We start from the raw sequence: 57671 nt of genomic DNA, 5'->3' as shown, positions 1-57671 counted from the left end.
AGAAACGCGGCCTGGCTTACGGCGTATCCTCTGGCTTCACGCCCATGCAGGCTCAAGGTCCGTTCATGATTGGCCTGCAGACCCGCGCTGAAATGAGCCAGAACACGCTGCAACTGGTCAAGGATGTCACCCGTGAGTTCCTCGCCAATGGCCCCACGCAGAAAGAACTCGACGATGCCAAGCGCGAGCTGGCCGGCAGTTTTCCGCTCTCGACCGCCAGCAACTCGGCAATCGTCGGCCAACTGGGCGCGATTGGCTTCTATAATCTGCCTCTGACATTCCTCGAAGACTTCATGACGCAATCGCAGAGCCTGACGGTCGAGCAAATCAAGGCCGTCATGAACAAGCATCTGGACGTCGACAAGCTGGTGATCGTGACCGCAGGTCCGACCGTCCCGCAGAAGCCTCTGCCGCCACCTACTGATAAACCAGCCGAGCAACCACTCGGCGTACCGGAGCACTAATGACCTCGACTTCAAAGCCGCCGCGCATCCACAAAGGCCACAAAATCCATACGGGCCTGGGCCAGTTGCGGATCATCGGCGGCGAATGGCGCAGTCGGCGGCTGAGCTTCCCGGATGGTCCGGGGCTGCGGCCTACGCCGGACCGCGTTCGGGAAACCCTGTTCAACTGGCTCGCGCCTTATATTGAAGGCGCGCGCGTGCTGGACCCGTTCGCGGGGAGCGGCGCCTTGTACCTTGAAGCCCTGTCGCGAGGGGCGAGCATGGGCCTGGCGCTGGACACCAATTCGGCGGCCATTTCCAGCCTGCGCGAACATTTGGGCACGTTGCGCTGCACGGTTGGCAAGACCTCCAGCGGCGACGCGCTGCGCTATCTGGAGACTCAACCGGCGGAACAATTCGACGTTGTGTTTCTTGACCCACCCTTCCACCAGAATCTTCTGCTCCCGGCGTGCGCGTTGCTGGAAGAACGGGCCTGGCTGGCAGATGACGCCTGGATCTACACGGAAAGTGAAACCGCGCCATCTTCACTGGGCCTGCCCGCTAACTGGCGCTTGCACCGCGAAAAGAAGGCCGGACAGGTTTACTACGCGTTGTGGGAACGAAGTGTCATCGCCAGCTGACCGCCGCCCGTTCGTCCCCGCGTTCGGTCTCGGCAACCCGCATTTGCAAACCCTCTGGGGGCCGCTCTGGCGCCGGACCATTCATCTGGACCGGCGCCGCGAGCGGATATGGCTGGACGATGGCGATTTTCTCGACATGGACTGGCATGGGCCGCACGACGCCCACGTACCGGTCGTTCTGGTCCTGCACGGGCTGACCGGATCGTCCAATTCGCCTTACGTGGTGGGCCTGCAGCAAGCCATGGAAAAATTCGGTTGGGCGAGCGTAGCGCTTAACTGGCGAGGCTGTTCTGGCGAGCCGAACCTCTTGCCGCGAAGCTATCACTCAGGCGTCAGCGAAGACCTTGCGGCTGTGCTCGCGCACCTGAGAGCCGCACGCCCGCTCGCGCCCCTTTACGCTGTCGGCTACTCGCTGGGCGGCAACATTTTGCTCAAGCATCTGGGCGAGTCGGGGCTGGACAGCAACCTTCAAGGCGCTGCTGCCGTGTCGGTCCCGTTCAGGCTTGACGAATGCGCCGACCGAATCGGTCTGGGCTTCTCGCGGGTCTACCAGCGCCATTTCATGCGCGAGATGCTCGGTTATATCAAAGACAAGCAGCGACGTTTTCAACACGAGGGGCTCAGCGACGGCCTGGCGGAGCTCGCTGCATTGGGCTCGCTCAAAAACCTGCGCACTTTCTGGGAATTCGACGGGCGGGTAACAGCGCCACTCAACGGCTTCGTGGATGCCCATGACTACTACCGCCGCGCCTCAAGCCGCTATTTCCTCGGCGCGATCCGCACGCCGACATTGCTGGTGCAATCGCTCGACGACCCCTTCGTGTTCAAACACAGCCTCCCTGATGCAGGTGAGTTGTCGGCAAGCACACGATTCGACCTGCAAAACCATGGAGGTCACGTGGGTTTTGTCGGCGGAACGATCAGAACCCCGTCTTACTACCTGGAACAGCGCATCCCCGCCTGGCTGCTGGACGTGCATGGTGCTCACGCCCAGGTCTGAATCGCATCGGCGAGCCCGAGCGCCGGGCGAGAATCAGTCGCCCGTTGCAACGCCACGGGTCGGATCGTTGATCCATTCGCTCCACGATCCGGCGTAGAGCCCACCGAGTGGATAACCCGCCAGGCACAGCGCGAACAGGTTGTGGCAGGCCGTGACGCCTGAACCGCAATAGGCGACCAGAACCTGCGGCGACCTTCCTTTCAATGTCTCGGCGAAGCGCTGTTTGAGCTGCTCGACAGGCAAGAAGCGACCATCAGGGCCGAGATTATCAGTGAATGCGGCGCACTGAGCCCCCGGAATATGGCCTGCGATCGGGTCGATGGGCTCGACTTCTCCGCGAAAACGCGCGGGCGCCCGGGCATCAATCAAGGTCAGGTCAGCCTGACCCAGACGGGCCAGCAACTGGTCGGCGCTGAGTACCAGCGCATCGTCGGGCTGCCCCTGAAAGGTGCCCCTTCGTTGCAGCGGCGGATCCAGGCTCAACGGCAGACCGGCGGCATGCCAGGCTTTGAGCCCGCCATCGAGCAAATAGACGCCTTCTCGCTTGCCCAGCCATGCCAGTAACCACCACGCCCGGGCGGCATAAGCGCCGGGGCCATCGTCGTACAGCACGATATCACTGTCCGGATTGACGCCCCAGAACTGCAGCCGTTCGGTCAACATCTGCGGATTCGGCAGAGGGTGTCGACCCGTCACCCCTTTGACGATTGGCCCACTCAGGTCATTGAGCAGGTCAGCGTAGGACGATCCCTCGATATGGCCTTCCGCGTAGCTGCGTTGGCCGTAGTCCAGATCATCGAGCGAGGAGCGACAATCGAGAATGACAAGACCCGGTTGCTTGAGGCGGGCTTCCAGTTGTTGCGGGCTGATCAATTGCGCGATGGACATGACGGGCTCCTGCAGACAGTGAAAATGGGGCAATACGACGATCGATTCGAGGCCTGCCGGTCTCAGCCGGCGTCCTCCAGTGCCTTGTTCAGCGGCACATAAAATTCTGCGCACAGCGCATGCACGGCCACGTGCGCCTGGGGCGTTACATAAGCCAGTTCCAGCATCAATACCTGATAAACGCCTCGACGAATTGCGTCTTCGCTCAAGTGCGTGGCGTTCTCTTTGGTGGTGCACAGGAAGCGGACCCACGACGTCAGAATGATCCAGGCATTGAGCGTCAGCGACTCGATCTGCACCTGACTCATGCTCAGGATCTGTGCTTCGACGAACCCGCCATAGATAGACATCGCCTTGATCAGACAATGCTGGGAAAAACGCCGATAACGCGCTGCCAGCTCTGGATCGGCGTCGAGCAAGTGTTCGAGATCGCGATGCAGGAAGCGATAACGCCACATGCCATCAAGGATCGCCACCAGATAATGGCGCTTGTCCTCGACGCCGGGAAGGCGACCTTTGGGTGGGTGGAGAAAGCTGTCGACGAGGGTTTCGTATTCAGCGAACAGCTCGGCGATGATCGCCTGCTTGTTGGGGAAGTGGTAATAGAGATTGCCTGGCGAAATCTCCATGTGCGCCGCGATGTGGTTGGTGCTGACACTGCGCTCGCCTTGCTGATTGAACAGCTCCAGGCTGCTCTGCACGATGCGTTCGCGGGTCTTGATGCGTAAGGTTTTGATGCGCGGCGCCATGCTCAGCTCAAACGTCAGGACGTAACAGGATTGTGCTGGATCTTAACGCAAGCTTCAGGATCGCGGGCAGTCTTCACGGCTTGAACTGCGCCCCGCTGCACGAGATTCACATCGGCGCGGCGCCGATTGACTTTTTAGAGTGATGACTCTAAAAAGGCTCAAACCCGAGAGCGCCGCCACGATGCCTGCCGAATCCATGCGTCTACCACTGCCGGAAAACTTAGCTCCGCAACACGATGAGCTTGCCGTCCAGTTCGACGCACAACGCCGAGCCTTCGCCGCGAACCCCATGCCGACGGCGAGTCAGCGACGACAGTGGCTCGACGGCCTGCATCGCGCGCTCAGCACCGAACGACAGGCGATCATCGATGCGATCAGCGCCGATTTCAGCCACCGCAGTGCGGACGAAACACTGCTCGGCGAACTGATGCCCAGTCTTCACAACATCCGATACGCTCAGCGCCAGCTGAAAAGGTGGATGCGGCCTTCGCGACGCCGCGTCGGTCTGGCGTTCCAGCCGGCCAGCGCGAAAGTGATCTATCGGCCCCTCGGCGTGGTGGGCGTGATCGTGCCGTGGAATTACCCGCTGTTTCTGGCGATCGGGCCGCTGGTCGGCGCGCTGTCAGCGGGTAATCGCGTGATGCTCAAGCTCAGCGAAGCCACGCCTGCAACCGGCCAGTTGCTGAAAACCTTGCTAGGACGGGTGTTCTCAACAGATCTGGTGTCCGTGGTTCTCGGTGAAGCCGATGTTGGCGTCGCGTTTTCCAGACTGCCCTTCGACCACCTTCTGTTCACGGGCGCAACCAGCATCGGGCGGCATGTGATGCGCGCCGCCGCCGAAAATCTCACGCCTGTCACGCTGGAACTGGGCGGAAAATCGCCGGCCATCGTCTCCGCTGACGTGCCGATCGAGGACGCAGCCCAGCGGATCGCGTTTGGCAAGACCTTCAATGCAGGACAGACCTGTGTGGCCCCGGACTACGTGCTGGTCCCCAGAGATCGCGTCGATGCGTTCGTCGCTGCCTACACCAAGGCCGTTACCGGTTTTTTTCCTACGCTGGATAACAACCCGGACTACACCGCCATCATCAGCCCCCGGCATGTCGCTCGTCTTGAGCATTACCTGACCGACGCTCGGAGCAAAGGCGCGAAGGTTATCTCGCTGTTCGACCGAAGTCAGGGGCGCCGAATGCCGTTCAGCCTGCTGGTGGATGTCAGTGACGAGATGATCGTGATGCAGGACGAAATCTTCGGGCCACTGCTGCCCATCGTGCCGTACGAGCGTATCGAACAAGCCTTCGATTACATCAACGCCCGCCCCCGCCCGCTGGCGCTCTATTACTTCGGCTACGACAAGGCCGAACAGAACCGCGTGCTGGAGCAGACGCACTCCGGCGGCGTGTGCCTGAATGACACGTTGCTGCATGTCGCGCAGGACGACCTGCCTTTCGGCGGCATAGGCGCCTCTGGCATGGGGCATTACCATGGCCGCGAAGGATTTCTGACGTTCAGCAAGGCTAAGGGCGTGTTCATCAAGCAACGCTTCAATGCAGCACGTCTGATTTATCCGCCTTACGGCAAGACCCTTCAAAAGCTGATCTATAAGCTGTTCATACGCTGAAAGGCTGACGGGACCCGCGCCGGGCCGACTTGGCCCACCCGGCGCGCTGCGATACCATCCCAGTCCCTTTACGGACTCCGACCAGGACGACGCGATGAACCGAGTGTTGTACCCAGGCACCTTCGACCCCATCACCAAGGGCCATGGCGATCTGGTCGAGCGCGCATCGCGCCTGTTCGATCAGGTCATCATTGCCGTCGCCGCCAGCCCGAAGAAAAACCCGCTCTTCCCGCTGGAACAACGCGTCGAGCTGGCGCGTGAAGCCACCCGGCACCTGCCCAATGTCGAAGTCGTCGGATTCTCCAGCCTTCTGGCGCATTTTGCTCAGGAACAGAACGCCAACATCCTGTTGCGCGGTCTGCGGGCGGTGTCTGACTTCGAGTACGAATTCCAGCTGGCGAACATGAACAAACAGCTGGCACCTGACGTGGAAAGTCTTTTTCTCACGCCGTCCGAACGTTATTCGTTCATATCATCTACGCTGGTCAGGGAAATCGCAGCGTTGGGGGGTGATATCACGAAGTTCGTCCACCCTGCGGTCGCACAGGCGCTGAGTGAACGGTTCAAGTCCTGATTCCGTGCGTCACGGCTTAGGTGCATACCGAGCGCTAATGCGGCACAATTCGCCGCATTAGTTTTGATATGCCCCGGTGTCGACCGCGGCAGGAGTATCCATGTCCCTGATCATCACCGACGATTGCATCAACTGCGACGTCTGCGAACCCGAGTGCCCGAACGAAGCAATTTCCCAGGGGGAAGAGATCTATGTGATCAATCCGAACCTGTGCACCGAGTGCGTCGGCCATTACGACGAGCCGCAGTGTCAGCAAGTCTGCCCCGTGGACTGCATCCCCCTGGATGAGAACCACGTCGAGAGCAAGGACGAACTGATGGCCAAGTACCAGTTGATTACCAGCAAGGCATAAAAACCGAAGGCATATTTGTCGGCATACGCGCTTTCGCCGAAGACACTGGCTGTAAATGCCTGTTGAACTGAGCGAGATACGCATGACATCGAAGTCAACGCCGATACTTTCCTTGTTTGGCGCAGCCATTCTGCTGTTCGCCGTTTCGGTCCACGCGCAACCTGACCATCCTGATCAGGCCGCCATTGCCAGCCCACATCCCCTCGCTACCGCCGCCGGTCGGGAAATCCTCATCGATGGCGGCAACGCATTCGATGCCGCCATTGCCATCAGCGCCACCCTGGCAGTGGTCGAGCCATACGGCTCGGGCCTGGGCGGTGGCGGGTTTTTCCTGCTGCGGCAAGCAGGCGATCCCGTTCAGTATCAGTTTCTGGATGCGCGCGAAAAAGCCCCGCTCAAGTCCCGGCCCAAGATGTTTCACCGCAACGGCATCGTCCAGCCTGACCTGTCTCTGAACGGGCCGCTGGCGGCTGCGATTCCGGGAATGCCTGCAGCGCTGGTCGAGCTGGCCGAGCGGTACGGCCGTCTGCCGCTGTCGATCTCTCTCGCACCTGCGATACGCACGGCATACCGCGGCTTCAAGGTCGATGAAGTCTATCGGGAGCGCGCCAGTTGGCGGTTGTTCGCGCTGCGCAGCAACAAGGAAAGCGCGCGCCTGTTCCTGCGCAACAACGATGTGCCGAACCTGGGGGACGTCATCACCCAACCCGAACTGGCGCAAACGCTGGACCGTCTGGCGGACAAAGGGCGAGCGGGCTTTTACAGCGGGCTGACAGCGCAGGCGATGGTCAGCAGTGTAAGGCGGGCAGGAGGCATCTGGAATTACCACGACTTTGAAGAGTACAACGTCATCACGCGCACGCCGCTGCGCTTCCAGATGGCCGACCAGCGCGAGCTGATCAGTGCGCCACCACCCTCCGCCGGCGGCATCGCGCTGGCGCAAAGTCTGTTCATGCTTCAGCAACTGCCCTGGCGCGAATCTGCCAGCGTGCAACGCGCGCATTACGTGGTGGAAGTCTTGCGCCGCGCCTACCGCGACCGCGTGCTGTTCGGCGACCCGGACTTTGTGCCCAACCCCATCGCCCAGGTGCTGGCTCCGGATTACCTTTTTCAGCTTTCCACCAGCGTTGATCCACACCGCGCGACCCCGAACAACGCGCTGCCTCCGGCACCTCGCTGGCGTGAAGGTGGCAACACCAGCCACTTCTCTGTGCTCGACAGCGAAGGCAATGCCGTTGCGGCAACGCTCTCACTCAATCTGCCATTTGGCTCGACGTTTACGGTTCCCGGGACCGGCGTGGTGCTCAACGACGAGATGGACGATTTTTCGATCGACCCCAAGGGCAGCAATACCTCTGGCCTGCCGGGCAGTCAGGCCAACGTCATTGAACCGGGCAAGCGCCCGCTTTCGAGCATGAGCCCCAGCTTCATCGAGAGCCCCCACGCCTTTGCCGCGTTCGGCACACCCGGCGGCAGCAGAATCCCAAGCATGGTGCTGCTGTCGATGCTGCAGTATCTGGACGAGCAACCGATCGCCAACTGGGTATCTGCGCGTCGTTATCACCATCAGTACACGCCTGACGTGGTGGAGTACGAATCTGGCGCTTTCAATGAGGCGGAACTGGCTGACTTACGTGAGCGCGGCTACCCGCTGAAGGAAGCCAAGCGCGACTTCGGCAATCAGCAAGTACTCCTGTGGAACAAAAACAGCGCAAAGGTCGAAGCCGCCAGCGACCCTCGCGGCGTGGGGGTTTCAAACACTTTCAGCCCTGACAGCCGACTGAGGCTGGTGCGGACCTGCGCCGATCAGTCTTGCTTGCCGTAGCCGCTCGTCGTGCAACCGAGGCAGCGGACGAACGCTGCCCTGCCTGGATCGACCACCAGCGCTTTACCGGTAGCGCCCAAGTTGCCGCCCGCAGCGGCGAAAGGCGAGGCAACCACGAAAAGCCCGGCCCCGATCACAGTGGCAACGATCAGCAAAGGGCGCGCGATCAGCAGGTCGCCGATCATCGCGTACGCAGGAGGATTCTGGATTTCGTAGACCGGATCGCCACTGCCGGACACTTCGACCTGTGCGCAGGCCGGCGCCATCTGCAACCCGAAGAACAGGGCCAGGGTAGCAGCGAGAATACGAAACGGGCTCATGGCAGATCCTTCGGGCTCGGCAGAAAAGTGATGCTGCTCACTATAAACAGGGATCGGGGTTACGCAAGGGGCCGTGTGTTTCATTCCCGACACAGATGTTGCGCAGAGCACTCAGGGTAACGATCTCGATCTTACTTCTGACATTTGGGGCAATAAACGCTGGCGCGCTGCCCCAGCTTGATCTCGCGCAACGTCGTACCGCAGACCTTGCATGGCTGTTCGCCACGGCCGTAAGCAAAGAGTTCTTGCTGAAAGTAACCGGGCTGCCCGTCACCACCGATGAAGTCCCGCAGCGTGGTGCCGCCGCGCTCGATGGCGGCGGCCAGGATGCGTTTGATCTCGATTGCCAGCTTGATATAGCGCGCCTTGGAAATACTGCCGGCCGCTCGACGCGGGTCGATGCCGGCAGCGAACAGCGCCTCCGTCGCATAAATGTTGCCGACGCCTACGACAACTGCGTTATCCATGATGAACGGCTTGACCGCCATGGCGCGACCGCGAGACAGCTCGAACAGGCGCAGACCGTCGAACAGATCAGTCAGGGGCTCAGGCCCGAGGCGAATCAGCAGTTCATGATTGTGCGGGTCGAGGCTCCACAGCATTGCCCCGAAACGCCGGGGATCGGTGTAGCGCAGCGCCAGACCCGACTCAAGCTCGATATCGACGTGTTCGTGCTTGAGCGCGGGCAGCCCCGCCTCCACCAGACGAAGATTTCCGGACATTCCCAGATGACTGATCAACGTACCCACTTCGGCCTGAATCAACAGGTACTTCGCGCGGCGCTCGACCACCACAATCTTCTGCCCCGACAGGCGCACATCGAGGTCTTCCGGGATCGGCCAGCGCAGGCGTCGATCACGCACGATCACGCGACTGACGCGCTGACCTTCCAGATGGGGCGCAATGCCCCGACGGGTGGTTTCGACTTCAGGTAATTCAGGCATTGGAGGCTCGACGCAGGATTGAGCGAGGGCACGCAGGATCAGTGCGCGCTCAGCTCGCGAATGCTTTCCTTGAGGTTTTCGAAGTCGTAATCGGACAGACCGACGTAATCCAGGACCAGATGGCCAACACTGTTCCACTCATGATCGATCGTCTGATTACCCAGCACTCGATGGGACGAGCAGATGTGCTCGGCCATCTTGAGGATTGCCAGAAGATTTTTCAGCGGCGCATTGCGGCCCGAATCATCCTGAAAAATGGCAAGTGCGTTGTGATGGTTGGCGATTGCATTGCTGACATGTTCCGGCAGCCGCCAGGATTTGGCGGTGAAATAGCCCACAACTGCGTGGTTCGTGTTGAGGATGCGGTTTTCCGTATCCACCACGCGAAGCTCCGGGCTGGCCGTGGCGTAAGCCTCTTCAAGCACGTTCATGTATTCGGGAAAACGCTTGAGCATGAGCGGAATGCCGCAATCGTGGAACAAGCCCAGCGCGTAGGATTCGTCGACCGTTTGCGAGCCGATGCGCTTGGCCAGCGTCAGGCTCGTCATCGCGACATCTTGCGCGGTGTCCCAGAAGCGGTTGAGTACCACAATGGTCTCGTCGCTCATCTCGCTCTTGATCGACTGGGCGTTGATGAGGTTGATCACGGAACGACTGCCCAGCAGGTTAACCGCGCGCTGGATCGAGGCAATTTTGTTGGCGAGGCCGTAATGCGCCGAGTTGACGATCTTCAACAGCGCGCCAGACAAGCCCGGGTCCTGCGCAATCAACCGGGCGATCACACCCAGATCAGGGTCGGGCATGTACTGCTCCATCTGCAAATCCACCATGATTTGCGGCTGGGGCGGTACGCTGATGCCTTGCAACGCCTGCTGAATCTGCTCGGAAGTAAGCTCTTGGGACATAAGTACACACTCAAGGTCAGGAGGCGATTCTAACCCTTACCGCCCATGCTTCGACAGCCGTTGAAACACTTAATGGATCCGACCGGCTGCCTGTTTGTAAATTCATCCGGACAGCCCGCGTGCCGGATGACGCGTTATAATCCCGCTCTTTTTTTCGGAGCGACGTCATGTCCCTGCCCAGCTTGCGCCTCAAGCCCAACGCCGACCGTCGCCTGCGCGCCGGCCACTTGTGGATCTACAGCAACGAAATCGACGTTGCCGCCACCCCACTCAACGGCTTTGCGCCAGGCGCCCAGGCGATCCTTGAAGCAGCCGGCGGCAAACCGCTGGGCATCGTTGCGATGAGTCCGAATAACCTGATCTGCGCCCGCTTACTGTCGCGCGACATCAAGTTGCCATTGGACAAGTCGTTGCTGGTACATCGCCTGAACGTCTGCCTGTCCCTGCGCGAGCGCCTGTTCGACAAGCCTTTTTATCGCCTGGTGTATGGCGATTCCGACCTGCTGCCCGGTCTGGTCGTCGACCGTTTCGGCGATATCCTGGTCGTGCAGCTGGCATCGGCCACCATGGAGCAGCATAAGGACGACGTGCTGGCTGCGTTGATTCAAGTGCTCAAGCCAAGCGGCATTCTGCTCAAGAACGATTCGGCTGCGCGCGACGCGGAAGGCTTGAATCGCTACGTCGAAACCGCATTCGGCCTGGTGCCTGAGTGGGTTGCGCTGGAAGAGAACGGCGTGAGATTCGAAGCGCCGGTCATGGAAGGCCAGAAAACCGGCTGGTTTTACGATCACCGCATGAACCGCGCGCGTCTGGCGCCGTACGTCAACGGCAAGCGCGTACTGGACCTGTTCAGCTACATCGGCGGCTGGGGCGTGCAAGCGGGCGCTTTCGGCGCGAGCGAAGTGTTCTGCGTCGATGCGTCAGGCTTTGCACTGGACGGCGTAGAGCGCAACGCGGCGCTCAACGGTTTTGCCGAGAAGGTTACCTGCATCGAAGGCGACGTTTTCGAGGCGCTGAAGGAACTGAAAGCCGCCGAAGAGCGCTTCGACGTGATCGTCGCCGACCCGCCCGCGTTCATCAAACGCAAGAAAGACCTGAAAAACGGCGAAGGCGCCTACCGACGCCTGAACGAGCAAGCGATGCGCCTGCTCAGCAAGGACGGTATTCTGGTCAGCGCATCCTGCTCGATGCACCTGCCGGAAGACGATCTGCAAAACATCCTCCTGACCAGCGCCCGCCACCTGGACCGCAACATCCAGCTGCTGGAACGCGGCGGCCAAGGCCCGGACCACCCGGTCCACCCAGCCATTCCGGAAACGCGGTACATCAAGAGCATCACGTGTCGGTTGTTGCCGAATAGTTGATTTTCTGGCGACTTCACTAATGCAATCGCGGGCAGGCGCGCTCCTACAACGGAACGCGCTTTCCTACGGATAAGCGCTGCGATGCCGCTGGAGAACGCCGCGGTCCACTGTAGGAGCGCGCTTGCCCGCGAACGCTCTCACAGCCAAACCGCATCCCACAACGGATAATCCCCTACTCGCTTCACCAACCCTGCTCTTAACGGATTAGCGACGATGTAGCGCGCAATGGCACGCACATCCTCCTCACGCCTCACCGCCCGATCGTGATAGCCCTTCTGCCAGACGCGAAGCGGCGTGTAGCCAGACCTCATGATCGCAAGCGCGCTGCCGGATTTAACACGCCGCATCAGCATTCCCAGACTGCCTTCTCTCAATGTCACCAGCCAATGAAAATGGTCTGGCATGACCACCCACGCCAGTGATTGCGCTATGCCTTCCTCCTCTACCCGACGGAACTCGTCTACCACCAGACGGCCTGCCAACCAATTCGAAAAGAGGGGTTGGCGGCCATGCACGACTGACGTCAGAAGATAGATATGGCCTTCTCCCGAATATCGTCCGACCCTTAGATCACAGCCCCGTTTGAGTGCCGACATTCCTCTGTCCTTAAAAGAATTCAAGAAAAGGCTAGTGCAAGGTTGAGCAAACAAGGGGTGATCAAGTAATCAGATGTGTTCGCAAGGACGTCTTCGCGGGCAAGCGCGCTCCTACAGTCGAGCATGTTCCCATGCGATAAGGCGGCTGTTTGCAGGAGCACGTTTGCCTGCGAACAGGACAGATGTTGCTCCAACAACCAACCGTTCAGGCTCAAGACCAGACGTTCAATACTTCCCGCCATTCCCTCCCGCCCCCACAGGTGTAGAATCAGCGCTATTCATCGCCAGTCATCCCCCGGCGGGTTTATGAGCTCAGGCTGAGCGTACGGTGATCCCGTGTCGTTCGGTTTCTTCGCTGCATCCGGTCACTGCCTTTTGCAAACGACGTCACTAGAAGCTCACTCCCTTCCTTACTAGCCGATTAGCCGGAGTGCTCCAATGCCTGATTACCGTTCGAAAACGTCCACCCACGGCCGCAACATGGCCGGTGCACGCGCCTTGTGGCGTGCCACGGGCATGAAGGACGAAGATTTCAAAAAGCCGATCATCGCTATCGCCAACTCGTTCACCCAGTTCGTGCCCGGCCACGTGCACCTCAAGGATCTGGGGCAACTGGTTGCCCGCGAGATTGAAAAGGCAGGCGGCGTTGCCAAGGAATTCAACACCATCGCCGTGGACGACGGCATCGCCATGGGTCACGACGGCATGCTGTACTCGCTGCCAAGCCGCGAGATCATTGCCGATTCGGTCGAATACATGGTCAACGCCCACTGTGCCGACGCGATTGTCTGCATCTCCAACTGCGACAAGATCACCCCCGGCATGTTGATGGCTGCGCTGCGCCTGAACATTCCGGTGATCTTCGTTTCCGGTGGTCCGATGGAAGCCGGCAAGACCAAGCTCGCCAGCCACGGCCTGGACCTGGTTGACGCGATGGTCATCGCGGCAGACTCCTCCGCCTCAGATGAGAAAGTCGCCGAGTACGAGCGCAGTGCCTGCCCGACCTGCGGTTCATGCTCCGGGATGTTCACGGCTAACTCCATGAACTGCCTGACCGAAGCCCTGGGCCTTGCATTGCCTGGCAACGGTTCGACGCTGGCCACCCACTCCGACCGCGAGCAACTGTTTCTGCAGGCTGGCCGCACCATCGTCGAGCTGTGCAAAACCTACTACCGCGACAACGACGACTCGGTCCTGCCGCGCAATATCGCCAACTTCAAAGCATTCGAAAACGCGATGACCCTCGATATCGCGATGGGTGGCTCGACCAACACCATCCTGCACCTGCTCGCAGCCGCCCAGGAAGCCGAAATCGCGTTCGACCTGCGCGACATCGACCGTCTGTCGCGCAAAGTGCCGCAACTGTGCAAAGTCGCGCCGAACATACAGAAGTACCACATGGAAGACGTCCATCGCGCGGGTGGCATCTTCAGCATTCTCGGCGAACTGGCGCGCGGCGGCCTGCTGCACACCGACCTGCCGACGGTGCACGCTCGCTCCATGGAAGAGGCGATCGCCAAGTGGGACATCACGCAGACTGACGACGAAGCGGTGCATACCTTCTTCAAGGCAGGCCCGGCCGGCATCCCGACGCAAACCGCATTCAGTCAGTCGACCCGTTGGGAGACGCTGGACGACGACCGCGAGAACGGCTGCATCCGCAGCGTCAAGCACGCCTATTCGCAAGAAGGCGGCCTGGCCGTGCTGTACGGCAATATCGCGCAGGACGGTTGCGTCGTGAAAACCGCAGGCGTCGACGAATCGATCCACGTGTTCGAAGGCAACGCGAAGATCTTCGAAAGCCAGGACAGCGCGGTGCGCGGGATCCTCGCTGACGAAGTGAAGGCCGGCGATATCGTGATCATTCGTTATGAAGGTCCGAAAGGCGGTCCGGGCATGCAGGAAATGCTTTACCCGACGTCGTACCTGAAATCCAAAGGTCTGGGCAAAGCCTGCGCCTTGCTGACTGACGGCCGTTTCTCGGGCGGCACTTCGGGCCTGTCCATCGGCCACGCTTCGCCTGAAGCCGCTGCCGGTGGCGCAATCGGTCTGGTGCGCGACGGCGACAAAGTGCTGATCGACATCCCGAACCGTTCGATCAACCTGTTGATCGACGATGCGGAGATGGCCGAGCGGCGTGCAGAGCAGGACAAGAAAGGCTGGCGGCCTGTCGAAACCCGTCCGCGCAAGGTGACCACGGCGCTGAAGGCTTATGCCCTGCTGGCGACCAGTGCCGACAAGGGCGCGGTGCGAGACAAGGCGATGCTGGACAAGCTGGTGCCGTAACTGGCCTTAGCGCGCAGCGAACCAAAAAGAAGCCCGGCAGCGATGCCGGGCTTTTTTACAGCGCGTATCAGCACGCTCCCGCAAACATTCTTTACTGGATTTCGTCCGGTTTCACGATCACCCAGTTCTTGTCGGCCGTCACTGGCAAGCCCTCTTTGGCCTGAGCGTCGGCATTGGATTTGATCATGCCGTTGAGTTGGGTCATGTATTTGTCTTTGCGGTTCACCCACAGATGAATCCCGCCTTTGTTGACGTCAACGCTGTGAAACAGCATGTAACCATCGCTCGTCGGCGTGTCGCCACCCACCAGAACCGGTTTTTTCCACTGATCGATATAGGTCAGGATCGCCGCCTGCTTGCCGGCCATCCAGGTCGCCGGGGTCCAAAGATAGGGCGTCAGTTCGAGGCCAAGGTTGGCTTTCTCGTCGTATTTGCCTGCGGTGATCTGCTTGCGCGCGGTAGTGAGCTCGCCGGTTTCGCGATTTTTCAGCAACGTGGTCACGCCGATGACGTTTTGCGGTTTGACGTTGTAGCCATATTTGGGATCGGCGGCCACCATGCGCACCAGCTCTTCAGACGCCGCGGTCATCACGTAAACCTCGATGCCGTTCTCCATCAATTTGTTGAACAGCTCCGCCTGGCCGGTGAACACCTTGGGCGGCTGGACTTCGATGGTCCTGACCACGTCACCCTCGTAGTACGTGCTCGGCACCGGCTTGCCAGAAGCCATCAGCTCGTCAACATAGCCCTTGAGTTCCTTGAGGGTGAAGCCGGAAAACACCTGCGCAACCCATGGGTAACAGACCATGTCGTCGACTTCGCAGAGGCGATAGTAATAACTGAACAGGCTTTCCTTGTGGTCCGCCGTGTCTTTGAAGGGGATCAACTTAAGGGAGGGATCAAGTTTGTCGCGGGTGATCAGCCCTTTGTTTTCCATGAAAGGCAGCAGCGATTCTTCCAGATCGTTGCGGTAGCTGGTGTTATCCATGTCGAAAACCGCGAAATTACCTTTATTGGCATTCGCCGCGATCATGGCGTTCAACTGCTTGGCGGCAGGCTCCGGCCAGTGCGTAAGCTCCGTCGAATACGCCTGAGCGGCAAACCCCAGACAGAGCGCAGCGGCCAATAATTTCGGTGCGAGCTTCATTACTGTGTCCTCCCCTGTTTCAGTTCGAGGCTGGACCGTAACAAAAAGCTGTTGCTGTTTTAATGCGTCAGCGACTGTGTGCGTTCTGATGGCGTCATGTTGAAAACCGTTCGCGACAGATGACATAAAAACGACATATTTGTGACAGCGGGAACACCCGTTGCGCCGTCGCCTGCAGGAATTGGCCGCTCTGGACCGTGTCCAGATGATTCGATATCAGATCCGCTCCCACACCTCAAAGTGGTAGGCAGGCTTGCCATCCAGTGCGGGGTTCGGCGTGTCGGAAACCAGTTTCCACTCAGTCGGATCAAACTCGGGAAACCAGGCGTCACCGTCAGGACTCAACGCGACGCGAGTGAGGTACAGACGATTGGCCTGCGCCAGGCTTTGGGCATACAGCTGCGCGCCACCAATCAGCATGACTTCATCGACGCCCTGCTCAGTCGCCCATTGTTCTGCGCGCGCGACAGCCGCATCCAGTGAGGTGAACACCTCGGCACCTTCAAGCGTGAGATCGGCCTGGCGAGTCACCACGATGTTCAGGCGGCCCGGCAGCGGACGGCCCAGCGAATCCCAGGTCTTGCGTCCCATGATGATCGGCTTGCCCAGCGTCGTCGCCTTGAAGTATTTGAAATCGCCCGGCAAATGCCAAGGCATGGAATTGTCGATGCCGATGACGCGGTTTTCACCGAGAGCGGCAATCAGGCTGAGGGGGAGATGATTTTTCATGTCGGCGAGAATAACAGCACACATGCACACACGCATGCACGGAAGCGCGCGATAGCGGTCACACCAGTTATGCTCCCACCTGAACTCACCAACGAGACGCCGTGTGACCGCACTGACCCCACTCGATGAACTGTGGCTGACCGAAGCCGTGCGCTTGCGTGAACAACACGCAGGTCCGCTTGAGGATGACGAAGCCTGCCGCCGTGCCCGCAACACCGCGGGCGACTTGCTGACCCGCGTCAAGCACCGTGCCTTGTGGCTGGCCGAGCGCGACGGCATGGTCGCCGCTTTAAGTCACTGGAAACAGGGAGCACGGCTGGGCCTGATCCTCTTGTCGATCCTGGCCGTGGTCAGTGGTGCCGGGCTGGCCTTCGCTGCGCTGGGTGACGGACAAACGCCGGTCAATGTGTTCTGGGCCTTGGGCAGCCTGCTGGGCCTCAACCTGATTCTGTTGATCAGTTGGGTGCTGGGCCTGGTGTTCGCAGGCGAAAGCGCTGCCAGTCTGGGCCGCCTGTGGCTATGGCTGAGCGAGAAACTCGCTCGTGACGCTCAGGCTGCACAACTGGCTCCCGCGCTGGTCCTGTTGTTACAGCGCAAGCGCCTGAACCGCTGGTTATTAGGTATATGCGTCAACGGCCTGTGGCTGATTGCATTACTCAGCGCCCTTACTCTGCTGCTCTTACTCATGGCGACGCGACGATACGGATTTGTCTGGGAGACGACCATTCTGGGCAGTGACACGTTTGTCGGCCTGACCCAAAGCCTGGGCGCGCTCCCCTCGTGGCTAGGATTCGACGTGCCCAGCGAGTCGATGGTACGAGCCAGCGGCGAAGGGGCGCTGGTCATCGAGAATGCGCGACAGGCGTGGGCCGCCTGGCTAGTGGGCGTGCTGGTGGTGTACGGCATCGCGCCACGCCTTTTGCTGACGCTCTTTTGCTACGGGCGTTGGCGAGCAGGACGCCAGGCACTGGAGCTGGACCTGAGTCAGCCCGGTTTCGCCGAGCTACGAGCACGCCTGATGCCCAGCAGCGAAAGGTTGGGCATCAACGATGCCGCACCTGTGCAGCTCCATTCGGTGCAGCCCGGCCCTCGCGCCAGCGAAAGCGAGGGCGCATTGCTCGTGGCCATCGAACTGGACGACCAACACCCTTGGCCGCCCGCACTGCCCGAAGGCGTGACGGACGCAGGCATACTCGACAGCCGCGAATCACGGCGCAAACTGCTTGATCAGTTGACCCGGTACCCTCCTGCACGACTGGTGGTTGCCTGCGACCCTCGACGCTCGCCCGACCGTGGCAGTCTGGCCCTGATCGCGGAGCTCGCACGCTGCGCCGCAGACACGCGCATCTGGCTGCTGCCAGCGCCCTCCGGCCAGGCACTTGATGCGGATCGCCTGGGCGACTGGCACGCGGCGCTGCATCAGCTGGAGCTGAACTGGACGCAAGGCTCGCCCCTGACCTGGCTGGAGAAAGGACATGACTGAGACCGCAACCCGCGCGCTGAAGCTGGCGGTGGTCGGCCACACCAACGTCGGCAAAACGTCTCTGCTTCGCACGCTGACGCGCGATGTCGGATTTGGCGAGGTGTCACATCGCCCCAGCACGACCCGCCATGTTGAAGGGGCGCGACTATCGGTGGACGGCGAGGCGTTGCTGGAGCTGTACGACACGCCCGGCCTGGAAGATGCGATAGCGCTGCTCGACTATCTGGAGCGACTCGACCGGCCGGGCGAACGGCTTGACGGGCCGGCGCGACTGGCCCGCTTTCTCGAAGGCAGCGAAGCACGCCAGCGTTTCGAGCAGGAAGCCAAAGTGCTGCGTCAGCTGTTGGCCTCGGACGCCGGTCTGTATGTCATCGATGCCCGTGAACCGGTGCTGGCCAAATACCGCGATGAGCTGGCGGTGCTGGCCAGTTGCGGCAAACCGCTGCTGCCCGTGCTCAATTTTGTCAGCAGTCCTCAGCAGCGCGAGCCTGACTGGCGCGAAGCGTTGGCGCGCCTTGGGCTGCATGCGCTGGTGCGTTTCGACAGCGTCGCCCCGCCCGAGGACGGCGAGCGGCGACTTTATGAAAGCCTGGCGCTGCTGCTGGAGGACTCACGCCCACGCCTTGAGCGCTTGATCGCTGACCAGCAAGCACAGCGTCAGGTTCGCCGCCAGAGTGCAGCGAGACTGATTTCGGAATTGCTGGTCGATTGTGCAGCGTGTCGTCGTAGCGTTGCGACGACTTCTGATCCTATGCAGGCGGCGATCCAGGACCTGCGCGCAGCGGTGCGCAAGCGTGAACAACGCTGCGTCGAGGCGCTGTTGACGCTCTATGCGTTCCGCCTTGAAGACGCGTCTCCCGGCGACTTGCCGTTGCTCGATGGCCGCTGGGGCGATGACTTGTTCAACCCGGAGACGCTTAAATTATTGGGTGTCAGGGTGGGCGGCGGCATTGCTGCCGGCGCCGCCGCAGGCGCGGGTGTGGATCTGCTGGTGGGCGGAATCACCCTTGGCGCTGCGGCGCTGGTGGGTGCGATTGCTGGCGGCGCATTGCAAACAGCGCGCAGTTACGGCGGGCGCCTGCTGGGCAAGATCAAAGGCCAGCGCGAACTGACCGTGGACGATGCCGTGCTGCGACTTCTCGCGCTACGCCAGCGACAATTGCTGAGTGCGCTGGAGGCAAGGGGTCATGCGGCGATGGACAGCATCAAGCTCGATGCCCCACAGGACAAGAACTGGCGCGAAGGCAAGCTGCCGGACGCGCTGCGCAAAGCCCGGGCACATCCGCAGTGGTCTTTGCTGAATCCACACGCCAGGCTCAATCAGGCAGAGCGGCAGGAACAGATCGAGCGATTGGCCGAGGTCATCATTCGCACGTGAAAGGTGTGGACGTTTAGAGTCTGCGCAAGCTCACGCCGCCTTCAATACCCTGCCGACAGTCGCGTCGATCATTTTGCGATAGGGGAAATGCGCGCGGCCCGGTATGATCGCGCGCCCGATACACCCGGAAGCACAACGCCATGAAGCCCACCTTGATCGCCGCTGCAGAAATCGACCGCCTCGAGACCTGGCAGAAATACTCCAGCCACATGTGCGGAGGCTGCATTTCCAGCTGCTGCACGTTGCCGGTGGAAGCGAAGATCAAGGACTTGATACGTATCGGCGTCGTCGACGAATTCGAAATGGGCGACAACCCTAAGAACATTGCCAAGCGCTTGCAGAAGGAAGGCATTGTCGAGCGCTTCAATCAGAAGTCCGGGATTTTCACGCTTCAACGGATGAGCAATAACGACTGCCTCTATCTGGATCGCAAAAGCCGACTGTGCACGATCTACGACAAGCGCCCGGACACCTGCCGCAATCATCCAAAGATCGGTCCACGGCCGGGCTATTGCGCATACAAGCCAAAAGAAGTCGTGCGCGAGAAAAGCGGCACATTGAATTCGAATTCTGGCCGGGTGCCGCTGAAGTTCTAAATCTCCTACAGCATCCGCGTACGCCTTCCCGGCTGAAGCCGGTCCTGCTGATTACGCATGGAGCGTAGGAAAAGCTTCAGCCGGGTAGAGGCCAGTTCGAGCGCCGTCGGTATTTGCTGAATCCCCCCGAACCAGACCAAACCCCGCACAAACAAAAACGCCCCCGGCCTTTCGACCGGGGGCGTTTTCGTTCAGCCGGGGCTAGTTAGGCCTTGGCTTTCTTGGCAGCGCGGGTACGCTCGCTTTCGTCGAGGATCTTCTTGCGAAGACGGATCGACTTAGGCGTGACTTCGCACAGCTCGTCTTCCTGGATGTATTCCAGAGCCTGTTCCAGCGTGAAGCGAACAGGTGGGACCAGCGCGATGGTTTCGTCTTTACCCGAAGCACGCATGTTGTCGAGCTTCTTGCCCTTGGTCGGGTTGACGCCCAGGTCGTTGTCGCGGCTGTTCTGACCAACGATCTGGCCGTTGTAGATTTCCTGACCGTGTTCAACGAACAGCTTGCCACGCGCCTGCAGGGTTTCCAGCGAGTAAGTCAGTGCCTTACCGGTTTCGACCGATACCAGCACGCCGTTCTGACGGCCGGACATGTGGCCCGACTTGACGGTGTCGTAGCGATCGAAGATCGAGGTCAGGATGCCAGCACCGTTGGTCAGGGTCAGGAACTGGTTACGGAAACCGATCAGACCGCGAGCAGGGATGTTGTATTCCAGACGAACACGGCCCTTGCCATCCGGCACCATGTTGCTCAGGTCGCCTTTACGCAGACCCATTTCTTCCATGACCTTGCCCTGAGATTCTTCAGGGATGTCGATGGTCACGTTTTCGTACGGTTCCTGCTTGACGCCGTCAACTTCACGGATGATCACTTCAGGACGGCCCAGGGCCAGCTCGAAACCTTCACGACGCATGGTTTCGATCAATACCGACAGGTGCAGCTCACCACGGCCGGAAACCTTGAACTTGTCAGCCGAGTCGCCTTCTTCAACGCGCAGTGCAACGTTGTACAGCAGCTCTTTGTCCAGACGGTCCTTGATGTTACGGGACGTCACGAATTTGCCTTCTTTACCGCAGAATGGCGAGTCGTTTACCTGGAAGGTCATGGAAACGGTCGGCTCGTCAACGGTCAGCGGCTTCATCGCTTCTACGACGGTCGGGTCGCACAGGGTGTCGGAGATGAACAGCTCTTCGAAGCCGCTGATGCAGACGATGTCGCCGGCAGCTGCTTCTTCGACGTCGATGCGGTGCAGACCGTGGTGACCCATCAGCTTGAGGATACGACCATTGCGACGCTTGCCGTCAGCGCTGATCGCCACAACCGGGGTGTTCGGCTTGACGCGACCGCGAGCAATACGGCCAACACCGATAACGCCCAGGAAGCTGTTGTAGTCCAGAGCCGAGATTTGCATCTGGAAAGGACCGTCACGGTCAACTTTCGGCGCAGGAACGTGGTCGACGACCGCCTGGTACAGCGGAGTCATGTCTTCGGCCATGTCGGTGTGATCCAGACCGGCGATGCCGTTGATCGCCGAGGCGTAGACGACCTGGAAATCCAGCTGTTCTTCAGTGGCGCCCAGGTTGTCGAACAGGTCGAAGATCTGGTCCAGAACCCAGTCAGGACGCGCGCCCGGACGGTCAACCTTGTTGATGACCACGATTGGACGCAGGCCGGCTTCGAAAGCCTTCTTGGTCACGAAACGGGTTTGCGGCATAGGGCCGTCTTGAGCGTCGACCAGCAGCAGAACGGAGTCAACCATCGACATCACGCGCTCTACTTCACCACCGAAGTCGGCGTGGCCCGGGGTGTCGACGATGTTGATGTGGTAGCCATTCCAGTTGATCGCGGTGTTCTTCGCGAGAATGGTAATACCGCGCTCTTTCTCCTGGTCGTTGGAGTCCATCACGCGTTCGTCGTTGAGCTCGTTACGCTCAAGGGTGCCGGACTGGCGCAGAAGCTTGTCGACGAGGGTGGTCTTACCGTGGTCAACGTGAGCAATGATGGCGATGTTACGTAGATTTTCGATCACTTGTGTATCTCGATCAGAGGATTCGGTCAGCTACCCATAATAGGCAGCTATGAACGGTAGAGTCGGCTAAAGCCGTTACGGCTGACGACTGGTGTCGGGGGGCCGGTGACGCAAGCCACAGGCAAACAGCCCCGGGCACTTAGCTCGGTCGATAAACGCGCACATTGGCATGCCCCTCACTGAGCAAATGATGAGCATGCAGGCGACTCATGACGCCTTTGTCGCAATAAAGCAGGTACTGGCGCGTGTCATCCAGCTCCTTGAAACGGCTGTTCAATGCAAAGAACGGCAGCGTTTGTACTTCGATGCCAGCCAGTTCCAGCGGGCGGTCCTGCGCTTCATCCGGGTGACGGATGTCGATGACCACTTGCCCGGCCAGCGCCTGACGGACTTCTTCGACCTGAACGTCCTGGCCCAGCTCCTCGATCACGCGATCGATAGGAACGAGGCGGGCGTTTTCAAGCGCGCGCTCAAGCACGGCCATGTCGAACTCTTTTTCTTCATGCTCTACGCGATGGCGTTTGGCCGCGGTCTTTGGGTTGACCGAGATGACACCGCAGTATTCGGGCATGTGTCGGGCAAAATCACCGGTACCGATCTGATCGGCCTGATCGATGATGTCCTGCTTGTGACTGGCGATCAGCGGGCGCAACACCAGCTTCTCTGTCACGCAATCGATGACCGACAGGTTGGGCAGCGTCTGGCTGGACACCTGGGAAATCGCTTCACCTGTCACCAGGGCATCGATCTCCAGCCTGTCTGCAATATTGGTCGCAGCGCGCAACATCATACGCTTCAATACTACGCCCATATGACTGTTATCGACTTTTCCGAGAATTTCTCCGAGAACTTCCTCGAACGGCACGCTGACGAACAGCACGCGCTGAGAGCTGCCGTACTTCTTCCAGAGGAAGTGCGCAACCTCCATCACGCCCAGTTCATGCGCCCTTCCGCCCAGATTGAAGAAGCAGAAATGACTCATCAGACCGCGACGCATGATCTGATACGCGGCCACGGTCGAATCAAAACCACCCGACATCAGTACCAGCGTCTGCTCAAGCGAACCCAACGGGTAGCCACCGATGCTGTCGTGCTGGCTGTGAATCACGAACAGACGCTGATCGCGGATTTCGATTCGTACCTCGACCTCCGGCGCCTTGAGCGAGATGCCGGCTGCGTTGCACTCCCGGCGCAATTTGCTGCCGACGTATTTCTCGACGTCCATGGAGCTGAAATCGTGGTGACCGGCGCGCTTGCACCGCACGGAAAAAATCTTCCCTGGCAGCGCATCACCGAAATGCAGTTTGCACTTCTCGTAGATGTCGTCCATGTCGCCCAGCGGATACTGATCGACTTGCAAAAAGTGCGCGATGCCCGGCATACAGCTCAGGCGCTCGGTCATTTCGTGCAAAATCCTGGGATCTTCGACCCTGGTTTCAACCTCGAGGTTGTCCCACACGCCATCCACCACCAACGCCGGGTCCAGATCGCGGAGCACCGTACGGATGTTCTTTGCCAGCTGTTTGATGAAGCGCTTGCGCACAGGCCGGCTTTTGATAGTGATTTCAGGGAAAACTTTGACGATTAATTTCATGAAAACAGCGCGCGAGGTGCCGGTCGAAAAAGGGGGGCGCGGATTATAGCGGAAATTGCTCAAGGTTTAACCAGTTATCGTACAGCCGATCATCAGCGCACCAAAATGAGACTGTATACAATTATCAAGCACCAATAAGGTGCGAACGTTTTCACAATTGCGACGTTTAACGCCAGAAAAGACGGGGTTTTCCGGGGAAATCCCAACACGGGGCACTGGCATGCAAATTGCTTCCTTGTGAGGCAGGTTGCCTTGGCCGACTATCGCGCCCGGCATCACCCATATTTAGGGCTAACAACTATCAGGCCCTCATCCACCCGGAGGACAACATGTCGAAGTCGGTTCAACTCATCAAAGATCATGACGTTAAGTGGATTGATCTGCGCTTCACTGACACCAAAGGCAAGCAGCAGCACGTCACCATGCCAGCGCGTGATGCTCTGGATGACGATTTCTTCGAAGTCGGCAAAATGTTCGACGGCTCCTCCATCGCTGGCTGGAAAGGCATCGAAGCTTCCGACATGATCCTGCTGCCGGACGACGAAACCGCCGTTCTGGATCCGTTCACCGAAGAGCCTACCCTGATCCTGGTTTGCGACATCATCGAACCTTCGACCATGCAAGGTTACGACCGCGACCCACGCGCCATCGCTCACCGCGCTGAGGAATATCTGAAGTCCACCGGTATCGGTGACACCGTATTCGTCGGTCCAGAGCCAGAATTCTTCATCTTCGACGAAGTGAAATTCAAATCCGACATTTCGGGTTCGATGTTCAAGATCTTCTCCGAACAAGCTTCCTGGATGACCGATCAGGACGTCGACGGCGGCAACAAAGGCCACCGTCCAGGCGTCAAAGGCGGCTACTTCCCAGTGCCTCCGGTCGACCACGACCACGAAATCCGCACTGCAATGTGCAACGCCCTGGAAGAAATGGGCCTGACCGTCGAAGTTCACCACCACGAAGTGGCAACTGCCGGTCAGAACGAAATCGGCGTCAAGTTCAACACCCTGGTGAAGAAAGCTGACGAAACCCAGACCCTGAAGTACGTGGTTCACAACGTCGCTGACGCTTACGGCCGCACTGCTACCTTCATGCCTAAGCCTCTGTACGGCGACAACGGCTCGGGTATGCACGTACACATGTCCATCTCCAAAGAAGGCAAGAACACCTTCGCTGGCGAAGGCTATGCCGGTCTGTCCGACACCGCTCTGTACTTCATCGGCGGTATCATCAAGCACGGTAAGGCTCTGAACGGCTTCACCAACCCGTCGACCAACTCCTACAAGCGTCTGGTCCCAGGTTTCGAAGCGCCAGTGATGCTGGCTTACTCGGCCCGTAACCGCTCTGCATCGATCCGTATCCCATATGTTTCCAGCCCTAAAGGCCGTCGTATCGAAGCGCGCTTCCCGGATCCGGCTGCGAACCCATACCTGGCATTCTCGGCTCTGCTGATGGCTGGCCTGGACGGTATCCAGAACAAGATCCACCCTGGCGATGCCGCTGACAAAAACCTGTACGACCTGCCGCCTGAAGAAGCTGCAGAGATCCCGCAAGTTTGCGGCAGCCTGAAAGAAGCTCTGGAAGAGCTGGACAAAGGCCGTGCATTCCTGACCAAGGGCGGCGTATTCAGCGACGACTTCATCGACGCTTACATCGCTCTGAAATCGGAAGAAGAAATCAAGGTTCGCACCTTCGTACACCCACTGGAATACGACCTGTACTACAGCGTCTGATCCAATCGCGCCAGCTATAGCTGCGTAGAGAGGCCTCCTTCGGGAGGCCTTTTTTTATGGTCGTGATACACGTGGTCAGTCAACCTGGAGCAGTTGCTCAACGAGGAGACAGGCTATCCGAGTCAACGATGGGAGAGGTAATACATATGTACCGCACCTGAGCATCGCTATTCGGGCAACCTGCGCGCTGTGCCTAACCAAGCATCAGGAGGTTGTACATGCTCAGGGAGATCACTCTTCTACTACCCGCCGTTCTCGCGCTGACCACGCCCAACGCCAGCGCCAGCGAGGCACCGCCATCACTTGAGCCACTGATCAAGGTCATCAAGGAGCGCCTTGATCTCGCCGAGAGCGTGGCGCGTTACAAACTGCACCACAAAATGCCCGTAACCGACCGCGGCCGCGAAGAAACCGTCATCGCCAACGCCAGGCGCGAAGCCGAGCCGCCACTTGATCGTGAAGAAATCCGCGAGCTTTTCGTTGCCCAGATCGAAGCGAACAAGCTGGCGCAATATGCATGGCTTGCCCGATGGCAGTCACTGGGCGTCACACCCAAAGCGCCAGGAGACATCAGCGCAGTCCGCTCGCAGCTTGATCAGTTGCAGACGCGACTGTTGCAAACCTACGCCGACTTCGCGCCGCACCGGCGTGACCCGGATTGCATCAGGTGGGTGACGCGGGCAAGGGACAAGCAAACCCTCAGCCCGATTCAGGACATGGCGCTCATACGAGCCGTGGGCGAGCTGTGCGTGGTAAACAAATGAGCGTCAGCACAATGATGAAACGGACGTCATTGATCGCCATCGCCCTGCTGTCGGCAGGGTGCAGCGCCATTCCCTCAGCACCGCCAGCCATCGAGTCCCGCGTGTTACTCAAAAGCACGACGTCCTGGGAAGGCACTGCTTATCAGGCGTATCCCGCCGGCCAGCCTGAGCTGACCGTCATGCGCATCAACATTCCCGCGAACACTTCGCTCAAGTGGCATCAACACCCGATGCCTAATGCAGCTTATGTGGTGTCAGGGGAGCTGCGCGTTGAAACTCGGGACGGCGGCGAGTCGATCATGCTCAAACCCGGCGATGTGCTGCCCGAAATCGTCGACAGACAGCATCGCGGCGTGACGGGAGATAGCGCAGTCGAACTGGTAGTGTTCTATGCTGGCACCCCGGGGCTGCCGCTTTCACAGTAGGTCCAGCTACCTGTCGTTGACCTTGTCGTTTTCATTGGAGTGTTCATGCGTCAAAGCCTCGCCCTTCTGCTGCTGATGCTCGCGTTGCCTGCAGTTGCGCAGATCTATAAATACACCGATGCCAACGGCAACACGGCCTACAGCAGTCAACCGCCAGACGGCACCAAGGCCGAAACGGTCGAACTGCCGCCGCTTAACAATGTGAATACCGCCGCACCTCCTCCAGCCCCGACCGCGCCGCAGCCCCAGAATCAGCCACAGCCCAGTGCGGCGGCGTATCAGGTGCTGGAACTGACGGACTTGCCGCAGGATGAAGCGCTGCGGGCCAATAATGGGAGCTTCACGGTAGGCGTCGCAATTCAGCCCCGCCTGCAACCCGGCCATACGCTGCAGCTGCTGGTGGACGGTGAGCCTTACGGCCAGCCCACTAACGTTCCTCGCATTCAAGTGATGCAGCTCGATCGCGGCGAGCACAGTCTTGCAGTGCAGGTTCTGCAGGACCAACAGTCGATTCAGCAAAGCCAGACCGTTACGCTGACAGTGCAGCGAGTCCATGTCGGCAAGCCTTGAACGCCGCTGGATGCACGGCCTGGTGCTATGCCTGCTGCTTGCTCTCAGCCAATCGGCGCTTGCAGAGGTGTACATGTACATCGACGGTGAGGGTAACCGCGTGTTCACGGACCAGCCCCATCGCAACGCTAAAAAAGTCGACATTGCGCCGAGCAACCGGTTATCGCAGCCAGACCAGACGACCAGAAAACCGCCCCGGGCATCAAGTGCCAAGGCCACGCCGGGCCCGATCTTCCACTATCAGCTGTTGCGTATTCTGGCGCCTGAGCCAGATGCCACGATCCGCAATATCCAGGGCAACCTGAACGTTACGGTCAGCAATGATCCGGAACTGCAGCCAGGTCATGTCTATCGTCTGCTGGTGGACAGCAAGCCCTACGGAGAGTCCGGTCGCAGCCCGGTCTTCCCTCTGACGAACATAGACCGCGGGACGCATCAGCTGTCCATCGAAATCGTTGACCAATACGGCCGGGTGGTAGAACGCACGCCCAATCAGCCATTCCACATGATGCGTATTTCACTCGCGCAAAAACGACTGGCCAATCCATGCAAACCGAATGAGTTCGGGGTGCGCCCGGAATGCCCCATCAAGGATAAGCCAGAGGAAGAAAGCAGCATCCTGCCGTTCTTCTGATTGCGCTCCACATCGCAACAGCCCCACGATGGTGCACAACCTGAACGAAAGCCAGGAGAAAGATCCCAATTTGGTTCATGGATCGTGTTCTCCTGCGCCCTGATTGGGCTCTGAGTGCAAAAAAAGCCCGAAATGTCTCCATTCGCGCTTCTTTTCGGAGCCTTGGTTTGGTTTTTGCATTTTCCAGACTTCAAGCGAGGGAAAACCCGGCCGAAGGTCGCGTCCGACGCTGGCGAAGACCAACCAGAGCCTGCACTTTCGGGCCCGGCCCCCGTGCAATGTGCCAAAAGAGGTCAACGAGATTCATGACTATCAGCGATACGTTGCACCGACTGTTACTCGATAACCTGACCACTGCCACGATTCTGCTCAATTCGGACCTGCGCCTGGAGTACATGAATCCGGCAGCTGAGATGCTGTTGGCCATCAGCGGTCAGCGCAGCCATGGGCAGTTCATCAGCGAGCTGTTCACCGAGTCGGCCGAGGCACTTAGCTCTCTGCGACAGGCGGTTGAGCAAGCACATCCTTTTACCAAACGTGAAGCTATGCTGACCGCGCTGACAGGTCAGACACTGACGGTCGATTACGCCGTCACGCCGATCCTGTCGCAGGGCGAAACCATGCTCCTGCTGGAGGTGCATCCGCGCGACCGGTTGCTGCGCATCACCAAGGAAGAAGCCCAGCTGTCCAAGCAGGAAACCACCAAGATGCTGGTGCGTGGCCTGGCGCATGAAATCAAGAATCCGCTGGGAGGCATCCGCGGAGCAGCGCAATTACTGGCGCGCGAGCTGCCGGAAGAGAGTCTGAAGGACTACACCAACGTCATCATCGAAGAAGCCGACCGCCTGCGTAATCTCGTCGACCGGATGCTGGGCTCCAACAAACTGCCCTCACTGGCAATGACCAACGTGCATGAAGTGCTGGAGCGTGTGTGCAGCCTCGTCGAGGCCGAAAGCCAAGGCTGTATCACGCTGGTTCGCGACTATGACCCGAGCATCCCGGATGTATTGATCGACCGCGAACAGATGATCCAGGCGGTGCTCAACATCGTGCGCAACGCCATGCAGGCCATCAGCGGACAGAATGAGCTTCGCCTTGGCCGCATCAGCCTGCGTACCCGCGCGATGCGTCAGTTCACGATCGGCCACGTGCGCCATCGTCTGGTGAGCAAGATCGAGATCATCGACAACGGGCCGGGGATCGCACCGGAACTTCAGGAAACCATTTTCTACCCGATGGTCAGCGGCCGCCCGGACGGTACCGGGCTGGGCCTTGCCATCACCCAGAACATCATCAGTCAGCACCAGGGGCTGATCGAGTGTGACAGCCATCCTGGCCACACAACATTCTCGATCTTCTTGCCGCTGGAACAAGGAGCAGCTTCGACATGAGCCGTAGTGAAACTGTCTGGATCGTCGACGACGACCGTTCCATCCGCTGGGTACTGGAAAAGGCCTTGCAACAGGAAGGCATGACCACGCAAAGCTTCGACAGCGCCGATGGCGTGATGAGCCGTCTGGCCCGTCAGCAACCGGACGTGATCATCTCCGACATCCGCATGCCCGGCGCCAGCGGACTGGACCTGTTGGCGCGTATTCGCGAACAGCACCCGCGTCTGCCGGTCATCATCATGACTGCACACTCGGACCTCGACAGTGCCGTGGCTTCGTATCAAGGCGGCGCCTTCGAATACCTGCCCAAACCATTTGACGTCGACGAAGCGGTTTCGCTGGTCAAGCGCGCCAACCAGCATGCTCAGGAACAGCAAGGCATGGACGTCGCGCCGACCCTGACCCGGACGCCGGAAATCATCGGCGAAGCGCCGGCCATGCAGGAAGTGTTTCGCGCCATCGGTCGTCTGAGCCATTCCAACATCACGGTGCTCATCAACGGCGAATCGGGAACGGGTAAAGAGCTGGTTGCTCACGCCCTGCACCGCCACAGCCCGCGCTCGGCCTCGCCTTTCATTGCGCTGAACATGGCGGCAATCCCGAAAGACTTGATGGAATCAGAGTTGTTCGGTCACGAAAAGGGCGCGTTTACCGGCGCTGCCAACCTGCGCCGCGGACGCTTCGAACAAGCCGATGGTGGAACGCTGTTCCTCGACGAAATCGGCGACATGCCTGCCGATACCCAGACGCGTCTGCTGCGCGTGCTGGCCGATGGCGAATTTTATCGGGTGGGCGGCCATGTGCCCGTCAAAGTCGATGTGCGCATCATCGCCGCCACGCACCAGAATCTGGAAACGCTGGTTCAGGCCGGCAAATTCCGTGAGGACTTGTTTCACCGCCTCAACGTCATCCGCATCCATATTCCGCGTCTCTCTGACCGTCGCGAAGACATTCCGACGCTGGCCAAGCACTTCCTCAGCCGTGCCGCGCAAGAACTGGCGGTCGAACCGAAGCTGCTGAAGGCGGAGACCGAGGAATACCTCAAGCATCTGCCATGGCCGGGTAACGTGCGTCAGCTGGAAAATACCTGCCGCTGGATCACCGTCATGGCTTCAGGCCGTGAGGTGCACATCAGCGACCTGCCGCCAGAGCTGCTCAGCCTGCCGCAAGATGCCGCGCCAGTGACCAACTGGGAGCAGGCGCTGCGTCAATGGGCCGATCAGGCGCTGGCGCGTGGCCAGTCCAGCCTGCTGGACAGCGCGGTGCCGACCTTCGAACGCATCATGATCGAAACAGCCCTGAAACATACGGCCGGCCGTCGTCGCGATGCGGCCGTGCTGCTGGGCTGGGGCCGCAACACCTTGACGCGCAAGATCAAGGAGTTGGGCATGAAGATCGATGGTGGGGATGACGACGAAGGAGACGAAGCGTAACCGTGCTGTCATTTGTGCGCATAGATCGGGACTTGGTCGGGCCAATCGCAACGCGCCTCATCTGACCGTGAGATGGCGTGCGCCGCTGGGGGCGGTCAGCTATGACCGTCCCCACCTTTTGCAGCCTGTTACTGCGCCGAAGACGGCTTCTCCCACAGATTGATCCCGCCCTCCACTGCGAAACGGTCGATTTCGGCCAGTTCTTCCTGGCTGAACTGGAGATTGTCGAGGGCCGCCACGTTTTCGATGATCTGTTCTGGCCGGCTGGCACCAATCAGCGCAGACGTCACCCGCGGATCGCGCAAGGTCCAGGCGAGGGCCATTTGCGCGAGGCTTTGCCCTCGCCGCTTGGCAATCTCGTTCAAGGCGCGCACGTGTTCGATGTTCTGCTCGGACAAATGCGACGCCTGCAGCGAACCACCGCCCGGACGGTTGACGCGTGCGTCCTTCGGAATGCCGTTCAGGTATTTGTCCGACAACAGTCCCTGCGCCAGCGCGGTAAAGGCGATGACGCCGGCTCCCAATTCCTCGGTGGTCTCCAGCAGATCCTTTTCGACCCAACGGTTGAGCAGGTTGTAAGCCGGCTGATGAATCAGCAGCGGGACTTTCCACTCTTTGAGCAGCCCGGCGATTTCGCGAGTCTTCGAGCCTGAGTACGACGAGATACCGATATACAGCGCCTTTCCCTGCTGAACGGCAGTCGCCAGCGCGCCAGCGGTTTCTTCGAGCGGCGTGTCAGGGTCGAAACGGTGCGAATAGAAGATATCCACATAGTCCAGGCCCATACGCTGCAGGCTCTGATCCAGGCTCGCCAGCACGTACTTGCGCGACCCGCCGCCCTGACCGTAAGGCCCGGGCCACATGTCCCAGCCGGCTTTCGTGGAAATGATCAGCTCGTCGCGATACTGCTTGAAGTCTTCGCGCAGCAGGCGGCCGAAGTTGATCTCCGCGCTGCCGTAAGGCGGGCCGTAATTGTTGGCGAGGTCGAAGTGGTTGATACCCAGGTCGAACGCTGTGCGCAGCATCGCGCGCTGGGTGTCCATCGGCGTGCTGTCACCGAAGTTGTGCCATAACCCCATGGACAAGGCCGGCAGCACCAGGCCGCTTCGGCCTACGCGGCGATAAGGAACGCGCTCATAGCGGTTTTCGGCAGCGATGTAGGTCATTCATTCCTCTCTTTATTTTCTGAATGGCAAGGAGCGATAAGTAGCGCTGATGAATAAGCTGTAAAGCGAGTATATTCAGCGCTTCTTACGGCGGAAAAATGCTTTATTGCTCTGGCAGCCATCGGTTCCTGATATGGATATTCGTCAACTCAACGCATTCGTGGCGGTGTTCGAGGAACGCAACATCACCTCGGCCGCACAGCGTCTGTTCACCAGTCAGCCGACGTTGTCGGTCACCATTCGCCAGCTTGAAGAAGCGCTCGGTACCATTTTGTTCGAGCGTCTGCCCCGCGGCGTCGACGTAACCGACGATGCGCGAACCCTTTACCCGCAAGCGCGTCGATTACTCGCCGAAGCCCAGGCTTTGAGCAGTCAGTTCCGCCAGCGCAACGATCGGCTGACGCTCGAAATCGGCGTCGAAGGCGAGATTGCCGCGAGCCATCTGGATACGTTCCTGAGGATTGCGTATGGCGTCGTTCCCAATCTGATGCTGACGCTGCACGATGGTTGCAGTGGTGATGCGCGACTGTCGGTGGAAGACGACTGCTGTGAGGACGAGCTGTTCATGCCGCTGTGGGAGGAGCCGTATGTGCTGAGCATGGGCGCCGGTCATCCGCTGGCGGCGCGAGACAGGCTCGATGCAGCCGATCTTGCAACCGTGCAATGGATCACCTGCCCGACGCACCCTTCGCATCAGCGGCTGATGGAGCTCTACAATCGCAGTTCGGGCTTCATCGCCGCCACTGCGGGGTCGTTGAACCTCGCCTTGCGGCTGGTCGCGGCGGGGGCAGGTCTGGCGATGCTGCCACAGTCCATGGCCTCCAAGGATACGGGGGTCGTCACCCGCCCCGCACGCACGCCGAACCTCAGTCGCCGGGTCGGGCTGTGTTACGCCGCGCAGGCACTGGACATGCCTGCTTTGCGCTTGCTGCACGCACACTTGCAAGGCAAACCTCTCGAGACCACCGCCTTGTAGCAGCGTCGAGGCTTGCACCGCTTAGCGCACCAGATGCAAAAACTGCATGTGCCGTTCGTACTGGTCGAGAATGTCGTTGATCACCTGCTCCTTGGTGTAGCCCACCAGATCGTAATCCTGACTGCCCTCGCTCAAATGCACCTCGGCGCGGTAGTAGCGACGATTGTTCAGCTGTTTTGACCCCATGCCAGCACGCGCAAAGGAAGGCGTGAAGTAGCCGCGCATGGTCACTTGATAGATGAACGGGCGCTCTTCTCCGTGGCCGATTTCCAGACCGACCGTGTGATTCGCCGGATCAGGCTGCGTGACGACACTCAATCCCTTCTCGACGAAGACAGCGGTCACTTCTTCGATGGCTGGCCGTACAGTCTGATCGAGGAATCGATAGACCTCGTCACGTGACGGGAAATGCACGGCCTGGCTCAATCGCTGCCGCCACCCACCGCGTCGCGCGCCAGATACGGGCGCCAGTGAATAGAGCTGCGCGATCTGCCGCTGCGACTCCATGTGAAAAGCCTTGTGCAGGCCCCACATCATCGTCAGCAGGATCAGCGAAAACGGCAGCGAAGTCAGCACGACGGCCGACTTGAGCGCGTCGATGCTCCCCGAGAACAACAGCCCGCTGGTCACCAGCGCGGTCATCACGCCCCAGAACACGCGCAACCACTTGGGACCGTCCTCGTCAGGACTTCCGCCTTTGGCCGAGAGCGTCGACAGCACCACGGTACCGGAGTCGGCTGAGGTGACGAAGAACACGAAGCTGATGAACACCGTGACCGCAATGACGGTTTTGCTCCACGGATAGTGTTGCAGCATCAGGTAAAGCGTCATCGAGGGATCGTCGATGGCCGATTGGCCCAATGCGACCATGCCGTGGTTGAGCACCTGATCGATTGCGCTGTTGCCGAAGATCGACATCCAGGCGAGGGTGAAACCCAGCGGTATCAACAGCACGCCACAAACGAACTCACGAATGGTGCGGCCGCGCGAAATGCGCGCGATGAACAAACCAACGAATGGCGACCAGGCGATCCACCAGGCCCAGTAAAACACTGTCCAGCCGCCCAGCCAGTCACTCGGACCGTTGTAGGCATAGACATCGAAACTCTTGGTCGGCAGTGCGCCGAGGTAATCGCCGATGTTCTGCACAAGGGTGTTGAGCAGATGCTGCGTGGGTCCGGCGAACAGCACGAACAGCAGCAGCGCGCAGGCCAGCAGCATATTGATGTCGGACATGACCCGCACGCCTTTGTCGACACCTGCAACGGCAACGAGGATAGCCGCACCCATCATCAGCGTGATCAGCCCGACCTGAATCCATTGCGTGTGGGGCACCCCGAACAGGTAATCCAGACCGGAGTTAAGGTGCAAGACACCAAAGCCCATGTCCGCGCCCAGTCCGAAAATGGTTGCGATGATGCCGAACCCGTCGACCGCATAGCCGATCGGGCCGTTGATGCGTTTGCCAATCAGTGGATACAGCGCCGAACGCAGCGCCAGTGGAAGGTTGTGTCGGTAGGCGAAATACGCCAGCGCCATGCCGACAAAGGCGAAAACGCCCCAGCCATGCAGGCCCCAGTGCAGGAACAGCAACTGCATTGCCTGACGCGCCGACTCAGTCGTCCCACCCTCGCCCTGCGGCGGCTGCAAGAAGTGCGTCAATGGTTCTGAAACGCAAAAGAAGAACAGCGTGATGCTGATGCCAGCGGCAAACAGCATGCCCGCCCACGACAGATAACTGAATTCAGGCTCGTCATGGTCGGCGCCGAGTTTGATTTTGCCGTAGCCTGAAATGGCCGTGACCACCACGAACACCAGGTACAGCGTCATGGCGAGCATGTAATACCAGCCGACGGTATTCGCCGCCCAGTTCTGAGCAGACAGAAGCCACTGTCCAGCGGCGTCAGGGAAGCTGATGACCACCACCCCGAAGATGAGGATGAAGCTGGCAGCGAAGTAGAAAACAGGAGCATTCATGCGAACGGGTGCGCTGTTTTGAGCGCTCGGCACACTCATGCGGACACCGCCGCGCGGGCGGAAAAATCGATCATGCAAAACAGATGCGGCAAGGGTAGGCCTCCTGATATGAGCGGTCAGCGAACCACCGGTTTAACTTGATTGAACGTTCAATTAAAACACGGAAAGCATGTGAAGGACCAATTGCCTGACCCTGGACGCTAGCTCACGCGACGGTAGGACGCACGCTGAAACGCTTTCGTTCCGCGGGCTGGAGGCATACCTGAGGGCGTGAAAAACCAGTCAGGTCTCGCCCATGAAAGGCTGGCGCGGATGAAGAAAACCGCTGACAGGAAGGACGGCGTCCGGACAGACGCCGCCATGTGTGACTGATCTGCTGTTGACCTACTTCTGCGAGCCGTCGTCGGTCTGCAGGCTCGCTTGATTGACGTTGCTGCCTGCCGGCACATTGCGCGTCAGCCAGACATTACCGCCGATGGTCGAACCCTGGCCGATCGTGATTCGCCCAAGAATCGTTGCGCCTGCATAGATCACCACATCGTCTTCCACGATCGGGTGTCGGGCATGGCCTTTTTGCAGCTGACCGTCTTCATCCGCCGGGAAGCGTTTGGCGCCCAGGGTCACAGCCTGATAGATACGCACGCGTTCGCCGATGATCGCGGTTTCGCCAATGACTACGCCCGTCCCGTGGTCGATGAAGAAGCTCGGGCCGATCTGCGCACCGGGGTGAATGTCTATTCCGGTAGCGGAGTGAGCCAGCTCCGAACTGATCCGCGCGAGCAAGGGCAAACCATTGTGATAGAGATGATGCGCCAGACGATGATGGATCACGGCCAGAATCCCGGGGTAGCACAACAATACTTCGTCGACACTGCGCGCGGCCGGATCGCCGTGATACGCCGCCAGCACATCGGTATCGAGGATCCGCCGGATCTGCGGCAGCGCGCTGGCAAAGTCCTGAATCAACCGTTCAGCGTGAACATCGGCGCAACCGGCGTCTTCGCCGCGCTGCCGGGCGACATAGCGCAACTCGAGGCGCGCCTGCGCGAGCAAAGCGTTCAACGCCACGTCCAGCGTGTGACCGACGTAGAAATCCTCGCTCTCTTCACGCAGATCCACTGGCCCCAATCGCATGGGAAACAACGCACCGCACAGCGCCTCGAGGATATCGCGCATGGCCTCGCGGGACGGCAGCTCACGACCGCCCTTTTCCCCGCTGATGCGATTGTTGCTGCTGCGCCAGTCATCACGCGCAGCGCGCAACTCACCTACGATCCGCTGCAGCTGCCAGTGGCCGGTCACGCCCTCGGCACAGGTTTCCGGGGACAGTTCGGGAATAGTGCTCACGCAGATTTCTCCTCAGTTCAATGGCTCGTCAGGCTGGACGTGACCATGGTCAGGTCACTCTACGGCAAACATTTGTGGCAAAAAAATAACAATTTTCGTGAGGCTTTAGCCTGGGCGCTCTGAGATATCGTCCGGTTGCCCTGTGGGAACGGTCTGCCTATAGTCCTGCGACTCATCTGCTGACGTATCGACAACCGACATGATCAAACAACAGCTCGCCCGTTTTCACCGCCTGGATCTGCTGGGCGCCCCGACACCGCTGGAGAAGCTCGAACGGCTTTCCGCCTGGGCCGGCCGGGACATTTACGTGAAACGTGACGACATCACGCCATTGGCGATGGGCGGCAACAAGCTGCGCAAGCTCGAATACCTCGCCGCCGATGCCCTGGCCCAGGGTTGCGACACGCTGATCACCGCAGGCGCGATTCAGTCCAACCATGTTCGCCAGACCGCAGCGCTGGCCGCCCGGCTGGGACTGGGTTGCGTGGCGCTGCTGGAGAACCCGATCGCCACGACTGACAGCAATTATCTGGGCAACGGAAACCGTCTGCTCCTGGACCTGTTCGATGCCAAGGTCGAACAGGTGGATAACCTCGACAACGCGGACGAGCAGCTTCAGGCGCTGGCTGCCCGACTGCACGCCAGTGGCAGAAAACCTTATCTGGTCCCGATCGGTGGCTCCAGCCCCACCGGAGCATTGGGCTACGTGCGCGCAGGCTTCGAGCTGGCCGAGCAGATCGAACAGACCGGCGAAACGTTCGCCGCCGTGGTCCTGGCCTCTGGCAGTGCAGGCACCCACAGCGGCCTGGGCCTGGCGCTGGCAGAGGCCCTGCCGCATTTGCCTGTAATCGGCGTGACCGTGTCGCGACCTGAAGAAACCCAGGCACCCAAGGTTCAAGGGCTGGCCGAGCGTACCGTGGGGCTGTTGGGCGAGGCGCTGCCCGCAGCTTTCAAAGTCAACCTGTGGGATGAGTATTACGGGCCACGCTATGGCGAACCAAACGCGGGCACGTTGTCGGCAATTAAGTTGGTGGCCAGCCAGGAAGGGCTGTTGCTGGACCCGGTTTACACCGGTAAAGCGATGGCGGGCTTGCTCGACGGAATTGGCCGGCAGCGTTTCGACGCCGGTCCGATCATTTTCCTGCACACCGGCGGCGCCCCGGCACTGTTCGCTTACGCGGGTGTGTTTTCCGCGCAGTGAGTGCTGTAGCTCTCGATCCTGCAAATGGGGGGCTGCCACCCGGCTTTCATATGCATAAAACAGATAAGCGCTTCGTTTTTAATTATTTTTATTCCTAAAAAGCTGCCCTTATGATCGCCGCCAGCGCCGCGCGAAATCCCGGCAGAGTACTGAAAAAGCTGGATAAACGCGTGATGCCACAGTAGTTTCGTCAGGTCTGACGCTGACCTGACATTCCAATTAAAAACAGGGGATTTTCATGAATATGTCTGCAATCCGCCGCACCTTCCTGCTGTCGGCATTCAGCCTGGTGCTGGGCACCGGTCTGGCGACCCAAGCCGTCGCTGGCGAGCAACTGGAAACCATTAAAAAGAACGGCACCCTGAACGTCGGTCTGGAAGGCACTTACCCGCCCTTCAGCTTCGTTGGCGAAGACGGCAAGTTGACCGGTTTCGAGGTCGAGTTCTCCGAAGCGCTGGCCAAGGAACTGGGCGTGAAGGTCAAGCTGAGCGCCACCCCATGGGCCGGCATCCTGGCTGCGCTGGAATCCAAGCGTCTGGACGTCGTGATCAACCAGGTCACCATCTCCGACGAGCGCAAGAAGAAGTATGACTTCTCCGAACCCTACACTGTCTCCGGCATTCAAGCGCTGGTGCAGACCAAAGACGCTGGCGTGATCAAGACCGCTGCCGACCTGAAAGGTAAGAAGGTCGGTGTCGGCCTGGGCACCAACTATGAAGAATGGCTTAAGGCCAACGTGCCTGACGCCATCGTCAAAACCTATGACGATGATCCGACCAAATACCAGGACCTGCGCGTAGGCCGTATCGATGCCATTCTGGTCGACCGTCTCGCCGCGCTTGAGCTGATCGCCAAAACCAAAGACAAACTGGCTGTTTCCGGCGAACCCTTCTCCCGTCAGGAAGCCGGGATTGCACTGCGCAAAGGCGAACCAGAGTTGCTGGCAGCGATCAACAAAGCCATCGACAAACTGCGCGCCGACGGCACCCTGGCCAAGTTGTCTGAAAAGTACTTCAAGGCTGACGTGACCAAATGATTCCAGAGAGCCTACAGCTCGCGCTGGACTCCGCGCCTTTTCTGCTCAAGGGCGCGTATTACACGGTGGGCCTGAGTCTCGGATCGATGTTTTTCGGATTGGTGCTGGGCTTCGGCCTGGCACTGATGCGCTTGTCGAAAGTCTGGGTCATCAGCGCCATCGCCAGGGTTTACGTGTCGTTCTTTCGCGGCACGCCCCTGCTCGTTCAGCTGTTCATGATTTATTACGGCCTGCCTGATCTGGGCATCGAACTGGATGCCATCACCGCAGCGCTCATCGGCTTGTCGCTGAACATGGCAGCCTACGCCTGCGAAATTCTGCGCGCAGCCATCGGCGCCGTGGACCGGGGCCAGTGGGAAGCGGCCGCCAGTATCGGCATGACCCGCGCGCAGACCATGCGCCGGGCAATCCTGCCGCAAGCTGCCCGCACCGCCTTGCCGCCGCTGGGTAACAGCTTCATTTCGCTGGTCAAGGACACCGCCATGGCCGCCACCATTCAGGTGCCGGAAGTGTTCCGCCAGGCGCAGCTGATTTCTTCGAGAACGCTGGAGGTCTTCACCATGTATTTCACCGTGGCGGTGATCTACTGGGTGTTGTGCACAGTGCTGGCGCATGTTCAGAACCGTCTCGAAGCGCGGGCCAACCGCCATGATGTGGAGTCTTGAGGCATGATCACCGTTGAAAAACTGACCAAGGAATTCAAGGGCAATCAAGTTCTCAAGGGCATCGATCTGAAAGTCGAGCCCGGTGAAGTCGTCGCAATCATCGGACCCAGCGGGTCCGGCAAGACCACTTTCCTGCGTTGCCTGAATTTCCTCGAAGAACCTACCAGCGGCACCATCGTGGTCGGTGACATCCGGATCGACGGCAGCAAACCGCTTAGCCAGCAGCAGGCGCTGGTCCGGCAGTTGCGACAGCACGTAGGCTTCGTTTTTCAGAACTTCAATCTGTTTCCCCATCGCACTGCATTGGAAAACGTCATCGAAGGGCCGATCGTGGTCAAGAAGATGCCACGCGAGCAGGCTGCCGAGTTGGGGCGCAAACTGCTGGCCAAGGTCGGTCTTGCCGGCAAGGAAGACGCATACCCGCGCCGTTTGTCCGGCGGTCAGCAGCAACGCGTGGCCATCGCACGGGCGCTGGCGATGGAGCCGGAAGTCATTCTGTTCGACGAACCCACTTCAGCCCTCGATCCTGAGCTGGTAGGCGAGGTGCTCAGCACCATTCGTGCACTGGCCGAAGAGAAACGCACGATGGTCATCGTCACGCATGAGATGAGCTTTGCGCGGGACGTCGCCAACCGTGTTGTGTTCATCGACAAAGGGGTCATTGTCGAGCAAGGAGAAGCCAAAGCGTTGTTCGCAAATCCTGAAGAGGAACGCACTCGGCAATTTCTCGAACGCAGCCGGAATTAATCCCACGCTGTATGTATCCCAAACGGCGCTCATGAGCGCCGTTTTCTTTCACTTCAATATTTAGAAAAGTCTTGATGGACTAATAGTCTTTCTATTTCCATTCGGAAAACCGGTTGTCTATATATCTATTTTTCCGATCCAAGCGCGGCTTCGTGGTTTTGTCGGCACATCGAGTTTATTGACGAATTCGACACCCACAAATAACCCCTCTCGCCACTTCACCTCGCCTCCATGTGCCGTCCGCAGAAAGCCCCACCACCTGTGTCCAGTGCAGCCGTAGGACGTTGCACCTGTCGCACCCACTATTAAGTAAAAACCTCTCGTAGGAAAGTTCTGCTTTTCCCGTACATATAGTTTTATGAGTTATTCACCATTGACACAAATGCCGCAACACAATTAGCTCAAAAACACTTGGGAAGACTCTATCGAAACTAATAACAAGTCCGAAATTGCCACCGGTTGTATTGTTTGCCATGACTGGCCATCGAGCGTGTACTAACAACATCGTTTTCCAAGTTGCATCCGCGGCAGTCACTGTCGTGACACGCCTTGATAAAGGCCTACGTTCAAAGAGTATTCGAAGATGATCCATACACCCGTCAATCACACCCCTATCAAGCTCTTCGCCCCGTATCTGCCGCAGTCGAACAAACAGGGCATCGGTGCCCTGGCGGCTGCGCAGCTGATGGTAAACATCGATCCCTATCCGGATATGGAATGCGCCGATCTGATCGAGCTGTTCTGGGGAGGCTGCTACGTTGCGTCAAAACTTTTGTCGGAGGACGACATCGGTCACACATCGGTCCTACATGTACCCGAAAGTTTTCTCCGAAGTGGCAAGGTAAAAACCTACTACCGGGTCACAAAGATCGGCTGCGAATCAGTCAAATCGCCCAGCACAAAACTCTGGGTCAAACTTGAGACGCCTGGCGGTCATTTGGTCAGTGACGACGCCGACGAGAATCAGGGGCTGGCGCCTGTGGTCATCTCAACCCCTGACGCGAGCACAGAACTGAGCGCCGAGCACATCGCCGGCGGCGTTGAAGTCATCATCGACACTTACCTGAACATGGACGCCTACGACGAGATCACGTTGCGCTGGGGTGATGTGCGCATGGACCTTCCTGCTCTCAGTCACGAAGACGTCGGCAAGCCGGTCATTGTGCAAGTGCCAGCCGCCCTGATCAGCGAAGCGGGCGATGATGCCCATCAGGAAGTGACCTACTGCGTGATTGATCGGGTGGGCAACAATTCTCGCTGGGCACCGCCGAGGTTGATCAACGTTCGTGCCGATGGCTTATCCAGGCGTGACGCTTGATCTTCACGTCATCGGGCGTCGCTGTCGCAGTATCGCAGGTCATGACTGCGACAGCGCCCGGTCGTCACAACGTGAGCGACAGCACAAATCCGACGCTCCAAAGACAATTCCCACTTTCGGCTCAGCCCATTCCTACAGGGCAGCCCGAATTCGACAAAAGAGCGCTGCTAGCCTGCGGTTAAAAACCTGTGAGGGACATCCGCATGCGCAGCCGACCCTTCTTCAAATACGTGATCCTGATGCTGGTTTTCAGCTCATGCCTGACATACGCACAGTCCATCTGATGGGCAGCCGGACAGCGGCGATCACCTTCTATGCTTATGCCTAAATGTAAGTTTATTTAATTTTTATACACGCTTAGGGTATATGCACCGGACCACCGGACCATCGTCAGCTTTCCTGCCGCCCAGCGGCGTTGATTCGAGGTTCGAATGGTCACGCACAACCACCCCAGTGCTCGCGTTCACGCAGGTCACCACCATGACTGATCTGAACGCCCCTTCAGTCCAGCACACCCTGGACATAGCTCCTCCTCTGTTGCCCGCCAAAGTGCTGAGCAGCGACGCCGAGGCGATTGCAGCCGCCCATGAACTGGCGGCCATTGTCCGTTCCAACGCAGCCGCACGTGATCGCGAGCGGCAACTGCCATGGTCTGAAATCTCATTGTTCAGCCAGAGCGGCCTGGGCAGTATTTCCGTCCCACGAGTGTACGGCGGGCCTCAGGTGTCGTTCGTAACCGTCGCTGAAGTGTTCGCCATCTTGTCCGCAGCAGATCCTGCGGTGGGACAGATCCCGCAGAATCATTTCGGCATCCTCAATTCCCTGATCGGCAGTGCCAGCGACACTCAGCTGAAAACGTTGTTCGAGAGCGTTCTCAAGGGCGCACGAATCGGCAATGGCGGTCCGGAACGCGGCACTAAAAACACCCTCGACGTCAAAACACGACTGACGGCTGACGGTGATCAGTTTTTGCTCAACGGTCGCAAATTCTATTCAACGGGCGCCCTGTTCGCGCACTGGGTCGCAGTGAAAGCCATCAACGACGATGGCAAGCAAGTCCTGGTATTCGTGCCGCGCGGCACGCCGGGCTTGCACATCATCGATGATTGGTCCGGATTCGGTCAGCGCACCACGGCAAGCGGCAGCGTGCTGCTGGAAAACGTGCGGGTCAGCGGCGATCTGGTCGTAGAGAACTGGAAACTGGCCTTGTCGCCCAACATTCAAGGCGCCGTCTCTCAATTGATTCAGGCTGCCATCGACGCAGGCATCGCCCGCGAAGCCATCGACGAGAGCATCCGCTTCGTGCGTGGACGCTCACGTCCCTGGATCGAAGCCAATGTCGAGCGCGCCAGCGATGACCCTTATGTCATCGCTGACATCGGCAAGCTGAAACTTGAACTACATGCCGCCGAAGCTCTGCTGCGCAACGCTGGCCGTGTGCTGGATGAAATCGCCGCAGCGCCCATCGACGCGCAGTCGGCGGCGCGAGCTTCCATCGCGGTCGCCGAAGCCAAGGTGCTCACGACGCAGATTGCCCTGCAGGCCAGCGAAAAGCTGTTTGAACTGTCTGGCAGCCGCTCGACGCTGGCCGAATTCAATCTCGACCGGCACTGGCGCAATGCGCGTGTGCATACGCTGCACGACCCTGTCCGCTGGAAGGTCCACGCCGTGGGCGCCTGGCACCTCAACGGCGCACTGCCTGCCCGTCATTCCTGGATCTGAACCAGACAACTGGAAGCACTGATATGAGCCTTCAAACCTTGCCGCGCGACAGCCAGGCACACGCGCCGATTGCAACCCGAACGACCTTGATCCGTGACGACGCCCAGGCGCTGGAGAGCGCCCGGGCATTGGCCGAAACGTTCAAGGCACAAAGCGCCGAGCGAGACCGCGAGCGACGCCTGCCGCACGAAGAACTGGAGGCGTTCACCCGCTCCGGGCTGTGGGGCATCAGCGTCCCCAAAGCGTTCGGCGGCGCGGGCGTTTCCAGCGTCACGCTGGCCGACGTCATCCGCCTTGTTTCCGCCGCCGACGGCTCGCTGGGGCAGATACCTCAAAATCACTTTTACGCGCTGGAAGTGTTGCGCGTGAACGGCAGTCCCGGACAGCAGAAGCGACTGTACGCCGAAGTGCTGGAAGGCCGACGATTTGGTAACGCGCTGGCTGAACTGGGCACCAAAACCGCCCATGACAGAACTACGCGATTGAGCCGCGACGGAGCCGGCTGGCGCATCAATGGCCGCAAGTTTTACGCCACCGGCGCCCTGTACGCGCAACGCATACCGACGTCTGTCATCGATGATGACGGCATCCAGCATCTGGCGTTCGTCCCAGCCGATTCAGCGGGCCTGAACGTCATAGACGACTGGAGCGGCTTCGGTCAGCGCACGACCGGCAGCGGATCGGTGGTGTTCGACAATGTGTATGTCGAGGACGAGGACGTAGTGCCATTTCAGACAGCCTTCGAACAACCGACCACCGTCGGCCCGCTCGCGCAGATTCTTCACGCCGCAATCGATACCGGCATTGCCCGGGCTGCCTTTGAAGACGCATTGCACTTCGTCCGTTCCCGCACGCGGCCATGGATCGATTCGGGCATCGAAAAAGCGGTGGACGACCCACTCACGCTGCACAGCTTCGGCAAACTGGGCATTCGCCTGCACGCCGCCGAGGCGCTTTTGCAGCGCGCCGGAGAATACCTTGATCGTGCGCAAGCCCTGACGACGCCGGAAAACCTGGCCCAGGCGTCGATCGCGGTGGCCGAAGCACGCGCCATCAGCACCGAAATTTCACTTGAAGCGGGCAGCACGCTGTTCGAACTGGCAGGCTCGCAATCGACGCTGGCCGAGCATGGTCTGGATCGTCACTGGCGGAATGCACGGGTCCACACGCTGCATGACCCCGTGCGCTGGAAGTATCACGCCATCGGCAACTTCTACCTCAACGACGTCAATCCGCCTCGCCGGGGGACGATCTGATGAGCAAGAAAAAGATCCTCCTCAATGCGTTCAACATGAACTGCATCGGCCACATCAATCACGGTTTCTGGACCCATCCGAGGGACACTTCGACCCAGTACAAGACGATCGAATACTGGACCCGTCTGGCGCAATTGCTGGAGCGAGGGTTGTTCGACGGCCTGTTTATCGCTGACATCGTCGGCGTCTACGACGTGTATCAGCAGTCGGTGGATGTGCCGCTGCGAGAATCCATCCAACTGCCGGTTAATGACCCCTTATTGCTGGTCTCGGCGATGGCGGCGGTGACAAAAAACCTCGGTTTCGGCCTCACCGCCAACCTGACCTACGAGGCGCCGTACCTGTTTGCGCGTCGTATGTCGACGCTCGACCACCTGACCGGCGGACGGGTCGGCTGGAACATCGTGACCGGTTATCTGGACAGCGCCGCCAAGGCCATGGGTCTCAAGGAGCAGATCGAACACGACCGCCGCTACGATCAGGCCGATGAATACCTGGAGGTGCTTTACAAGCTCTGGGAAGGAAGCTGGGAGGACGATGCGGTGATCGAGGATCGTCAGGCCCGGGTCTACGCCCAGCCGGAAAAAGTCCATTACGTGCGCCATAGCGGCGAGTTCTATCAGGTTGAGGGTTATCACCTGTGCGAGCCGTCGCCCCAGCGCACACCGGTGCTGTTCCAGGCGGGCAGTTCAGAACGTGGCCTGCAGTTCGCGGGCAGCAACGCCGAGTGCGTGTTCATCAGCGGCCAGAACAAGGCGGCGACGCGCGAGCAGGTAGACAAGGTTCGCGCCAGCGCCGTGGCGGCCGGTCGCAATCCGGACGACATCAAGGTGTTCATGGGCCTGAACGTGATCGTCGGGGCAACCGAGCAGCAAGCCCGCGCCAAGCACGATGAATACCTGAAGTACGCCAGCGCCGAGGCGGGACTTGCCCACTTCTCGGCCTCCACCGGCATCGATTTTTCCGCCTACGAGCTCGACGAGCCGATCCAGCACGTGAAGGGCAACGCCATTCAATCGGCGACGAAGATTCTCAAGAACAACGACTGGACACGCCAGAAACTGCTCGACCAGCACGCCCTCGGTGGCCGCTACATCACCGTGATCGGCTCACCGGAACAGGTCGCCGACGAGCTGGAATCCTGGATCGCCGAGACAGGCCTGGACGGCTTCAATCTGACCCGCATCGTCACACCGGAAAGCTACGAGGACTTCATCGACCTGGTGATCCCGGAGCTGCAACGACGCGGATCCTACAAGACCGCCTACGAGCATGGGACCTTGCGCGAGAAGCTGTTTGCCGAGGGTTCGGCCCGGTTGCCCGAGCGGCATGCGGGAGCCAGCTTCCGAATTTCAAGCTCATGACCTGGATCGGCCATCTGCCCCCGAAAACGGCCTTACAGGCACCCAACAAATAACACTCATCCGGACACCGACACATGAGCAAAACACTCTTCACCCTGGCCCTCTCTTTGGGCCTGTTCACCGGTATCACCCACGCCGCCGACCAACCTTTGAAAGTCGGCACCACGGCTGCGTTCGCCATTCCGCTGGAAGCGGCTGTCGCTGAAGCCGACAAGCAGGGCCTGAAGGTCGATCTGGTGGAATTCACCGACTGGATCGCGCCCAATGTCAGCCTCAATGCAGGCGACATCGACGTGAATTATTTCCAGCACATTCCTTTCCTGGAAAACGCCAAAGCCGCCTCGGGCTTCGATCTCGAGCCCTACGCGCCCGGCATCATCAACAACGTCGGCCTGTATTCGAAGAAGTATAAAAGCTTCGATGAGCTGCCGACCGGCGCCACCGTGGCCATCGCCAACGACCCGATCAACAGCGGCCGGGGCCTGCAACTGCTGGCCAAGGCGGGGCTGATCACACTCAAGCCGGGCGTCGGCTACAAGGCAACCGAGGACGACATCACTTCCAACCCCAAGAAACTCAAGCTGATTCAGGTAGAAGCCGTGCAATTGGTGCGCGCTTACGACGACGCGGATCTGGTGCAGGGCTACCCGGCTTACATCCGTCTGGCGAAGACCTTTGACGCCGGCTCGGCGATTCTTTTCGACGGCCTGGATCATCCCGAATACGTGATTCAATTCGTGATCAAACCGGATCACAAGAACGATCCGCGCCTGGCCAAATTCATCGACATTTATCAACACTCCCCGGTAGTGCGCGCCTCGCTGGACAAGGTCAACGGCTCGCTCTACCAGGTTGGCTGGAAGAACTGATCATGAATGCAACCGCGCAACGATCCCTGCCGCTGCATACCGATCTCCCGACGTCTGCCGAGCAGGCCGAGCTGCATCCGGGCAAACAGCGCGCGCATGTACGCTTCATCAACCTGGGCAAGGTCTATCAAGGCCAGCAAGGGCCTGTGCCTGCGCTGCAGGGCATCGATCTGGACATCCAGCGCGGTGAGGTATTCGGCATCATCGGCCGCAGCGGCGCGGGCAAGTCGTCGCTGATCCGCACCATTAATCGTCTGGAGCAACCCAGCAGCGGCCGCGTGCTGATCGATCAGGTAGACATCGGAGAATTCAACGAAGACCATCTGGTGGCGCTTCGCCGACGCATCGGGATGATCTTCCAGCACTTCAATCTGATGTCGGCGAAAACCGTGTGGCAGAACGTCGAGCTGCCGCTGAAAGTCGCGGGCGTTCCCAAAGCGCAACGTCAGCGCAAAGTCGCTGAGCTGCTTGAACTGGTGGGCCTGGAAGGCAAGCACAAGGCCTACCCGGCGCAGCTGTCGGGTGGGCAGAAACAACGCGTGGGCATCGCCCGCGCGCTGGTGCATGACCCGGCTATCTTGCTATGCGACGAGGCCACTTCGGCGCTCGACCCCGAAACCACTCAGTCAATCCTTGGCTTGCTCCGCGAGATCAATCAGCGCCTGGGCCTGACGATCATCCTCATCACCCATGAAATGGCTGTCATCAGAGAGATCTGCGACCGCGTCGTGGTCCTTGAAAAAGGCCAGATCGTCGAACAGGGGCCGGTCTGGCAGGTATTCGGCAATCCACAGCACGAGGTCAGCAAAACCCTGCTGGCGCCTCTGCAACATGCGCTGCCGGAAGATCTGCAAGCCCGCCTGCAAGCGCAGCCACCTCACCCGCACGCCAGCGTCGTGCTCGACCTGCAATTCACGGGCAACGAGGGCAACGAACCTGATTTGTCTGCGCTGTTCAGCGCATTCGGCGGGCGAGTCAGCCTGCTGCATGGCGGCGTAGAACGTATCCAGGGCCGGGCGCTTGGTCACCTGTTGCTGGCGATCAGTCATTCGCCGCTTTCACTGGAAGAATTGCTCAAGCGCGCCCGCAAACAGGCGCAGCATGCGGAGGTACTGGGTTATGTGGGTTGATCGTCTCTGGCAGGGCATCATCGACACGTTTCTGATGGTGGGTGTGTCATCGTTGATCGCCCTGCTGCTGGGCATTCCGCTGGCTGTTATTCTGGTCACCAGCGGCAAGGGCGGCATCTTCGAGGCGCCCCATGTCAATCGCGTGCTGGGCGCCTTCGTCAATATCTTCCGATCGGTGCCGTTCCTGATTCTGATGGTCGCGCTGATCCCCTTTACGCGGCTGATCGTCGGAACCACTTATGGCGTGTGGGCCGCTGTCGTGCCCCTGACCATCGCCTCAACGCCGTTCTTTGCCCGCATCGCGGAAGTCAGCCTGCGCGAAGTCGATCACGGCCTGATCGAAGCGGCACAAGCGATGGGCTGCCGTCGCTGGCATATCGTCTGGCACGTCCTGCTTCCTGAAGCACTGCCAGGAATCGTCGGCGGCTTCACCATCACGCTGGTGACCATGATCAACTCCTCGGCCATGGCGGGCGCTATCGGCGCAGGCGGCCTGGGCGACATCGCCTACCGCTATGGATATCAGCGTTTCGACACCCAAGTGATGCTGACCGTGATCGTGCTGCTGGTGGCGCTGGTCGCCGTCATCCAACTGGGGGGCGATAGACTGGCGTTACGGCTGAATAAGCGTTGAGGCGGGGAAGCCCTCCCGTCAGGACTGGCTTTAGCCGGGAAAGCGCCAGGTTTCACGCCGCAGGATTGATGGCGTCAACCCAGGCCTCTTCCCGGCTGAAGCCGGTCCTACGACGGGCTGCATTTCGGTAGGACTGGCTTTAGCCGGGAAAGCGCCAGGTTTCACGCCGCAGATTGATGGCGTCAACCCAGGCCTCTTCCCGGCTGAAGCCGGTCCTACGACGGGCTGCATTTCGGTAGGACTGGCTTTAGCCGGGAAAGCGTCAGGTGTCACGCCGCAGGACTGATAACGTCAGCACAGGCCTCTTCCCCGGCTGAAGCCGGTCCTACAGGATATGGGCGGTCCGCAAGGAGATTGCGGCTCGTGAGCGGGGTATATTGGCAGCCTTATTCGCCCAGATACTCGCCCCATGAAACTTGACTCAGAAGACCTCGCTCAGATCACGGCCACTACGCTCGGCAACTACAACGATGTCGCCGAAGGTTTTCGCGAAGGCACACGCGATCACGACGTCAGCCAGAACATCGATGCATTACTGCGCAATATTCAGGGTTCGCCACCGTTCCAGATTCTCGATTTCGGCTGCGGACCGGGGCGTGATCTGCAGACATTTGCGGCTATGGGCCACATACCCACCGGTCTTGACGGCTCCGACCGCTTCGCTGAGATTGCTCGTGTCGACAGCGGCTGCGAAGTCCTGCACCAAAACTTCCTGGAGCTGAACCTCCCCGCCGAACGCTTCGACGGAATCTTTGCCAATGCCTCGCTGTTCCACGTGCCACGTCAGGAATTGCCTCGGGTACTGCGGGAGTTACGAGCCGCACTCAAGCCCGGCGGCGTGCTGTTCAGCTCTAATCCCCGGGGTCGCAATGAGGAAGGCTGGAAGGGCGAGCGCTACGGTTCATTTCATGATTTGGAATCGTGGAGTGCCTTGCTGACCGAGGCGGGGTTCAGCGAAGTCGAGCATTACTACCGACCATCCGGATTGCCGAGGGAGCAGCAGCCTTGGTTGGCGAGTGTCTGGCGCAAGGGTTGAGGCCGCGGTCCGGCAAAGAGCCATGCGGTCAGAGGGCTCAACCGCGGCTGCCAGGGAAACAAACACGTTCACTCAGTCGAGTAGATTCCGTGACTGTCATTTCTGACAGTATCCCATTCCGTCCACCGCGCGCACACTGAACCCGCGCCGTTGGCGTTCAGCCCGGATGCTGGATGAGCATGGGCTGTCGATAATAATCAGCAGGGGAATGACCATGGACAGTCTTTTGATAAATGGCGACTTCGGTACCGGCAAACTAGCGCCCTGGACAAGTGCTTCCGGCGAGGAAACCTGGGAGATCAAGCCGGAGGGCGCGGGTTACTACATCCAGCTAACGAAGGCAGCCGAGCTGACTCAGAACACGCCTGAGGGCAGTTATAAACCCACGGTTCTGACATTCGAGGCACGGGCGGGCCAAACCCTGAAACCCGGCGATTTCGTGATGTTCAGTTATTCGGCTCTCGTCACCACGGCGGAGGGAGCAGAGGGGTACGGCGACTTGGGCGCAGCAACCGAGACGTGGCAGACAATGACGCTCAACATCGACCGCAAGCCGTCCCCTGCCACTACAGTGACCGTTCAGGTACATACCGCTTCCGATCCTGAAAAGCTAAACGGTCAGCCAGGGCAGGTGCATTTCAGGAATTTCCGACTCGTTTGACCGCACCCCGTTGTCCGAAGTAAGAAGCGAAAGCGGCACGTTATCGCTTTCGCTTCATCTGCCTGTTCAATGAGCGGGTGAAGACGCGCCGTCGTCCGAGTCGTCAGCAAGGTGTTTATCTTCCTGTTTGCTTTGCTGATGGTTGCGACGTTCCTCATCACTCGGCTCTTTGATCTTGTACCAGGCCACGTAGAGCGCGGGGAGGAACAGCAGCGTCAGAAGCGTGGCGATGATGATGCCGCCGATCATCGCGTAGGCCATCGGGCCCCAGAACACTTCGCGGGCGATGGGGATCATGCCCAGGCTCGCCGCCGCGGCGGTCAGCAGGATGGGTCGACGACGGTGCTCGGTGGCCTCGGCCACCGCATCCCAGGGCAGATACCCCGCAACTTCGTATTCATGAATCTGCGTCACCAGAATCACCGAGTTACGAATGATGATCCCGATCAGCGCCAGCACCCCGAGGATGGCCACAAAACCCAGCGGCGTGCCCGTCGGAACCAGCGCCAGCACAACACCGATCAAGCCAAGCGGCGCGACACTGGCGACGAGGAACATCTTCTGCACGCTGTGCAGTTGGATCATCAAAAAAGTCGCCATGAGGAAGATCATCAGCGGTACGACTTTGGCAATCGGCCCCTGAGCCTTGCCGCTCTCTTCCACCGTGCCGCCCGTGGCGATCTTGTAGCCCACCGGCAGACCGGCGGCGAATTTGTCGATCTCAGGCTTGAGCTCTTTGACCAGATCGGTCGGCTGCATCTCGTCCCGTACCGCCGCCTTGATCGTGATCGTCGGCTTACGATCGCGACGCCAGACCAGCGGCTGCTCCAGCTCGTATCGGACATTGGCGAAGGCGAGCAGCGGAATCGACGTGCCCTGTGGCGTGACGATCTGCAGGTTTTGCAGGGTTTCCGGCGAACCCCGCTCCGAGTCGACGGCGCGACCCACCACGTTGATCAGGTAGATATCATCGCGCACCTGAGTCACCGATGAGCCTGTGACGATGCTGTTCATGAGCTGCGCAACGTCTTCGGACGACAGCCCAAGCTGCCGCGCCTTGTCCTGGTTGATATCGATGCGCAGCACCTTGCCCGGCTCGTTCCAGTCGTAAATCATCTCGCCGATGTGCTGGTTCTGATCAAGCAGGGTAGCGAGCTCGATGGCGTGCTGGCGCACTTTGTCGATGTTTTCCCCGCTGACCCGGTACTGAATCGGACGCCCGACCGGCGGCCCCATTTCCAACGGTTGAACGTAGGTACCAATGCCGACGAACTCGTCCCTCAGCCGCTTGTTCAGGCGCGCCATCAATGCGCCGCGCGCTTCCAGGTCCTTGCTGACGATCACCAACTGCGCGTAGTACGGGTTTTCCAGTTGTTGATCGAGCGGCAGATAAAACCGCACGGCGCCCTGACCGATGTAGGTGCTCCAGCGGACGATATCCGGATCGTCCTTGAGGGAAGCCTCCAGCTTGTCCACTGCCCTGCGCGTCTCGTTGATCGATGCGTTCTGCGGCAGGTTCAGGTCCACCAGAATTTCGGGACGGTCCGACGACGGGAAGAACTGGTTCTGCACGAAACGCATACAGAACAAAGCCGTCGCAAACAGCGCAATGGTGATGATGATGGTCAGCCCACGGTTGCGCATGGCCCAGAACATCGACCCGTTGAAGGCACGAGCGATGCGGCCCGGCTTGGCATTTTCTTCTTTTTTCTTCACCTTTTCGCTGAGGATGTGCACGCCGATCACTGGCGCGAACAACACCGCCACGACCCAGGACACCAGCATGGCAACGGCAATAACCGCGAACAGTGTGAAAGTGTATTCGCCCGCCGAGCTGGCGTTGAGGCCGATGGGCACAAAACCCGCGACCGTCACCAGTGTGCCGGTGAGCATTGGAAACGCAGTGGAGGTATACGCGAAGGTCGCCGCCTGCTCTTTGCTGTCGCCCAGCTCCAGGCGCGAGACCATCATCTCCACGGTGATCATCGCGTCATCCACCAGCAGCCCCAGCGCAATGATCAGCGCGCCCAGCGAAATCCGTTGCATCGTGATGCCGCTGTACTCCATGAACACGAAGACCATCGCCAGCACCAGAGGAATCGAGCAGGCCACCACGAGCCCGGCGCGCATGCCCAGGCTGATGAAGCTGACGACCAGTACGATTACGACCGCTTCAAACAGCGCACTGGTGAACCCGCCCACCGCTTTCTCGACCACCTGCGCCTGATCCGACACATTGTGGACGCCCACGCCAATGGGCAAGTCGGCCGTCGCTGCATCCATGCGCTCGTGCAGCTGCTTGCCGAACTCTTGAACGTTGCCGCCTTTCTTCATGGCGATGGCCAGACCGATCGCCGGCTTGCCATCGAAACGGAACAATGGCTTGGGCGGGTCAACGTAGCCGCGCGTGATCTCTGCAATATCGCTCAGACGATAGAACCGGTCGTTGAGGCGCAGATTGACCGTCTCCAGGTCCTTCTCCGAGGCGAACTGCCCGGAGGTGCGCACCGAAATCCGTTCAGGCCCGGCCTCGATCACACCTGCTGGCGTGACGGTGTTCTGCGACTGAAGGCTTTGCACGACTTGCCGTTGGTCCAGCCCGAGCGCCGCGAGTTTGCGCGTGGAGAAATTGAGGTACAGCACCTCGTCCTGCTGGCCGATCATCTCGACCTTGCCCAGTCCGGGTACGTCGCGGATCTGCACGCGCACTTCTTCAACATAATCGCGTAACTGGCGAAGCGTCAGGCCGTCGGCCGTGAAGGCGTAGATCGAGCCGTAGACGTCTCCGAACTCGTCGTTGAACGCCGGCCCTTGCAGCCCCTGAGGGAACGTGCCGCGAATGTCGTCGATCTTCTTGCGCACCTGGTACCAGATATCCGGAATCGCGCCCGCGCTGGTGGTGTCGCGCAGGTAGACGAAAACCGTGGACTCGCCGGGACGGGTATAACTCTTCACGTAATCGAGGGAATCGAGTTCTTCGAGCTTCTTCTCGATGCGGTCGGTGACCTGCTCCAGGGTTTCATCCACCGTCGCGCCCGGCCAGCGCGTCTGGATGACCATGGTTTTGATGGTGAACGAAGGGTCCTCCTCGCGACCGAGGTTCATGTAGGAAAACACGCCCATCAGTAGACCGACGAACATCAGGTACCAGACGAAGGATTGATGCTTGAGCGCCCAATCGGAGAGGTTGAACGTCCCTTTCATCGCGGGCTTTCCTTATCGACTTTGACTTTCTGCCCCGGCTTGAGGCTGTTTACCCCGGCAGTGACGACCAGATCACCGCCCTTCACGCCACCTGCCAGCACCACACTGCCGCTGGCGCGGCTGACGACATTGGCCGGACGCGGCGAAACGGTCTGGTTCTGCTGGTCGATGACCCAGATCTGCGTCTTGCCATCGACCTCTTGCAGCGCCGTGTCGGGCAACTGAATGCGAGGCTCTATGGCCGAGCTGAGGGTGACGCTGATCGCCGTGCCCAAGCGAAAGGACGGCGGCGTGTCGGCCAGCGTCAGTCGAGCGCGACGGGTGCGCGTTGTGCTTTCTGCCTGCGGCTCGAGCTCCCGCACGGTGGCGGTGGTGTTGATGTCCGGTTCAAGCTGACTGGCGACCTTGAACACGACGTCCTTGGGCAGTTGATCGGCAAGCTGTGCGGGCAGGTCGATCACGGCCTCCTTGATGTCAGGCCGCGCGAGGGTCACAACCTGCTCACCGGCGCTGACCACCTGGCCGGCTTCGACCTTCCACTCGGTCACCACCGCATCGTGGTCGGTCCGCAATTCGCTGTAGCTCAACTGGTCCTTGGCCTGTTGCAACGCGGCTTTGGCTTGATCGTAAGAAGACTGCGTGGTCTTCAGATCCGTGACCGCGACATCGAGCGCGGCCTGCGCGCCCACGCCTCGATCAAACAGCTCCTGCTGCCGCCGGGCATTGGCCTGCGAGTTGATCAACTGCGCCTCGACCCGCGCCAGATCGCCCTGCGTGGAGCGCACCTGGTTCTGCTGATCGGTCGGATCGAGCACGGCGAGCATGTCGCCCTTTTTGACCTGTGCGCCGACATCGACGCTGCGCTGAGCAATGCGACCGGAAACCCGGAAACCCAGCGTGCTCTCGTAGCGTGCGGCGATACTGCCAGCGAAACGCCCCAGGCTTTCTTCGGCTTGAGGCTTGACCTCCACGAACAGCACGGGACGCAAGGGCTCGGGCGGCGGCTCCTCCTTGCTGCAGGCGCCCAGCAACAAACCACTCAGGACGATTCCCGAAAGTCGCTTCATTGCGGGGCTCCCGTCAGGTCCTTGTAGACATCGGCCAGCTCGACCTGCATGTCCGGATGCAGCAACTGGTTACCGGCAACGACCACTTTCTCTCCGTTTTTCAGACCGTCCACGATGATTACTTTGCCTGTCAGATACCGCCCGACCGTGACCGTCCGCAGGCTGACCTTGTTCTGCTCATCCACCACCCAGACCGCTGGCTGCCCGAGGTGATCGCCCAGGCCCTTGGTCAACGCTGACCACGGCAGCTCTACACTCGCCTTGGCCGGCACGCTCAACGCAGCACTGACGACCGAGCCCAGCTCCATGCCAGGCGGCAGCGACGACAGCGCGATCTTCACCTGCAGCGTGCCGGTCTGTGCCGACACCGCAGGCGTGACTTCGCGCACCTTCCCGGTCGCTTTGATTTTCGGATTATCCAGCAGCGTGACTTCGACCGGCTGGTCGGTTGGCGGGTTGACGAAGAGGGACTCGTACACATTGAACACAGCATCACGCTCGCCGTCGCGGGCCAGGCTGAAAATCGGCATGGTCGCCTGAACCACCTGCCCGACCTCGGCCTGCCGCGCCGTGATGATGCCCGGTGCATCGGCGATCAGCGCGGTATACCCCAGCTGCTCGCGGGCGTTTGCCAACTGGGCCTGGGCCGCCCGCAACGCGCTCTGGCTGCTGCGCAGGGCAGCCTGGGCCGAGTCATATTCGCTGCGGCTGGTGTAGCCCTTGGGCAGGAGTTTTTCCTGACGCACGAATGCGGCGGCGGTCTGTTTCACGCGGGCCTGCTCGGCAGCTTCGGCGGCAATGGCCGAGTCGACGTTGGTCTGCAGGTCTTTGGGGTCGAGCCTGGCGAGCACCTGTTTGGCCGAGATTCTGTCGCCGACATCGACCGAGCGCTGAATGATCTTGCCGCCGACGCGGAACGAAAGCTGAGTCTGCACGCGCGCCTGGATGTCGCCTGTGAGGGCAACATCGGCAGCGAACTCAGCCGTTTTGACTTCTTGCGCCTGCACGCGCGGGCGAACGGGCTCCTTGGGTCTTTCCTTGCCGCAGCCGGGCAGCACAGCCACGCACAGGCCGAGCACCAGTGCAGCCAGGCTGGAATGAATTACCGAGGGTTGAGCGGGCATGCAGACTCCTTGTGCCAATGCCGTTGCATACAGTCATCGGCACCCCTTTCATGCTTGGGTCTGCGCCGCGATGATCATGCGACTATGAGCGTAGATCAGGGTTCCTTACGCCGCTAAACTGCGCAGATCCCCCTGCCTGCACACAGCAAGGAATGCTCGATGCTCACCACCCTCGCGGTTGCCAACTACCGTTCAATCAACACTCTGGTTGTTCCGTTGCAACGGCTGAACCTAATCACGGGCCCTAACGGCAGCGGCAAATCCAACCTGTATCGGGCGTTACGGCTGCTGGCGGAGACCGCACAAGGCGGCGTCATCAACGCGCTGGCCCGGGAAGGTGGCCTGAAATCGACCTTCTGGGCAGGGCCGGAAAACATCAGCCGGCGCATGCGCAATGGTGAAGTGGAGATTCAGGGAGGTCCGCGCAAGGACGTCGTGCGGTTGCGGCTGGGGTTCGCCGCCGAGGACTTCAGCTACGCCATTTCGCTGGGCCTGCCCCCGCCGCCAGCGGCACCGACGGCCTTTGCACTGGACCCGGAGATCAAGCGTGAATGCATCTGGGCAGGCCCCGTGTATCGTCCGGCGAGCCTGCTGGTCGATCGAGCCGGCCCCATGATCCGGGCCCGCGAGGGACGCAGTTGGGATGTGCTGGCGCAACACACGCCAACGTTCGACAGCCTGTTCGATCAAGTGGGCAACCTTCGCTCCTCGCCGGAAGTGCTCCAGTTGCGCGAAAACATTCGCGGCTGGCGATTTTATGATCACTTTCGCAGCGACGCCGATGCGCCCGCCCGCAAGGCTCAATTGGGCACACGGACGCCCGTTCTGCATCACGATGGGCGTGATCTGGCAGCCGCGTTGCAGACGATCCGCGAAATCGGCGAGCCCGAGGCGCTCGACGCCGCCATCAGCGACGCCTTCCCCGGCGCACGCATACACATCAACGCTCAGGGCGGCGGGCTGTTCGCGCTTGAGTTTCATCAACATGGATTGCTGCGCCCGTTGTCAGCGGCAGAATTGTCGGACGGCACGCTGCGCTATCTGTTGCTGATCGCTGCGCTGCTCACGCCCCGACCGCCCACCATGATGGTGCTCAACGAACCCGAAACCAGCCTGCACCCGGACCTGCTGCCCGCTTTGGCAAGGCTGATCATGCGCGCATCCCACAGCTGCCAGGTGTGGGTCGTCTCCCACGCGAACCGGCTCATCGCCGCATTGGAACAAGACCCTGAGTGCAACTGCATCATGCTTGAAAAGGACCTGGGCCAGACCGGCATTGTGGGCCAGGGCAGGCTGGATGAACCGGCGTGGCACTGGCCGGATTGAAGGGCAGGTTCTGGATAATAAGTCGGCTATTGGAACTTCCGGTTAAATACCCCGACACTGACAGCCGACACTACAAGTTACACGAACTTGCCTCAAACCTGCCCGCAACAGAGGCAAATCAACAGAGCTGATTATTTACGGATAAATTTTGATGCAAGACACCTTGCCGGTTAAACCATTTTTATATTTCGATGCAACGGGCTTCATACCCGGGATTCCAGGACTCGCGTTGCCATCAAAAAAACCGTACATATACTCATGATTCAAAGGGGATTGGGTAATTCTGTATTCGTAAAAATCGTCATCGTGCAAGTCGCCGCTGCAGGGCTCGTCATAAATACCAACCGTTGCAATTGTCCCATTTTGAATTGCGAAAAATTCGGCTTTGTCATTATCGCATCCCGACCCTCCGCCCATCGAGACTGTTTTCGGCAATGTATCGACGGTAATGATGCAAACTACATCAATAGGCGGGGTGGTCACACCTGCAGTCCTGTAGAACAGTCCAACCTGGAATGTCCCTTTGGACGCCGCCGCTGATTGTAATTCCGGCGAAAGCTTAATTTTATGATCTTTCATCAACACGGTATAGACAGTGATCAGCGCCACTAACACCAACGCCGACACAGCAACAATGGCGGCTAGTTTTTTCTTGCCCATGATATGGATTCCTTTCCTTCGGCCGGCCGCGGCCAGAACATTATCTTTAACTTCTACTGCGATGAAGCATATTTACAGTAAAGCTTAGAGCGCGTTGATGAGCAACGCGGCCAGGGGTCGCGGCAAAGACTGATTCGAAATGAACAACAAGGTTGTTATCGCCAAGCAGGCGCATCGGAGAAGGGTGACGCTTATTCGCGATAGAGATGGGTTGGCTAATTCAATAGTGGCTGGCATACCCAGTTTGCGAGCACCAGAGCACAATGCCGGTTGCTCCTGCAGTTTCTTGCCCAATCCAACTTAGGTGGCGGACGCCCCTGCAGGAGCAATCGGAGGTTACGACGGTCGCGAAGGCGGAGTGAATGATACACCGCCCCGCTTATCAGGCCTGTCCATGCGAGCCGCCCGACACTGAGGATCAGCTACCCGCCCCAGCGTGGGCTTCTTCGAAGAAGAAATCTTTCCAGCTGTCGGCCTTGTTTTTCAGCACGCCGATTTCATGCAGCTTCTCGGCATAGATGAAGGTGCGTTGCGGCACGACGGTGAAGTCGATTTCCGGGTCGTTGACGATCTTCTCCACGAGCGGCAACGGCAACTTGGATTTCTCGACCTCGATGTAGGTCTTGGCCGCTGCGTTCTTGTCGGCCTTGATGATCTTCTCGGCTTCAGCCAGTGCGTCGTAGAACGCTTTATAGGTTTTCGGGTTCTCGTCGTGGAATTTCTGTGTGGTGTAAAGGACGTTGAACGTTGCCTGGCCGCCCAGCACGTCGT

Annotated in this window: 52 protein-coding genes (2 of these 52 only partly in view); 34 read left to right on the top strand and 18 right to left on the bottom strand. The window is 59.6% G+C overall.

What is annotated here, in order from left to right; all coding sequences use genetic code 11:
• The 3 genes in view from BMZ10_RS23845 to BMZ10_RS23835 are tightly spaced (each overlapping or abutting the next) and all read left to right on the top strand, a layout consistent with a single transcriptional unit that may run on beyond the window.
• A protein-coding gene (locus BMZ10_RS23845; RefSeq protein WP_256214583.1) for a M16 family metallopeptidase crosses the window boundary here: on the top strand, positions 1-464 show its final stretch. Its footprint begins 970 nt before the window's first position; only the last 464 of its 1434 coding nucleotides appear in the window; its start codon lies off the left edge, out of view; its stop codon occupies positions 462-464.
• Entirely contained in the window at positions 464-1084 is a 621-nt protein-coding gene (gene rsmD, locus BMZ10_RS28060; protein ID WP_093468193.1) for a 16S rRNA (guanine(966)-N(2))-methyltransferase RsmD, read from the top strand. The genes BMZ10_RS23845 and rsmD overlap by 1 nt, the downstream gene beginning before the upstream one ends.
• Entirely contained in the window at positions 1068-2084 is a 1017-nt protein-coding gene (locus BMZ10_RS23835; protein ID WP_143070330.1) for a hydrolase, read from the top strand. Before rsmD ends, BMZ10_RS23835 begins: the two co-directional genes overlap by 17 nt.
• A 33-nt stretch (positions 2085-2117) precedes the next feature.
• On the opposite strand, the gene BMZ10_RS23830 is transcribed toward BMZ10_RS23835, so the two are convergent.
• On the bottom strand, positions 2118-2972 hold the full coding sequence (locus tag BMZ10_RS23830) for a sulfurtransferase (RefSeq protein ID WP_093468187.1): 855 nt from the start codon (positions 2970-2972) through the stop codon (positions 2118-2120).
• 62 nt (positions 2973-3034) lie between these two features.
• Positions 3035-3721: a TetR/AcrR family transcriptional regulator gene (locus BMZ10_RS23825; protein ID WP_093468184.1), complete on the bottom strand. Its 687-nt coding sequence runs from the start codon at positions 3719-3721 to the stop codon at positions 3035-3037.
• Between the two features lie 196 nt (positions 3722-3917).
• Here BMZ10_RS23825 and BMZ10_RS23820 point away from each other — a divergent pair, with 196 nt between their 5' ends.
• The 4 genes from BMZ10_RS23820 to ggt all read left to right on the top strand — a co-directional run bounded on the left by BMZ10_RS23820 (position 3918) and on the right by ggt (position 8093).
• Positions 3918-5342 (top strand): coniferyl aldehyde dehydrogenase, encoded by a 1425-nt coding sequence (locus BMZ10_RS23820; protein ID WP_256214575.1) that lies wholly within the window; start codon positions 3918-3920, stop codon positions 5340-5342.
• A 94-nt stretch (positions 5343-5436) separates the two neighbouring features.
• Complete coding sequence (coaD, locus tag BMZ10_RS23815; RefSeq protein ID WP_093468178.1) at positions 5437-5916, top strand: pantetheine-phosphate adenylyltransferase; 480 nt, start codon at positions 5437-5439, stop codon at positions 5914-5916.
• A 100-nt stretch (positions 5917-6016) separates the two neighbouring features.
• Positions 6017-6268: a YfhL family 4Fe-4S dicluster ferredoxin gene (locus tag BMZ10_RS23810; RefSeq protein WP_074752410.1), complete on the top strand. Its 252-nt coding sequence runs from the start codon at positions 6017-6019 to the stop codon at positions 6266-6268.
• Between the two features lie 82 nt (positions 6269-6350).
• Positions 6351-8093: a gamma-glutamyltransferase gene (gene ggt, locus BMZ10_RS23805; protein WP_093468175.1), complete on the top strand. Its 1743-nt coding sequence runs from the start codon at positions 6351-6353 to the stop codon at positions 8091-8093.
• On the opposite strand, the gene BMZ10_RS23800 is transcribed toward ggt, so the two are convergent.
• The 3 genes from BMZ10_RS23800 to BMZ10_RS23790 form a co-directional block, all read right to left on the bottom strand.
• Positions 8075-8413 carry a multidrug transporter gene (locus tag BMZ10_RS23800; RefSeq protein WP_093468172.1) on the bottom strand — a complete coding sequence of 113 codons (339 nt, stop codon included), beginning with the start codon at positions 8411-8413 and terminating at the stop codon, positions 8075-8077. The two genes, ggt and BMZ10_RS23800, sit on opposite strands and share 19 nt — an antisense overlap.
• 131 nt (positions 8414-8544) lie before the next feature.
• On the bottom strand, positions 8545-9357 hold the full coding sequence (mutM, locus tag BMZ10_RS23795; protein WP_093468169.1) for a bifunctional DNA-formamidopyrimidine glycosylase/DNA-(apurinic or apyrimidinic site) lyase: 813 nt from the start codon (positions 9355-9357) through the stop codon (positions 8545-8547).
• Between the two features lie 38 nt (positions 9358-9395).
• Positions 9396-10262, bottom strand: a complete 867-nt coding sequence (locus tag BMZ10_RS23790) for an HDOD domain-containing protein (protein WP_093468166.1) — start codon at positions 10260-10262, stop codon at positions 9396-9398.
• Between the two features lie 167 nt (positions 10263-10429).
• Here BMZ10_RS23790 and BMZ10_RS23785 point away from each other — a divergent pair, with 167 nt between their 5' ends.
• Positions 10430-11626 carry a class I SAM-dependent rRNA methyltransferase gene (locus BMZ10_RS23785; protein WP_093468163.1) on the top strand — a complete coding sequence of 399 codons (1197 nt, stop codon included), beginning with the start codon at positions 10430-10432 and terminating at the stop codon, positions 11624-11626.
• 137 nt (positions 11627-11763) lie between these two features.
• Here the strand turns inward: BMZ10_RS23785 and BMZ10_RS23780 are convergent, their stop codons facing one another.
• Positions 11764-12222 (bottom strand): REP-associated tyrosine transposase, encoded by a 459-nt coding sequence (locus tag BMZ10_RS23780; RefSeq protein ID WP_093468160.1) that lies wholly within the window; start codon positions 12220-12222, stop codon positions 11764-11766.
• A gap of 438 nt (positions 12223-12660) precedes the next feature.
• On the opposite strand from BMZ10_RS23780, the gene ilvD reads away from it, so the two are divergent.
• Complete coding sequence (gene ilvD, locus BMZ10_RS23775) at positions 12661-14508, top strand: dihydroxy-acid dehydratase (protein ID WP_093468157.1); 1848 nt, start codon at positions 12661-12663, stop codon at positions 14506-14508.
• 91 nt (positions 14509-14599) lie between these two features.
• Here ilvD and BMZ10_RS23770 read toward each other — a convergent pair whose 3' ends face one another.
• Positions 14600-15655, bottom strand: coding sequence for an HAD family hydrolase (locus BMZ10_RS23770; protein WP_093468154.1), 1056 nt, complete (start codon positions 15653-15655; stop codon positions 14600-14602).
• 216 nt (positions 15656-15871) lie between these two features.
• The gene (locus tag BMZ10_RS23765) at positions 15872-16384 is read right to left on the bottom strand and encodes a dihydrofolate reductase (RefSeq protein ID WP_093468803.1); all 513 of its coding nucleotides are present in this window, start codon (positions 16382-16384) and stop codon (positions 15872-15874) included.
• Positions 16385-16487: 103 nt separating this feature from the next.
• Here BMZ10_RS23765 and BMZ10_RS23760 point away from each other — a divergent pair, with 103 nt between their 5' ends.
• The 3 genes from BMZ10_RS23760 (at position 16488) to BMZ10_RS23750 (ending at position 19841) form a co-directional block, all read left to right on the top strand.
• On the top strand, positions 16488-17867 hold the full coding sequence (locus BMZ10_RS23760) for a DUF2868 domain-containing protein (protein ID WP_093468151.1): 1380 nt from the start codon (positions 16488-16490) through the stop codon (positions 17865-17867).
• Positions 17860-19245, top strand: coding sequence for a GTPase/DUF3482 domain-containing protein (locus tag BMZ10_RS23755; RefSeq protein ID WP_093468148.1), 1386 nt, complete (start codon positions 17860-17862; stop codon positions 19243-19245). The genes BMZ10_RS23760 and BMZ10_RS23755 overlap by 8 nt, the downstream gene beginning before the upstream one ends.
• A 140-nt stretch (positions 19246-19385) precedes the next feature.
• Complete coding sequence (locus tag BMZ10_RS23750) at positions 19386-19841, top strand: YkgJ family cysteine cluster protein (protein WP_093468145.1); 456 nt, start codon at positions 19386-19388, stop codon at positions 19839-19841.
• 205 nt (positions 19842-20046) lie between these two features.
• Here BMZ10_RS23750 and typA read toward each other — a convergent pair whose 3' ends face one another.
• Both typA and thiI read right to left on the bottom strand, forming a co-directional pair.
• A complete protein-coding gene (gene typA / locus BMZ10_RS23745; protein WP_093468142.1) occupies positions 20047-21867 on the bottom strand; it encodes a translational GTPase TypA in 1821 nt (606 codons plus the stop codon).
• A gap of 139 nt (positions 21868-22006) precedes the next feature.
• Positions 22007-23461, bottom strand: coding sequence for a tRNA uracil 4-sulfurtransferase ThiI (gene thiI, locus BMZ10_RS23740; protein ID WP_093468139.1), 1455 nt, complete (start codon positions 23459-23461; stop codon positions 22007-22009).
• Between the two features lie 329 nt (positions 23462-23790).
• On the opposite strand from thiI, the gene glnA reads away from it, so the two are divergent.
• From glnA to ntrC, 7 genes are all read left to right on the top strand, one after another.
• Positions 23791-25197: a glutamate--ammonia ligase gene (gene glnA, locus BMZ10_RS23730; protein WP_093468136.1), complete on the top strand. Its 1407-nt coding sequence runs from the start codon at positions 23791-23793 to the stop codon at positions 25195-25197.
• 218 nt (positions 25198-25415) lie between these two features.
• Positions 25416-25961 (top strand): gamma subclass chorismate mutase AroQ, encoded by a 546-nt coding sequence (gene aroQ, locus BMZ10_RS23725; protein ID WP_093468133.1) that lies wholly within the window; start codon positions 25416-25418, stop codon positions 25959-25961.
• On the top strand, positions 25958-26386 hold the full coding sequence (locus tag BMZ10_RS23720) for a cupin domain-containing protein (protein WP_256214574.1): 429 nt from the start codon (positions 25958-25960) through the stop codon (positions 26384-26386). The genes aroQ and BMZ10_RS23720 overlap by 4 nt, the downstream gene beginning before the upstream one ends.
• A gap of 45 nt (positions 26387-26431) precedes the next feature.
• Positions 26432-26956 (top strand): DUF4124 domain-containing protein, encoded by a 525-nt coding sequence (locus BMZ10_RS23715; RefSeq protein WP_093468127.1) that lies wholly within the window; start codon positions 26432-26434, stop codon positions 26954-26956.
• Positions 26957-26966: 10 nt separating this feature from the next.
• On the top strand, positions 26967-27590 hold the full coding sequence (locus tag BMZ10_RS23710; RefSeq protein WP_093468124.1) for a DUF4124 domain-containing protein: 624 nt from the start codon (positions 26967-26969) through the stop codon (positions 27588-27590).
• A 305-nt stretch (positions 27591-27895) separates the two neighbouring features.
• Entirely contained in the window at positions 27896-28981 is a 1086-nt protein-coding gene (gene glnL, locus BMZ10_RS23705; protein ID WP_093468121.1) for a nitrogen regulation protein NR(II), read from the top strand.
• Positions 28978-30414, top strand: a complete 1437-nt coding sequence (gene ntrC, locus BMZ10_RS23700) for a nitrogen regulation protein NR(I) (RefSeq protein ID WP_093468118.1) — start codon at positions 28978-28980, stop codon at positions 30412-30414. The genes glnL and ntrC overlap by 4 nt, the downstream gene beginning before the upstream one ends.
• Positions 30415-30542: 128 nt before the next feature.
• On the opposite strand, the gene mgrA is transcribed toward ntrC, so the two are convergent.
• Complete coding sequence (gene mgrA / locus BMZ10_RS23695; RefSeq protein WP_093468115.1) at positions 30543-31580, bottom strand: L-glyceraldehyde 3-phosphate reductase; 1038 nt, start codon at positions 31578-31580, stop codon at positions 30543-30545.
• Between the two features lie 133 nt (positions 31581-31713).
• Between mgrA and BMZ10_RS23690 the strand changes: the two genes are divergently transcribed.
• Positions 31714-32556 carry a LysR family transcriptional regulator gene (locus BMZ10_RS23690; RefSeq protein WP_093468114.1) on the top strand — a complete coding sequence of 281 codons (843 nt, stop codon included), beginning with the start codon at positions 31714-31716 and terminating at the stop codon, positions 32554-32556.
• Positions 32557-32577: 21 nt separating this feature from the next.
• Here the strand turns inward: BMZ10_RS23690 and betT are convergent, their stop codons facing one another.
• On the bottom strand, positions 32578-34572 hold the full coding sequence (betT, locus tag BMZ10_RS23685) for a choline transporter BetT (RefSeq protein WP_093468113.1): 1995 nt from the start codon (positions 34570-34572) through the stop codon (positions 32578-32580).
• A gap of 345 nt (positions 34573-34917) precedes the next feature.
• Positions 34918-35862 carry a serine O-acetyltransferase EpsC gene (gene epsC / locus BMZ10_RS23680; protein ID WP_371266233.1) on the bottom strand — a complete coding sequence of 315 codons (945 nt, stop codon included), beginning with the start codon at positions 35860-35862 and terminating at the stop codon, positions 34918-34920.
• Positions 35863-36079: 217 nt separating this feature from the next.
• Between epsC and BMZ10_RS23675 the strand changes: the two genes are divergently transcribed.
• The 13 genes from BMZ10_RS23675 (at position 36080) to BMZ10_RS23615 (ending at position 49519) form a co-directional block, all read left to right on the top strand.
• Positions 36080-37081: a D-cysteine desulfhydrase gene (locus BMZ10_RS23675; RefSeq protein WP_093468108.1), complete on the top strand. Its 1002-nt coding sequence runs from the start codon at positions 36080-36082 to the stop codon at positions 37079-37081.
• Positions 37082-37319: 238 nt separating this feature from the next.
• Positions 37320-38117 carry a cystine ABC transporter substrate-binding protein gene (gene tcyJ / locus BMZ10_RS23670; RefSeq protein WP_093468104.1) on the top strand — a complete coding sequence of 266 codons (798 nt, stop codon included), beginning with the start codon at positions 37320-37322 and terminating at the stop codon, positions 38115-38117.
• Positions 38114-38782, top strand: coding sequence for a cystine ABC transporter permease (gene tcyL, locus BMZ10_RS23665; protein WP_093468101.1), 669 nt, complete (start codon positions 38114-38116; stop codon positions 38780-38782). The genes tcyJ and tcyL overlap by 4 nt, the downstream gene beginning before the upstream one ends.
• A 3-nt stretch (positions 38783-38785) precedes the next feature.
• On the top strand, positions 38786-39529 hold the full coding sequence (tcyN, locus tag BMZ10_RS23660) for an L-cystine ABC transporter ATP-binding protein TcyN (protein ID WP_093468098.1): 744 nt from the start codon (positions 38786-38788) through the stop codon (positions 39527-39529).
• A 583-nt stretch (positions 39530-40112) separates the two neighbouring features.
• Positions 40113-40847 (top strand): hypothetical protein, encoded by a 735-nt coding sequence (locus BMZ10_RS23655; RefSeq protein ID WP_093468095.1) that lies wholly within the window; start codon positions 40113-40115, stop codon positions 40845-40847.
• 480 nt (positions 40848-41327) lie between these two features.
• The gene (locus BMZ10_RS23650; RefSeq protein WP_093468800.1) at positions 41328-42569 is read left to right on the top strand and encodes an SfnB family sulfur acquisition oxidoreductase; all 1242 of its coding nucleotides are present in this window, start codon (positions 41328-41330) and stop codon (positions 42567-42569) included.
• A gap of 23 nt (positions 42570-42592) precedes the next feature.
• Positions 42593-43825 carry an SfnB family sulfur acquisition oxidoreductase gene (locus BMZ10_RS23645; protein ID WP_093468092.1) on the top strand — a complete coding sequence of 411 codons (1233 nt, stop codon included), beginning with the start codon at positions 42593-42595 and terminating at the stop codon, positions 43823-43825.
• Positions 43825-45189, top strand: a complete 1365-nt coding sequence (locus tag BMZ10_RS23640; RefSeq protein WP_093468089.1) for an LLM class flavin-dependent oxidoreductase — start codon at positions 43825-43827, stop codon at positions 45187-45189. The genes BMZ10_RS23645 and BMZ10_RS23640 overlap by 1 nt, the downstream gene beginning before the upstream one ends.
• A gap of 74 nt (positions 45190-45263) precedes the next feature.
• Positions 45264-46058, top strand: coding sequence for a MetQ/NlpA family ABC transporter substrate-binding protein (locus BMZ10_RS23635; protein WP_093468086.1), 795 nt, complete (start codon positions 45264-45266; stop codon positions 46056-46058).
• 2 nt (positions 46059-46060) lie between these two features.
• Complete coding sequence (locus BMZ10_RS23630; RefSeq protein ID WP_093468083.1) at positions 46061-47188, top strand: methionine ABC transporter ATP-binding protein; 1128 nt, start codon at positions 46061-46063, stop codon at positions 47186-47188.
• Positions 47178-47822 (top strand): methionine ABC transporter permease, encoded by a 645-nt coding sequence (locus tag BMZ10_RS23625; RefSeq protein ID WP_093468080.1) that lies wholly within the window; start codon positions 47178-47180, stop codon positions 47820-47822. The genes BMZ10_RS23630 and BMZ10_RS23625 overlap by 11 nt, the downstream gene beginning before the upstream one ends.
• Before the next feature lie 409 nt (positions 47823-48231).
• Positions 48232-48858 (top strand): class I SAM-dependent methyltransferase, encoded by a 627-nt coding sequence (locus tag BMZ10_RS23620; RefSeq protein WP_093468077.1) that lies wholly within the window; start codon positions 48232-48234, stop codon positions 48856-48858.
• A 214-nt stretch (positions 48859-49072) separates the two neighbouring features.
• Positions 49073-49519 carry a hypothetical protein gene (locus BMZ10_RS23615; protein WP_143070329.1) on the top strand — a complete coding sequence of 149 codons (447 nt, stop codon included), beginning with the start codon at positions 49073-49075 and terminating at the stop codon, positions 49517-49519.
• 66 nt (positions 49520-49585) lie between these two features.
• On the opposite strand, the gene BMZ10_RS23610 is transcribed toward BMZ10_RS23615, so the two are convergent.
• From BMZ10_RS23610 to BMZ10_RS23600, 3 genes are read right to left on the bottom strand one after another with little or no spacing between them, the layout of a single operon-like run.
• Positions 49586-52723 (bottom strand): efflux RND transporter permease subunit, encoded by a 3138-nt coding sequence (locus tag BMZ10_RS23610; RefSeq protein WP_093468071.1) that lies wholly within the window; start codon positions 52721-52723, stop codon positions 49586-49588.
• The gene (locus BMZ10_RS23605; protein WP_093468068.1) at positions 52720-53790 is read right to left on the bottom strand and encodes an efflux RND transporter periplasmic adaptor subunit; all 1071 of its coding nucleotides are present in this window, start codon (positions 53788-53790) and stop codon (positions 52720-52722) included. Before BMZ10_RS23605 ends, BMZ10_RS23610 begins: the two co-directional genes overlap by 4 nt.
• Entirely contained in the window at positions 53787-54914 is a 1128-nt protein-coding gene (locus tag BMZ10_RS23600) for an efflux RND transporter periplasmic adaptor subunit (RefSeq protein ID WP_093468065.1), read from the bottom strand. Before BMZ10_RS23600 ends, BMZ10_RS23605 begins: the two co-directional genes overlap by 4 nt.
• A 159-nt stretch (positions 54915-55073) precedes the next feature.
• Between BMZ10_RS23600 and BMZ10_RS23595 the strand changes: the two genes are divergently transcribed.
• Positions 55074-56240, top strand: coding sequence for an AAA family ATPase (locus BMZ10_RS23595; protein WP_093468062.1), 1167 nt, complete (start codon positions 55074-55076; stop codon positions 56238-56240).
• 135 nt (positions 56241-56375) lie between these two features.
• Here BMZ10_RS23595 and BMZ10_RS23590 read toward each other — a convergent pair whose 3' ends face one another.
• Positions 56376-56900 (bottom strand): hypothetical protein, encoded by a 525-nt coding sequence (locus tag BMZ10_RS23590; protein WP_093468059.1) that lies wholly within the window; start codon positions 56898-56900, stop codon positions 56376-56378.
• A 418-nt stretch (positions 56901-57318) separates the two neighbouring features.
• A protein-coding gene (locus BMZ10_RS23585) for an ABC transporter substrate-binding protein (RefSeq protein ID WP_093468797.1) crosses the window boundary here: on the bottom strand, positions 57319-57671 show its end. It continues 667 nt past the right edge of the window; the window shows 353 of its 1020 coding nt (coding positions 668-1020); its start codon lies beyond the right edge, outside the window — the gene reads right to left on this strand; the stop codon is at positions 57319-57321.

Source organism: Pseudomonas sp. NFR16, assembly GCF_900108875.1.
In the GTDB taxonomy this organism is placed as follows: Bacteria; Pseudomonadota; Gammaproteobacteria; order Pseudomonadales; family Pseudomonadaceae; genus Aquipseudomonas.
This window is presented reverse-complemented; position numbering and strand designations above follow the sequence as displayed.

Excerpts from the sequence above, each read along its gene's own strand:
- rsmD (WP_093468193.1), top strand. The coding sequence starts at position 464 with ATGACCTCGACTTCAAAGCCGCCGCGCATCCACAAAGGCCACAAAATC.
- BMZ10_RS23830 (WP_093468187.1), bottom strand. The coding sequence starts at position 2,972 with ATGTCCATCGCGCAATTGATCAGCCCGCAACAACTGGAAGCCCGCCTC.
- BMZ10_RS23825 (WP_093468184.1), bottom strand. The coding sequence starts at position 3,721 with ATGGCGCCGCGCATCAAAACCTTACGCATCAAGACCCGCGAACGCATC.
- BMZ10_RS23820 (WP_256214575.1), top strand. The coding sequence starts at position 3,918 with ATGCGTCTACCACTGCCGGAAAACTTAGCTCCGCAACACGATGAGCTT.
- coaD (WP_093468178.1), top strand. The coding sequence starts at position 5,437 with ATGAACCGAGTGTTGTACCCAGGCACCTTCGACCCCATCACCAAGGGC.
- BMZ10_RS23810 (WP_074752410.1), top strand. The coding sequence starts at position 6,017 with ATGTCCCTGATCATCACCGACGATTGCATCAACTGCGACGTCTGCGAA.
- ggt (WP_093468175.1), top strand. The coding sequence starts at position 6,351 with ATGACATCGAAGTCAACGCCGATACTTTCCTTGTTTGGCGCAGCCATT.
- BMZ10_RS23800 (WP_093468172.1), bottom strand. The coding sequence starts at position 8,413 with ATGAGCCCGTTTCGTATTCTCGCTGCTACCCTGGCCCTGTTCTTCGGG.
- mutM (WP_093468169.1), bottom strand. The coding sequence starts at position 9,357 with ATGCCTGAATTACCTGAAGTCGAAACCACCCGTCGGGGCATTGCGCCC.
- BMZ10_RS23790 (WP_093468166.1), bottom strand. The coding sequence starts at position 10,262 with ATGTCCCAAGAGCTTACTTCCGAGCAGATTCAGCAGGCGTTGCAAGGC.
- BMZ10_RS23785 (WP_093468163.1), top strand. The coding sequence starts at position 10,430 with ATGTCCCTGCCCAGCTTGCGCCTCAAGCCCAACGCCGACCGTCGCCTG.
- BMZ10_RS23780 (WP_093468160.1), bottom strand. The coding sequence starts at position 12,222 with ATGTCGGCACTCAAACGGGGCTGTGATCTAAGGGTCGGACGATATTCG.
- ilvD (WP_093468157.1), top strand. The coding sequence starts at position 12,661 with ATGCCTGATTACCGTTCGAAAACGTCCACCCACGGCCGCAACATGGCC.
- BMZ10_RS23770 (WP_093468154.1), bottom strand. The coding sequence starts at position 15,655 with ATGAAGCTCGCACCGAAATTATTGGCCGCTGCGCTCTGTCTGGGGTTT.
- BMZ10_RS23765 (WP_093468803.1), bottom strand. The coding sequence starts at position 16,384 with ATGAAAAATCATCTCCCCCTCAGCCTGATTGCCGCTCTCGGTGAAAAC.
- BMZ10_RS23755 (WP_093468148.1), top strand. The coding sequence starts at position 17,860 with ATGACTGAGACCGCAACCCGCGCGCTGAAGCTGGCGGTGGTCGGCCAC.
- BMZ10_RS23750 (WP_093468145.1), top strand. The coding sequence starts at position 19,386 with ATGAAGCCCACCTTGATCGCCGCTGCAGAAATCGACCGCCTCGAGACC.
- thiI (WP_093468139.1), bottom strand. The coding sequence starts at position 23,461 with ATGAAATTAATCGTCAAAGTTTTCCCTGAAATCACTATCAAAAGCCGG.
- glnA (WP_093468136.1), top strand. The coding sequence starts at position 23,791 with ATGTCGAAGTCGGTTCAACTCATCAAAGATCATGACGTTAAGTGGATT.
- aroQ (WP_093468133.1), top strand. The coding sequence starts at position 25,416 with ATGCTCAGGGAGATCACTCTTCTACTACCCGCCGTTCTCGCGCTGACC.
- BMZ10_RS23720 (WP_256214574.1), top strand. The coding sequence starts at position 25,958 with ATGAGCGTCAGCACAATGATGAAACGGACGTCATTGATCGCCATCGCC.
- BMZ10_RS23715 (WP_093468127.1), top strand. The coding sequence starts at position 26,432 with ATGCGTCAAAGCCTCGCCCTTCTGCTGCTGATGCTCGCGTTGCCTGCA.
- BMZ10_RS23710 (WP_093468124.1), top strand. The coding sequence starts at position 26,967 with ATGCACGGCCTGGTGCTATGCCTGCTGCTTGCTCTCAGCCAATCGGCG.
- glnL (WP_093468121.1), top strand. The coding sequence starts at position 27,896 with ATGACTATCAGCGATACGTTGCACCGACTGTTACTCGATAACCTGACC.
- ntrC (WP_093468118.1), top strand. The coding sequence starts at position 28,978 with ATGAGCCGTAGTGAAACTGTCTGGATCGTCGACGACGACCGTTCCATC.
- mgrA (WP_093468115.1), bottom strand. The coding sequence starts at position 31,580 with ATGACCTACATCGCTGCCGAAAACCGCTATGAGCGCGTTCCTTATCGC.
- BMZ10_RS23690 (WP_093468114.1), top strand. The coding sequence starts at position 31,714 with ATGGATATTCGTCAACTCAACGCATTCGTGGCGGTGTTCGAGGAACGC.
- betT (WP_093468113.1), bottom strand. The coding sequence starts at position 34,572 with ATGAGTGTGCCGAGCGCTCAAAACAGCGCACCCGTTCGCATGAATGCT.
- BMZ10_RS23675 (WP_093468108.1), top strand. The coding sequence starts at position 36,080 with ATGATCAAACAACAGCTCGCCCGTTTTCACCGCCTGGATCTGCTGGGC.
- tcyJ (WP_093468104.1), top strand. The coding sequence starts at position 37,320 with ATGAATATGTCTGCAATCCGCCGCACCTTCCTGCTGTCGGCATTCAGC.
- tcyL (WP_093468101.1), top strand. The coding sequence starts at position 38,114 with ATGATTCCAGAGAGCCTACAGCTCGCGCTGGACTCCGCGCCTTTTCTG.
- tcyN (WP_093468098.1), top strand. The coding sequence starts at position 38,786 with ATGATCACCGTTGAAAAACTGACCAAGGAATTCAAGGGCAATCAAGTT.
- BMZ10_RS23655 (WP_093468095.1), top strand. The coding sequence starts at position 40,113 with ATGATCCATACACCCGTCAATCACACCCCTATCAAGCTCTTCGCCCCG.
- BMZ10_RS23650 (WP_093468800.1), top strand. The coding sequence starts at position 41,328 with ATGACTGATCTGAACGCCCCTTCAGTCCAGCACACCCTGGACATAGCT.
- BMZ10_RS23645 (WP_093468092.1), top strand. The coding sequence starts at position 42,593 with ATGAGCCTTCAAACCTTGCCGCGCGACAGCCAGGCACACGCGCCGATT.
- BMZ10_RS23640 (WP_093468089.1), top strand. The coding sequence starts at position 43,825 with ATGAGCAAGAAAAAGATCCTCCTCAATGCGTTCAACATGAACTGCATC.
- BMZ10_RS23635 (WP_093468086.1), top strand. The coding sequence starts at position 45,264 with ATGAGCAAAACACTCTTCACCCTGGCCCTCTCTTTGGGCCTGTTCACC.
- BMZ10_RS23630 (WP_093468083.1), top strand. The coding sequence starts at position 46,061 with ATGAATGCAACCGCGCAACGATCCCTGCCGCTGCATACCGATCTCCCG.
- BMZ10_RS23625 (WP_093468080.1), top strand. The coding sequence starts at position 47,178 with ATGTGGGTTGATCGTCTCTGGCAGGGCATCATCGACACGTTTCTGATG.
- BMZ10_RS23620 (WP_093468077.1), top strand. The coding sequence starts at position 48,232 with ATGAAACTTGACTCAGAAGACCTCGCTCAGATCACGGCCACTACGCTC.
- BMZ10_RS23615 (WP_143070329.1), top strand. The coding sequence starts at position 49,073 with ATGGACAGTCTTTTGATAAATGGCGACTTCGGTACCGGCAAACTAGCG.
- BMZ10_RS23610 (WP_093468071.1), bottom strand. The coding sequence starts at position 52,723 with ATGAAAGGGACGTTCAACCTCTCCGATTGGGCGCTCAAGCATCAATCC.
- BMZ10_RS23605 (WP_093468068.1), bottom strand. The coding sequence starts at position 53,790 with ATGAAGCGACTTTCGGGAATCGTCCTGAGTGGTTTGTTGCTGGGCGCC.
- BMZ10_RS23600 (WP_093468065.1), bottom strand. The coding sequence starts at position 54,914 with ATGCCCGCTCAACCCTCGGTAATTCATTCCAGCCTGGCTGCACTGGTG.
- BMZ10_RS23595 (WP_093468062.1), top strand. The coding sequence starts at position 55,074 with ATGCTCACCACCCTCGCGGTTGCCAACTACCGTTCAATCAACACTCTG.
- BMZ10_RS23590 (WP_093468059.1), bottom strand. The coding sequence starts at position 56,900 with ATGGGCAAGAAAAAACTAGCCGCCATTGTTGCTGTGTCGGCGTTGGTG.